The organism is Streptomyces sp. NPDC043854, assembly GCF_056436005.1.
The window spans coordinates 1-57227 of the sequence record NZ_JBWKDK010000013.1; the positions used below are offsets into that span (position 1 = coordinate 1).

At 72.1% G+C, this 57227-nt stretch carries 52 protein-coding genes (1 of these 52 running past the window's edge); 34 read left to right on the forward strand and 18 right to left on the reverse strand.

Going from position 1 to position 57227, the window contains the following annotated elements; translation table 11 throughout:
- Positions 1 to 256 precede the first annotated feature (256 nt).
- The 3 genes from AC068A_RS14365 (at position 257) to AC068A_RS14375 (ending at position 3980) form a co-directional block, all read left to right on the forward strand.
- Positions 257 to 1267, forward strand: a complete 1011-nt coding sequence (locus AC068A_RS14365; protein ID WP_478584741.1) for a helix-turn-helix domain-containing protein — start codon at positions 257 to 259, stop codon at positions 1265 to 1267.
- Between the two features lie 296 nt (positions 1268 to 1563).
- The gene (locus tag AC068A_RS14370) at positions 1564 to 3198 is read left to right on the forward strand and encodes an alpha/beta hydrolase (protein ID WP_478584742.1); all 1635 of its coding nucleotides are present in this window, start codon (positions 1564 to 1566) and stop codon (positions 3196 to 3198) included.
- 62 nt (positions 3199 to 3260) lie between these two features.
- Positions 3261 to 3980 (forward strand): alpha/beta fold hydrolase, encoded by a 720-nt coding sequence (locus AC068A_RS14375; protein ID WP_478584744.1) that lies wholly within the window; start codon positions 3261 to 3263, stop codon positions 3978 to 3980.
- A gap of 84 nt (positions 3981 to 4064) precedes the next feature.
- On the opposite strand, the gene AC068A_RS14380 is transcribed toward AC068A_RS14375, so the two are convergent.
- Positions 4065 to 4460 (reverse strand): hypothetical protein, encoded by a 396-nt coding sequence (locus AC068A_RS14380; RefSeq protein WP_478584746.1) that lies wholly within the window; start codon positions 4458 to 4460, stop codon positions 4065 to 4067.
- A gap of 301 nt (positions 4461 to 4761) precedes the next feature.
- On the opposite strand from AC068A_RS14380, the gene AC068A_RS14385 reads away from it, so the two are divergent.
- The gene (locus tag AC068A_RS14385; RefSeq protein WP_478584748.1) at positions 4762 to 6507 is read left to right on the forward strand and encodes a lytic transglycosylase domain-containing protein; all 1746 of its coding nucleotides are present in this window, start codon (positions 4762 to 4764) and stop codon (positions 6505 to 6507) included.
- Between the two features lie 256 nt (positions 6508 to 6763).
- Here AC068A_RS14385 and AC068A_RS14390 read toward each other — a convergent pair whose 3' ends face one another.
- On the reverse strand, positions 6764 to 6967 hold the full coding sequence (locus AC068A_RS14390; protein ID WP_030012116.1) for a cold-shock protein: 204 nt from the start codon (positions 6965 to 6967) through the stop codon (positions 6764 to 6766).
- 237 nt (positions 6968 to 7204) lie between these two features.
- Here AC068A_RS14390 and AC068A_RS14395 point away from each other — a divergent pair, with 237 nt between their 5' ends.
- The 4 genes from AC068A_RS14395 (at position 7205) to AC068A_RS14410 (ending at position 12115) form a co-directional block, all read left to right on the forward strand.
- The gene (locus AC068A_RS14395) at positions 7205 to 8056 is read left to right on the forward strand and encodes a menaquinone biosynthetic enzyme MqnA/MqnD family protein (protein WP_478584750.1); all 852 of its coding nucleotides are present in this window, start codon (positions 7205 to 7207) and stop codon (positions 8054 to 8056) included.
- A gap of 354 nt (positions 8057 to 8410) precedes the next feature.
- A complete protein-coding gene (locus AC068A_RS14400; protein ID WP_478584752.1) occupies positions 8411 to 10168 on the forward strand; it encodes a serine/threonine-protein kinase in 1758 nt (585 codons plus the stop codon).
- Positions 10169 to 10242: 74 nt separating this feature from the next.
- A complete protein-coding gene (mqnC, locus tag AC068A_RS14405; RefSeq protein WP_478584754.1) occupies positions 10243 to 11442 on the forward strand; it encodes a cyclic dehypoxanthinyl futalosine synthase in 1200 nt (399 codons plus the stop codon).
- 7 nt (positions 11443 to 11449) lie between these two features.
- A complete protein-coding gene (locus AC068A_RS14410) occupies positions 11450 to 12115 on the forward strand; it encodes an imidazolonepropionase-like domain-containing protein (protein WP_478584756.1) in 666 nt (221 codons plus the stop codon).
- Here AC068A_RS14410 and AC068A_RS14415 read toward each other — a convergent pair.
- Positions 12081 to 12437 (reverse strand): response regulator transcription factor, encoded by a 357-nt coding sequence (locus AC068A_RS14415; protein WP_478584758.1) that lies wholly within the window; start codon positions 12435 to 12437, stop codon positions 12081 to 12083. The genes AC068A_RS14410 and AC068A_RS14415 overlap by 35 nt on opposite strands.
- Positions 12438 to 12499: 62 nt before the next feature.
- Positions 12500 to 13435, reverse strand: coding sequence for a DUF3152 domain-containing protein (locus AC068A_RS14420; protein ID WP_478584760.1), 936 nt, complete (start codon positions 13433 to 13435; stop codon positions 12500 to 12502).
- 307 nt (positions 13436 to 13742) lie between these two features.
- Here AC068A_RS14420 and AC068A_RS14425 point away from each other — a divergent pair, with 307 nt between their 5' ends.
- Both AC068A_RS14425 and AC068A_RS14430 read left to right on the forward strand, forming a co-directional pair.
- Positions 13743 to 14435 carry a demethylmenaquinone methyltransferase gene (locus AC068A_RS14425; protein ID WP_478584762.1) on the forward strand — a complete coding sequence of 231 codons (693 nt, stop codon included), beginning with the start codon at positions 13743 to 13745 and terminating at the stop codon, positions 14433 to 14435.
- Between the two features lie 36 nt (positions 14436 to 14471).
- Positions 14472 to 15383 (forward strand): glutaminase, encoded by a 912-nt coding sequence (locus AC068A_RS14430; protein WP_478584977.1) that lies wholly within the window; start codon positions 14472 to 14474, stop codon positions 15381 to 15383.
- A gap of 6 nt (positions 15384 to 15389) precedes the next feature.
- On the opposite strand, the gene AC068A_RS14435 is transcribed toward AC068A_RS14430, so the two are convergent.
- Complete coding sequence (locus tag AC068A_RS14435; RefSeq protein ID WP_478584764.1) at positions 15390 to 15938, reverse strand: GNAT family N-acetyltransferase; 549 nt, start codon at positions 15936 to 15938, stop codon at positions 15390 to 15392.
- Between the two features lie 97 nt (positions 15939 to 16035).
- Here AC068A_RS14435 and AC068A_RS14440 point away from each other — a divergent pair, with 97 nt between their 5' ends.
- Positions 16036 to 17319: a geranylgeranyl reductase family protein gene (locus AC068A_RS14440; protein ID WP_478584766.1), complete on the forward strand. Its 1284-nt coding sequence runs from the start codon at positions 16036 to 16038 to the stop codon at positions 17317 to 17319.
- A gap of 92 nt (positions 17320 to 17411) precedes the next feature.
- On the opposite strand, the gene AC068A_RS14445 is transcribed toward AC068A_RS14440, so the two are convergent.
- Together AC068A_RS14445 and AC068A_RS14450 are read right to left on the reverse strand one after the other, a co-directional pair.
- Entirely contained in the window at positions 17412 to 17747 is a 336-nt protein-coding gene (locus AC068A_RS14445) for a hypothetical protein (protein WP_478584767.1), read from the reverse strand.
- A gap of 74 nt (positions 17748 to 17821) precedes the next feature.
- The gene (locus tag AC068A_RS14450; protein ID WP_478584768.1) at positions 17822 to 18640 is read right to left on the reverse strand and encodes a C40 family peptidase; all 819 of its coding nucleotides are present in this window, start codon (positions 18638 to 18640) and stop codon (positions 17822 to 17824) included.
- A gap of 931 nt (positions 18641 to 19571) precedes the next feature.
- Between AC068A_RS14450 and AC068A_RS14455 the strand changes: the two genes are divergently transcribed.
- Genes AC068A_RS14455 through nuoN form a run of 14 tightly spaced genes read left to right on the forward strand, consistent with a single transcriptional unit; the run spans position 19572 to position 35464 of the window.
- The gene (locus tag AC068A_RS14455; RefSeq protein WP_114053663.1) at positions 19572 to 19931 is read left to right on the forward strand and encodes an NADH-quinone oxidoreductase subunit A; all 360 of its coding nucleotides are present in this window, start codon (positions 19572 to 19574) and stop codon (positions 19929 to 19931) included.
- 14 nt (positions 19932 to 19945) lie between these two features.
- Positions 19946 to 20500 (forward strand): NuoB/complex I 20 kDa subunit family protein, encoded by a 555-nt coding sequence (locus AC068A_RS14460; protein WP_478584771.1) that lies wholly within the window; start codon positions 19946 to 19948, stop codon positions 20498 to 20500.
- On the forward strand, positions 20497 to 21231 hold the full coding sequence (locus AC068A_RS14465; RefSeq protein WP_478584773.1) for an NADH-quinone oxidoreductase subunit C: 735 nt from the start codon (positions 20497 to 20499) through the stop codon (positions 21229 to 21231). The genes AC068A_RS14460 and AC068A_RS14465 overlap by 4 nt, the downstream gene beginning before the upstream one ends.
- Entirely contained in the window at positions 21231 to 22559 is a 1329-nt protein-coding gene (locus AC068A_RS14470) for an NADH-quinone oxidoreductase subunit D (protein WP_478584774.1), read from the forward strand. The genes AC068A_RS14465 and AC068A_RS14470 overlap by 1 nt, the downstream gene beginning before the upstream one ends.
- The gene (gene nuoE, locus AC068A_RS14475) at positions 22556 to 23314 is read left to right on the forward strand and encodes an NADH-quinone oxidoreductase subunit NuoE (protein ID WP_478584776.1); all 759 of its coding nucleotides are present in this window, start codon (positions 22556 to 22558) and stop codon (positions 23312 to 23314) included. Before AC068A_RS14470 ends, nuoE begins: the two co-directional genes overlap by 4 nt.
- Positions 23314 to 24663, forward strand: coding sequence for an NADH-quinone oxidoreductase subunit NuoF (nuoF, locus tag AC068A_RS14480; RefSeq protein WP_478584778.1), 1350 nt, complete (start codon positions 23314 to 23316; stop codon positions 24661 to 24663). The genes nuoE and nuoF overlap by 1 nt, the downstream gene beginning before the upstream one ends.
- On the forward strand, positions 24660 to 27167 hold the full coding sequence (locus tag AC068A_RS14485) for an NADH-quinone oxidoreductase subunit G (protein ID WP_478584780.1): 2508 nt from the start codon (positions 24660 to 24662) through the stop codon (positions 27165 to 27167). Before nuoF ends, AC068A_RS14485 begins: the two co-directional genes overlap by 4 nt.
- On the forward strand, positions 27164 to 28522 hold the full coding sequence (gene nuoH, locus AC068A_RS14490; protein ID WP_478584781.1) for an NADH-quinone oxidoreductase subunit NuoH: 1359 nt from the start codon (positions 27164 to 27166) through the stop codon (positions 28520 to 28522). The genes AC068A_RS14485 and nuoH overlap by 4 nt, the downstream gene beginning before the upstream one ends.
- Before the next feature lie 3 nt (positions 28523 to 28525).
- The gene (nuoI, locus tag AC068A_RS14495) at positions 28526 to 29140 is read left to right on the forward strand and encodes an NADH-quinone oxidoreductase subunit NuoI (protein WP_478584782.1); all 615 of its coding nucleotides are present in this window, start codon (positions 28526 to 28528) and stop codon (positions 29138 to 29140) included.
- Entirely contained in the window at positions 29137 to 29952 is an 816-nt protein-coding gene (locus AC068A_RS14500; protein ID WP_478584784.1) for an NADH-quinone oxidoreductase subunit J, read from the forward strand. The genes nuoI and AC068A_RS14500 overlap by 4 nt, the downstream gene beginning before the upstream one ends.
- Positions 29949 to 30248 carry an NADH-quinone oxidoreductase subunit NuoK gene (nuoK, locus tag AC068A_RS14505; protein ID WP_385428151.1) on the forward strand — a complete coding sequence of 100 codons (300 nt, stop codon included), beginning with the start codon at positions 29949 to 29951 and terminating at the stop codon, positions 30246 to 30248. Before AC068A_RS14500 ends, nuoK begins: the two co-directional genes overlap by 4 nt.
- Before the next feature lie 12 nt (positions 30249 to 30260).
- Positions 30261 to 32201, forward strand: a complete 1941-nt coding sequence (gene nuoL, locus AC068A_RS14510) for an NADH-quinone oxidoreductase subunit L (protein ID WP_478584787.1) — start codon at positions 30261 to 30263, stop codon at positions 32199 to 32201.
- Between the two features lie 12 nt (positions 32202 to 32213).
- Positions 32214 to 33812, forward strand: coding sequence for an NADH-quinone oxidoreductase subunit M (locus AC068A_RS14515; RefSeq protein WP_478584789.1), 1599 nt, complete (start codon positions 32214 to 32216; stop codon positions 33810 to 33812).
- The gene (gene nuoN, locus AC068A_RS14520) at positions 33809 to 35464 is read left to right on the forward strand and encodes an NADH-quinone oxidoreductase subunit NuoN (protein ID WP_478584791.1); all 1656 of its coding nucleotides are present in this window, start codon (positions 33809 to 33811) and stop codon (positions 35462 to 35464) included. Before AC068A_RS14515 ends, nuoN begins: the two co-directional genes overlap by 4 nt.
- Positions 35465 to 35534: 70 nt before the next feature.
- Here the strand turns inward: nuoN and AC068A_RS14525 are convergent, their stop codons facing one another.
- Both AC068A_RS14525 and fahA read right to left on the reverse strand, forming a co-directional pair.
- Positions 35535 to 36143: a Uma2 family endonuclease gene (locus AC068A_RS14525; RefSeq protein ID WP_478584979.1), complete on the reverse strand. Its 609-nt coding sequence runs from the start codon at positions 36141 to 36143 to the stop codon at positions 35535 to 35537.
- Between the two features lie 221 nt (positions 36144 to 36364).
- Entirely contained in the window at positions 36365 to 37588 is a 1224-nt protein-coding gene (gene fahA / locus AC068A_RS14530; protein ID WP_478584793.1) for a fumarylacetoacetase, read from the reverse strand.
- A gap of 139 nt (positions 37589 to 37727) precedes the next feature.
- Here fahA and AC068A_RS14535 point away from each other — a divergent pair, with 139 nt between their 5' ends.
- Positions 37728 to 38546, forward strand: a complete 819-nt coding sequence (locus tag AC068A_RS14535; protein ID WP_478584795.1) for an HAD family hydrolase — start codon at positions 37728 to 37730, stop codon at positions 38544 to 38546.
- Between the two features lie 100 nt (positions 38547 to 38646).
- Here the strand turns inward: AC068A_RS14535 and AC068A_RS14540 are convergent, their stop codons facing one another.
- A complete protein-coding gene (locus AC068A_RS14540) occupies positions 38647 to 40653 on the reverse strand; it encodes a CocE/NonD family hydrolase (protein WP_478584981.1) in 2007 nt (668 codons plus the stop codon).
- A 345-nt stretch (positions 40654 to 40998) separates the two neighbouring features.
- On the opposite strand from AC068A_RS14540, the gene AC068A_RS14545 reads away from it, so the two are divergent.
- The 4 genes from AC068A_RS14545 (at position 40999) to AC068A_RS14560 (ending at position 44244) form a co-directional block, all read left to right on the forward strand.
- Entirely contained in the window at positions 40999 to 42009 is a 1011-nt protein-coding gene (locus AC068A_RS14545) for a polyprenyl synthetase family protein (protein ID WP_478584797.1), read from the forward strand.
- 259 nt (positions 42010 to 42268) lie between these two features.
- Positions 42269 to 43498 carry a LolA family protein gene (locus AC068A_RS14550; RefSeq protein WP_478584799.1) on the forward strand — a complete coding sequence of 410 codons (1230 nt, stop codon included), beginning with the start codon at positions 42269 to 42271 and terminating at the stop codon, positions 43496 to 43498.
- Between the two features lie 129 nt (positions 43499 to 43627).
- Positions 43628 to 43831, forward strand: coding sequence for a plasmid partition protein ParG (locus tag AC068A_RS14555; RefSeq protein ID WP_256987143.1), 204 nt, complete (start codon positions 43628 to 43630; stop codon positions 43829 to 43831).
- Positions 43828 to 44244, forward strand: a complete 417-nt coding sequence (locus AC068A_RS14560; protein WP_478584802.1) for a hypothetical protein — start codon at positions 43828 to 43830, stop codon at positions 44242 to 44244. The genes AC068A_RS14555 and AC068A_RS14560 overlap by 4 nt, the downstream gene beginning before the upstream one ends.
- 2 nt (positions 44245 to 44246) lie before the next feature.
- Here AC068A_RS14560 and AC068A_RS14565 read toward each other — a convergent pair whose 3' ends face one another.
- The 3 genes from AC068A_RS14565 to AC068A_RS14575 form a co-directional block, all read right to left on the reverse strand.
- Positions 44247 to 45566 (reverse strand): M28 family metallopeptidase, encoded by a 1320-nt coding sequence (locus AC068A_RS14565; RefSeq protein ID WP_478584804.1) that lies wholly within the window; start codon positions 45564 to 45566, stop codon positions 44247 to 44249.
- A 268-nt stretch (positions 45567 to 45834) separates the two neighbouring features.
- A complete protein-coding gene (gene rarD / locus AC068A_RS14570; protein WP_478584806.1) occupies positions 45835 to 46803 on the reverse strand; it encodes an EamA family transporter RarD in 969 nt (322 codons plus the stop codon).
- A 129-nt stretch (positions 46804 to 46932) separates the two neighbouring features.
- Positions 46933 to 47790, reverse strand: coding sequence for an SDR family oxidoreductase (locus AC068A_RS14575; protein WP_478584808.1), 858 nt, complete (start codon positions 47788 to 47790; stop codon positions 46933 to 46935).
- A gap of 108 nt (positions 47791 to 47898) precedes the next feature.
- Here AC068A_RS14575 and AC068A_RS14580 point away from each other — a divergent pair, with 108 nt between their 5' ends.
- Positions 47899 to 48294, forward strand: a complete 396-nt coding sequence (locus AC068A_RS14580; RefSeq protein ID WP_478584810.1) for a winged helix-turn-helix transcriptional regulator — start codon at positions 47899 to 47901, stop codon at positions 48292 to 48294.
- A 79-nt stretch (positions 48295 to 48373) separates the two neighbouring features.
- Here AC068A_RS14580 and AC068A_RS14585 read toward each other — a convergent pair whose 3' ends face one another.
- From AC068A_RS14585 to AC068A_RS14605, 5 genes are all read right to left on the reverse strand, one after another.
- Positions 48374 to 49441: a 2-oxoacid:ferredoxin oxidoreductase subunit beta gene (locus AC068A_RS14585; RefSeq protein WP_478584812.1), complete on the reverse strand. Its 1068-nt coding sequence runs from the start codon at positions 49439 to 49441 to the stop codon at positions 48374 to 48376.
- A complete protein-coding gene (locus tag AC068A_RS14590; protein WP_478584814.1) occupies positions 49434 to 51392 on the reverse strand; it encodes a 2-oxoacid:acceptor oxidoreductase subunit alpha in 1959 nt (652 codons plus the stop codon). The genes AC068A_RS14585 and AC068A_RS14590 overlap by 8 nt, the downstream gene beginning before the upstream one ends.
- A 348-nt stretch (positions 51393 to 51740) precedes the next feature.
- Positions 51741 to 52400, reverse strand: a complete 660-nt coding sequence (locus AC068A_RS14595) for a response regulator transcription factor (RefSeq protein ID WP_478584983.1) — start codon at positions 52398 to 52400, stop codon at positions 51741 to 51743.
- 182 nt (positions 52401 to 52582) lie between these two features.
- Positions 52583 to 54004, reverse strand: a complete 1422-nt coding sequence (locus AC068A_RS14600) for a sensor histidine kinase (RefSeq protein ID WP_478584816.1) — start codon at positions 54002 to 54004, stop codon at positions 52583 to 52585.
- A gap of 95 nt (positions 54005 to 54099) precedes the next feature.
- Positions 54100 to 55272 carry a sensor histidine kinase gene (locus AC068A_RS14605; RefSeq protein ID WP_478584818.1) on the reverse strand — a complete coding sequence of 391 codons (1173 nt, stop codon included), beginning with the start codon at positions 55270 to 55272 and terminating at the stop codon, positions 54100 to 54102.
- 147 nt (positions 55273 to 55419) lie between these two features.
- On the opposite strand from AC068A_RS14605, the gene AC068A_RS14610 reads away from it, so the two are divergent.
- The 3 genes in view from AC068A_RS14610 to AC068A_RS14620 are tightly spaced (each overlapping or abutting the next) and all read left to right on the forward strand, a layout consistent with a single transcriptional unit that may run on beyond the window.
- On the forward strand, positions 55420 to 55827 hold the full coding sequence (locus tag AC068A_RS14610) for an NADH-quinone oxidoreductase subunit A (RefSeq protein ID WP_478584820.1): 408 nt from the start codon (positions 55420 to 55422) through the stop codon (positions 55825 to 55827).
- Positions 55818 to 56405 carry an NADH-quinone oxidoreductase subunit B gene (locus AC068A_RS14615; protein WP_478584822.1) on the forward strand — a complete coding sequence of 196 codons (588 nt, stop codon included), beginning with the start codon at positions 55818 to 55820 and terminating at the stop codon, positions 56403 to 56405. Before AC068A_RS14610 ends, AC068A_RS14615 begins: the two co-directional genes overlap by 10 nt.
- A protein-coding gene (locus AC068A_RS14620; protein ID WP_478584824.1) for an NADH-quinone oxidoreductase subunit C crosses the window boundary here: on the forward strand, positions 56402 to 57227 show its 5' portion. 281 nt of this gene lie beyond the right edge of the window; the window shows 826 of its 1107 coding nt (coding positions 1-826); it begins with the start codon at positions 56402 to 56404; the stop codon falls past the right edge of the window. The genes AC068A_RS14615 and AC068A_RS14620 overlap by 4 nt, the downstream gene beginning before the upstream one ends.

Consider the following 57227-nt stretch of genomic DNA (forward strand, 5'->3'; position numbering starts at 1 on the left):
GGGGAAAAAAAAAAAAAGAAGAAAAAAAAAAACCCCCCCCCCCCCCCCCCCCCCCCCCCCCCCCCCCCCCCCCCCCCCCCCCCCCCCCCCCCCCCCCCCCCCTCGCCCGGATGGGTGAACTGTGCCAACTGGGCTGGATTTGCCGCCCGTTGCCGGGCATATGCTCGGGCCGACAACAGCAGACATGAGACGGCCCCCGGCGGGACGGCAATCCCGGTCGAGGGCCTGACCAAGCAGGAAGTCAACGACACTTCCCATGGCTCTTTCGAAGCTTAGCGCTGCCTCGCGCGCCTCGTCCCGCAATCACGCCGGGACCCCCCGATCCGGTGTCATCCACGTCAACGTCCGGCACACGAAGCACTTCACGGTGGTCGGCAACCGCCTCGCCCAGCAGCACGAACTCTCGTACACCGCACGCGGTATCGCCGTGTACATCCAGTCGCTGCCGCCCGGCTCCCCGGTCGGCGTCAAGGAGCTCGCCAAGCCGTCGCAGGAGGGCGAGGCCAGGATCGCCGCGGCCCTGCGGGAGCTGGAGCAGTACGGGTACCTGGAGCGGCGGATCGAGCGGCTGCCGGGCGGGCAAGTCGTCACCCGCACCTACTCGTACAACACGCCGGAGGCCGCGCACCGGCGGCAGCGGCCGCCGTCCCCGCCGCCGTATCCGGCCCCGTCTGCGACCACGCCTCCGTCGCTGCCTTCGCCGGACTGCGAACCCGTACGGGGACCGGAGCCGGTGCCGATGCCCGAACCCGAGCCGGTGCGGGAGCTCGGGAAGGAACCCGAACCCGAACCCGAGCCCGAGCCCGAGTGGGAGCCGGGACCCGAGCCCGGGTGGCAGCCGGAGCCGGAGCCCGGGCCCGGGCCCGGAGGGGAGCGCGGGCGCCCCTCGCCGTTTCGTGCCCGGGTCGATCCCGCCGCGTTCGAGCTGCTCGCCGGCCTGTGCCGGCGCGATCCCCGGCTGCTGCTGTCCGAACGGGACGTGCACCGGCTCGCGGACGGCGTCTCGGTCTGGCTGGATCGGGGGGCTGCGCCCGAAGCCGTCGCACTGATGCTGTCCAGGAACCTCCCCGACGGCCTCCGCAATCCCGCGGGCGTGCTGGCCTACCGGCTGGCCGCGCTCGTGCCGCCGCACCTGCCCGCGGCTCCGGAGCCGCGACCGGTCCCGCGACCGGACCCGTTCCAGACGTGCGACGGCTGCGAACGCGCCTTCCGCGCACCCGCACCGGGCCGCTGCCGCGACTGCCCGCCCCCGGGCGCCGCCGGGTAAGGCGATCCGTGCGGCTGCGGCGCTCCCGCCGGAATGGCGCCGGTCTCACCGCCGCACTCGCCGCCCTGCGCGGGCGCCGACCCCGGACCCGAGGGGCCGCTCGCGCGGCGCTGCGCGCGTTTCCCGGCCACCGCCGCCAACGTTGTCCGGCACCTGACACCGAGGTGCCCGATTGGACTGTCCGTGCAGGTCAGGGTGGGGAGTGGGGCGGGATCCGGGGCCCTCGGGCTGCGGAGGCGGGCCCGGGCGCTTATCGTGGCTGACGGATCGGGGGGGGCCGCCCCGAGGAGGGTGCAGTGCACCGTTCCCGTACCGGCGCCGCGGTCGGCGCAGCCTGCCTGCTCGTGTCCACCGCCGCCGCAGCCGTCCAGGGCGCCGGCCCCGCGGCGGCGTCCGCGTCTGCCACCGCTTCCGGTTCCGGTTCCGCCTCTGCTTCCGCGTCTGCCGCCACGCCCGCGTCTGCCGCCGCCGAGTCCGCCCGGGCGCCCACGTCCGCCACCGCGTCCCCCGACGGGCCCCGCATACGGTGGGGTGCCTGCCCCGTGCAGCCCGTGCCCGCCGGCATGCGGTGCGGCACCCTCACCGTGCCGCTGGACCACTCCGCCCCCGCCAAGGGCACCGTCCGCATAGCCCTCGCCGAGATACCCGCCAACGGCCCCCGTGCCGGGCGCCGCGGCTCGCTGCTGCTGAACTTCGGCGGGCCCGGCGGCCCCGGCATCGAGAGCCTCGCCGCCCACGCCAAGGCCTTCGCCGAGCTCGGCGAGCGCTACGACCTCGTCGCCTTCGACCCCCGCGGGGTCGGCCACAGCGAGCCCGTCAGCTGCGGCGGCTCCCTGGAGCCCGACCCCGTCGACTCCGGCGACCCCGCGGACGCGCTCGCCGCCCTCCGGGCCGTCGTCGCGCGCTGCGAACGGGCCTCCGGGCCGGTCCTGCCGTACATCGGCACCGTGCACGTCTCCCGCGACATGGACCTCATCCGCCAGGCCCTCGGCGAGGACAGGCTCAACTACCTCGGCTTCTCCTACGGCACCCGCCTCGGCGCCGTCTACGCCGCCCAATTCCCCCACCTCGTCGGCCGGATGGTCCTCGACGGTGTCGACACCCTCGCCGAACCCCTTGTCGAACAGGCCCTCGCCTCCGCGCAGGGCCAGCAGCAGGCCCTGGACAACTTCCTGTCCTGGTGCGCCCACCAGCCCGGCTGCGTGTACGGGACGAACACCCGCACCGCCAAGGAGGACGCTGCCGCGCTCGTCGCCCGGCTCGACGCCGTCCCCCTCGTCGACGAGGACGGCGCCCTCTTCACCGGACAGGACGCCGCCACCGCCATCGGCTTCGCCCTCTACTCCCGGGAGCTGTGGCCCGACCTCGCCGAAGCCCTCACCATGGCCGAGCGGAACGGCAACCCGCGCGGGCTGCTCCGCCTCGGCGCCCCCGCAGAAACAGACCCGGCGGCCGGCTCCGCGCAGCATCCCGACCCCGTCCCGGCCGACAACGCCGCCGCCGCGATGGCCGCCGTGAACTGCGCCGACGACCCCGACCGCAGCCACGACAAGGCGAGCCCGGCTGCCGTGGCGGCGCGGATCGAAGGCCTGCGGGAGCAGTTCCGGCAGGCCTCGGAGATTTTCGGGCCGCGGCAGCTGCTGACCGTCCTGGCCTGCTACGGACGCCCCGCGGGCACCGACTTCGTCCGCAGGATCGACCGGCCCGGCGCCCCGCGCATGCTCCTCGTCGGCACCCGCGGCGACCCGGCGACCCCGTACCGGTGGACCGAGGAGACCGCCGCACGCCTCGGCTCCGCTGTCGTCCTCGACCACAAGGGCGACGGACACACCGGCTACACCACCTCGACCTGCGTCCGCGGCTACGTCGACGACTTCCTCATCGACGGCCGGCTGCCGGGCGGGACGCGGTCCTGTCCGGCGGACGAGTGACCGCAGGTGGGGGCGGTTGCCCGATCACGTGATCGAACATTTATTCGTATACGGTGGCGTCCATGGGGAACTTCGTACTCGTACCCGGCGCGTGGCTCGGGGCATGGGCCTGGGACGCGGTGGCGGCGGAGCTGCGCGCCGTCGGCCACGACGCCCACGCGCTGACGCTGTCCGGTCTCGCCGAGCGGCGCCACGCCGGCTCATGGGCGGGCCAGCAGACGCACGTGCACGACATCGTCGACGCGGTCGAGCGCCTGGACCTGCACGACGTCGTCCTGGTCGGCCACAGCTATGCCGGCATCCCGGTGGGCCAGGCGGCCGAGCTGATCGGCGACCGGCTCGCCCGGGTCGTCTTTGTCGACGCCGACGTTCCGGTGGACGGGCAGTCGTTCGTCTCCGGCTGGCCGGGCGGGGCCGAGGTGACGGCGTCCGTCGAGGCGAGCGGCGGCTTCTGGCCGCCGCCGGCAGCGGCCGACTTTGCGGGCCAGGGCCTGGACGAGGAGCAGATCGCCCGCATCGTGGCCGGCTCCACCCCCCACCCGGGCGCCACCCTGACGGAACCGGCAGCGCTCGCCCGCTCGCTGGGCGAGCTCCCGGCGGTATACGTGAAATGCCTGCTGGACGGACCGGAACCACCGCCGGCGGCAGCCGAACTCCTCAAGAACGACAGCTGGACCCTGCAGACCCTGGACACGGGCCACTGGCCGATGTTCTCCCGGCCCGCGGAACTGGCGGCGCTGCTGGCGGGGTTGGGGGAGGGGCAGGGGGTGGGGGAAGGGTAGGGCGGGGGCTGTGGGGAGCGGGAGTGCGCGCAGGCGGTGCAGAACGGCCGCTCGGACCCCCGCCCGTCCCGCCTCTCCCCGTCGTCAGTCCTTCCGCTCCGCCCGGAGGCGTTCCAGCTCGTCCTCGTGCCGGCGCAGGTCCAAGGCGACGGTGCCCCTGGCGTACTGGAAGGTGCCGGCGGCGGCCAGCGGGAGGGAGAGCGTGAGGAGGGCGAGCAGGTCGGCCGGGTCCCGTTCCGTGGCGCAGCGTTCGCCCTCGGTGGCGGCGTACGAGCGCCTCTTGCCGTCGCCCTCGTCGTAGAAGACGGGGGAGGCACAGTCGATGCTCCGGCTGGAGCCGTAGTTGACGGTGAAGGGGGCCAGCAGCTGGTAGGCGAGCCAGAGCCAGATGGCGCCTGCCGCGATGAGCAGGAACACCCCGAGGGTGCGCTTGCGGTCCGCGCGTTCGCGGAAGTTCGTCTCGTGCGCCGCTGCTGTCATGTGCGCCGAATCTAGTCGAACGGCCGCGGCGGCTGCCGCTCGTTTCCTCCTCGCTGCCCCTCTTCCTCTCCATCCGTCAGAGAGTATCAAGAAGGTCAAACAGGCGCCTATGGGTGTATACCGCGCAACAAATCGGCGCCGCCTGGGCGTTCTGCCGCCGTGCTGGTTGAAGCCGAGACGAATGGTGTGTCACATCTCCCGGGGCGCCGGTGAGTCGCCTCCGAATACCTGATAGACAGTGAATATTCACGGCTCGACCCGCTGTACAACTCGCCGGCCGCCTTGGGGGGATCGCCGCACTGTGAAGCCGCTTCACCGCCACCTTGTCAACACCTCGCGCAAGGTCCTGTGTACGGCCGCGCTCGCGGCCAGCCTGACGACCGCCGCCGTGGTGACCAACCCGCCCACCGCCGACGCGGGCGAGTCCGAGCCCACCCCGGACAGCCCCCAGGCCACCGACCGCGGTGACGCCCGCCTGGACCTGCCCGACGACCTCGCCGACCCGGCCGTGCCGCCGGCCGCCGGTACGGGCGAGGGGGCCAGCGGCATCCCCGCGACCGCCCTCGACGCCTACAAGCGCGCGGAGACCGCGGTGGCCGCCGCGCTCCCGAAGTGCAAGCTGCCCTGGCAGCTCCTCGCGGGCATCGGCCGGGTCGAGTCCGTCCACGCCTCCGGCTACGGGCTCAAGGCCGACGGGTACACCGAGAAGGCGATCCGCGGCCCGCAGCTGAACGGCCAGGGCTTCGCCGAGATCAAGGACACCGACAAGGGCGAGTTCGACGGGGACGCCGCCTACGACCGGGCCGTCGGCCCGATGCAGTTCATCCCGTCCACCTGGGCCACCTGGGGCGCCGACGGCAACGGCGACTCCAAGCGCGACCCGAACAACATCTACGACGCGGCCCTCGGTGCGGGCCTGTACCTGTGCGCGGGCGACCGCAACCTCTCGGACCAGGCGCAGCTCGACAAGGCGATCCTCAGCTACAACAACTCCCGCGAGTACGTGAACACCGTGCTCGGGTACATGAAGCAGTACCAGAACGGTGCGGGCGAGGTGCCCAACCCGCCGACCGGGACCTACCCGACGCCCACCAACCCGGTGCTGCCGACCCCGCACCCCACGACGCAGACGAAGCCGTCGACGGGCACGGGGACGACCACGAAGCCGTCGACGAACCCCACCAACCCCGCCAACCCGACGAACCCCACCAACCCGTCCAAGCCGGCCGAGCCGGAGAAGCCCGCGCCGCACCTGGCCAAGGTGGAGGTGCTCGGCAGCGCCGAGCTCAAGGCGGAGGCCGGGGCAGCGTTCGCCGCGGTGCCGCGGGTCAAGGCGGTGCTGAGCGACGGCAAGCCGGCCAAGGGGCAGGCCGTCCTGTTCGCGGTCGAGGACGACACGACGGGCACGTACTTCGGCACGCAGGGCCGGTCCCACCTGGTGGTGCAGACCGACGCCGAGGGCATCGCCGCCGCGCCGGGCCTCGTGGCCGGCGACAAGCCGGGCACCTTCACGCTGAGGGCCTCGAGCTACGGCACCGCCACCCAGTTCACGGTGAACTTCAGCGGTGTCGTCGCGGCGAAGCCCGCCCCGGCCGTCGCCGACCTGCTGACGCGCACCGACGCGGGCGCGGGCAAGCCGCTGGAGGCCGTCGCCGGGACCGCCGTCAAGGGCATCCAGGTCAAGGCGACCGCCGACGGCAAGGCGGTGGCCGGTACTCGGGTGACCGCCGGGCTGGTGGAGCAGAACAAGGCCGGCGACTGGGTTCCGGTGGACCCGGCGACGGCGAAGGGCCCGTACTTCAAGGGGGCCAAGGACGGCGAGAAGCTGTTCAGCCTGGAGCTCGACGCGGCCGATGCCGACGGCCTGATCGCCCTGCCGGAGCTGCTGACCACGGACGTCGCCCCGGGCACGTACCACCTGCGGCTGATCACCAAGGAGAAGGTGGTCCTGATCCTGGAGCTGAAGGTCACCGCCAAGGCGGAGATCCCGGCCCCGCAGACCCCGTCGCCGTCCCCCTCGCCCACTCCGTCCGCCGTCAAGCCGTAACGCGGCTCGCTCCGCCGGCTCCGAGACGACGGCCGGCCGCCACCGCGACCCGGTGGCGGCCGGCCGTTTCACACATCCGGCCCCGCCAGGGCCCGCCCGGCCCCGCCCGACCGCACACCGCTTGCCACGGCCCGTCGCCCGCGGCACAAAGGCAGGAGCCCCGCGGCCTCCGTTCGCGTGTGAACGGGGGCCGCGGGGCTCCTTGGGTACTGCTCTCAGGTACTGCGATCCAACCGCGTGAGGTTGGCCCGGGCGATTAGGCCGGGGTGACGTTCTCCGCCTGCGGGCCCTTCGGGCCCTGCGTGACGTCGAAGTTCACGGTCTGGTTCTCCTCGAGGGAGCGGAAGCCAGAGGCGTTGATCGCGGAGTAGTGGACGAAGACATCCGGGCCGCCGCCGTCCTGGGCGATGAAGCCGAAGCCCTTTTCAGCGTTGAACCACTTGACGGTTCCGGTAGCCATGAGCCCTCCTATGGGCCAAAGGGTCGCCCTGCTCCAGAACCTGCTAAGAAGTCTGAAAACTACTAAAGCCTGCGGGTCACATTCTCCGCAGGCTTCGTACTGCAAGGGAAACCAAACTGCAACTTGCGTCGAGCCTAGCACGCACCCCGCGGCCGAGACCAGAGGGAAAGATCACGTCACCCGGACGTTTGAGACCCGCGCGAAGGCTGACGCGGGGCCGCCAGCTAGTCTCGCGATGTGGACGTCTATCGCAGCCGGCCCCGGGTCGGCCACATTCAGTTCCTGAACTGCCTTCCCCTCTACTGGGGCCTGGCCAGGACCGGCACCCTGCTGGACCTGGAGCTGACCAAGGACACCCCCGAGAAGCTCAGTGAGCACCTCGTCCAGGGCCGTCTCGACATCGCCCCGATCACCCTTGTCGAGTTCCTGCGCAATGCCGATCAGCTCGTCGCGTTCCCCGATCTCGCGGTCGGCTGCGACGGCCCGGTGATGTCCTGCGTGATCGTCTCCCAGGTGCCGCTGGACCGGCTGGACGGCGCCCGCGTCGCCCTCGGCTCGACGTCCCGCACCTCCGTACGGCTGGCCCAGCTGCTCCTCGCCGAGCAGTACGGGGTCCGCCCCGACTACTTCACCTGCCCGCCCGACCTGGGGCTGATGATGCAGGAGGCCGACGCGGCCGTGCTGATCGGCGACGCCGCGCTGCGCGCCTCGCTGCACGACGCGCCCCGGCTCGGCCTCGACGTCCACGACCTGGGACTGATGTGGAAGGAATGGACCGGGCTGCCGTTCGTGTTCGCCGTGTGGGCCACCCGCAAGGACTACCTCGACCGCGAGCAGGCCGTCGTCCGGCAGGTGCACGAGGCCTTCCTCGAGTCCCGGGACATCTCCCTGGAGGAGGTCGCCAAGGTGGCCGAGCAGGCGGCCCGCTGGGAGGCCTTCGACGCCGAACTGCTGCAGCGGTACTTCACCACCCTCGACTTCCGGTTCGGGCCGGAACAGCTCGCCGGGGTAAGGGAATTCGCGCGTCGCACGGGTCACTCGACGGGCTATCCGGCAGATGTCGCGGTGGAGCTGCTGAAGGTGTCCTGAAGGTTCCCCCGGAGCGTTCGGGCCCGTGCCCGTGTTCCGTTTCACGATCGGTTTCGTGCGGTTCCGTGATCGGATTACCGGGCGGTGGCCCGGGTTCCGGTCATCGCTTCCCGGGGAATTCCCGATCTTTTCTGATTGTCATCACGACGCCGTGCCGCCGTCGCCGCCAATTCACCCGCCGGGCGGTCCGGCCGGGCCGGTGCCGGGAATTACCCGCCCCGCCCGCCCCGCCCGTGCCTGGAACAGGTGCTCGCCGGGTTCGAGCGCGCGGGAACGGCCCCGGCGCCCCCGCGGCACCCCTAAGGTGGATCACGAGGTGGATCACGCCGTCGGGGCCACGGGGGAGGGGACGGGATGCAGCCGCTGGAAGCCGGGGAGCCGCGGACCATCGGTGCGTACCGGCTGCTGGGCCGGCTCGGCGCGGGTGGCATGGGCCGGGTCTACCTCGGCCGGAGCGCGGGCGGCCGGACGGTCGCCGTCAAGATCGTGCACCCGCACTTCGCCGCCGACACCGAGTTCCGCGCCCGGTTCCGCCGCGAGGTGGAGGCCGCCCGGCGGGTCGGCGGCGAGTGGACCGCACCCGTCCTGGACGCCGACCCCGAGGCGCCGGTGCCGTGGGTGGCCACCGGGTACGTGGCGGGCCCCTCGCTGGGCGGCGCCGTGGCCGCGCACGGGCCGCTGCCGCAGGCCGCCGTACGGGCCGTCGGCGAGGGGCTGGCCCGCGCCCTGGTGGCGGTGCACGGGCTGGGTCTCGTCCACCGCGACGTGAAGCCGTCGAACGTGATGCTGACCCTCGACGGGCCCCGCCTGATCGACTTCGGGATCGCCCGCGCCACGGACGGCACCGCCTCCCTCACCTCCACCGGGGTCTCCGTCGGCTCGCCCGGCTACATGTCGCCCGAACAGATCCTCGGCAAGGGCGTCACCGGCGCCGCCGACGTGTTCTCCCTCGGCGCGGTACTGGCCTTCGCCGCGACCGGGCGGCCCCCGTTCACCGGCGACAACTCGGCGACCCTGCTCTACAAGGTGGTCCACGAGCCGCCGGAGCTGGACGCCCTCCCGCCCGGCGAGCTGCGCGACCTGGTCGCCGCCTGCCTCGCCAAGGCACCCGGGGCCCGGCCGGCCCCGCAGGCCGTCGCGGAGGCCTTCGACGGGGCGCTGCGCGTCCCCGGCTGGCTTCCCGCGCCCGTGATGGAGGCGGCGAGCCGCGCCGCGGTGGCGCTGCTCGACCTGGAGGCCGTGGCGGCGGAGCCGGAGAGCGCCTCGGGGCCGGTCCCGTTCACCACGCCCTCGTACGGGGAGCCGGCCACGGCCGGCGGCGCGGGCGTCGGCGTCGGCGTCTTCGGCGCGCCGGACCCCTCCTACGGGGGCTCGTACGGGGGCCCGGCCGGGACCGGGGCCTCCGCCCCGGCGGGACCGTACGGCGCCCCGACGGAGACCGCCGGCAGCGGCTCCGGCGGCCCCGGCGGCCCCGGCAGCGGCGGCGTTCCGCAGCCGCGCACCGCCGGGGGCGGCGAGGGCGGCGAGGCCACCACGCCCGGCCGCAAGGTCACCGTCACCGCGGCCGGGCGCAGGTTCAGCTGCACGGTGGTGGTCGCGGCCGCCGCGGTGGCGGCCGCGCTGTCCGGCGGGCTGTACGGGCTGGGCCTGGTACCCGGGACGGGGGGCTGGCAGAACCACGCCGAACCGCCGTCCCATGCGTCCCCGCCCTCCGCCGCGGCCTCGACGGCCCCGAGCCCGGCGAAGAGCCGCCCCGACGTCCCCCCGGAGCTGGTCGGCACCTGGAAGGGGACCGTCACCACGGCCCGCATGGGGGTCCCGAGCGAGTTCGAGATCACGATCAAGGCCGGCAGGGTCGGCGAGGTCGTCGGCCGCGACAAGTCGGTCCTGCCGGTCTTCGGCACCGACTGCTCCGGTGACTGGAAGCTCGTCTCGGCCACCGACCGGTCCCTGGTCCTGGACACCTCCGGCGGCCCCAACCCGGCCCCCGGGATCTGCTCCAACGGCTCCTCCGACGAGCGCTTCACCCTCAATGCGAACGGCACGCTCCACTACCGGTCGGGGGACGCCGCGGCCGGAAACCCCGAGGGAGACCTGACCCGCAGGCGGTGAATTCCGGCGGCGGGCCCTGGCGTAGGCTGGATCGGTCCGGATCTCTTGACACACCGCCGAAGGGTGACGCACCGGTGACCGACCAGGCCGCTCTCCAGTCTGTCCTCGAACGTGCCGCCGCGGGGGGCCGGATCACCAAGGAGGAGGCGCTCGACCTCTACCGGCACGCCCCGCTCCACGCCCTCGGCCAGGCCGCCGACGCGGTGCGCCGCCGCCGCTACGCCGGCACCGAGCACATCGCGACGTACATCATCGAGCGCAACATCAACTACACCAACGTGTGCGTCACGGCGTGCAAGTTCTGCGCGTTCTACGCGGCCCCCAAGGACACGAGGAAGGGCTGGTCCCGGGACCTCGACGACATCCTGCGCCGCTGCGCGGAGACCGTCGAGCTGGGCGGCACGCAGATCATGTTCCAGGGCGGCCACCACCCGGACTACGGCGTGGAGTACTACGAGGAGCACTTCTCCGCCATCAAGAAGGCGTTCCCGCAGCTGGTCATCCACTCCCTCGGCGCGTCCGAGGTCGAGCACATGGCCCGGATCTCCGGGGTCTCCGCCGAGGAGGCGATCAGGCGGATCCACGCGGCCGGCCTGGACTCGTTCGCGGGCGCGGGCGCCGAACTGCTGCCGGAGCGGCCGCGCAAGGCGATCGCCCCGCTGAAGGAGTCCGGCGAGCGCTGGCTGGAGATCATGGAGATCGCCCACGAGCTGGGCGTGGAGTCCACCTCCACCATGCTCATGGGCACCGGCGAGACCAACGCCGAGCGCATCGAGCACCTCGCGATGATCCGCGACACGCAGGACCGCACGGGCGGCTTCCGCGCCTTCATCCCCTACACGTACCAGCCCGAGAACAACCGCCTCAAGGGCCGCACCCAGGCGACGGTCTTCGAGTACCTGCGCATGATCGCGGTCGCGCGCCTCTTCCTCGACAACGTCGCCCACATCCAGGGCTCCTGGCTGACCGTCGGCAAGGAGGCGGGCCAGCTCTCCCTGCACTACGGCGCGGACGACCTCGGCTCGGTCATGCTGGAGGAGAACGTCGTCTCCTCGGCCGGCGCCAAGCACCGCTCCAACCGCCAGGAGATCATCGACCTCATCCGCAAGGCGGGCCGTACCCCGGCGCAGCGTGCGACGACGTACGAGCACCTCGTCGTGCACGACGACCCGGCGAACGACCCGGTCGACGACCGCGTGGTCTCGCACATCTCCTCCACCGCCCTCGAGGGCGGCACGGCCCACCCCGAGCTGAAGCTCATCCCGGCCGAGTGATCCGGCCTTGCTGACGCTGCACACCGCAGGGCTCCTCGTCGCCGGGCGCGGGGCCGAGCCCCTGCCCGGCGGGGCCGTCCTCGTCGAGGGCGACCGGATCGCGGGCACCGGCCCGTACGAGGAGCTCGCCGCGGCCCGGCCGCACGCGCGGACCCGCCGCTGGCCCGGCGTGCTGACCCCGGGGCTGGTGGTGGACGGGGCGCAGGAACTGCTGGAGGGTACGTACTACCCGGACGACCCGTACGAGACCGCCGAGCTCGGCACCGGGCCGGTGACCGGGGCGGAGGCGCTGGCCGCGCTGCAGCTGACCGATGCCCGGCGGGGCAACAGCGCCCGGCGGGCGACGCAGCGGCTGCTGGCCCGCGGTGTGGTGGCGGTGGCGGGACGGCTGACGGTCCCGGCGGTGCGTTCGGCCGTGGCCCGGTCGGGGCTGGAGCTGCTGCCGCCGGCCGCCGGGGGTGCGGCGGGCCCGGAGGAGCGGGGGGCGGCCCCGCTGGACCCGTTCGCGGGGCGGGAGCGCGTCGAGGAGGCCTTCCACGGGGTGCTCCGGGCGGGTGCTCCGGCCCGCTTCGCGGTGTTCGCGGCGGGCGACCTGCGGGAGCTGGCGGCGGTGGGCGCGACGAGCTGTGTGGCCACCGTCATCGGCGGGCGGCTGCTGCACCGCCGGCGCTGAGCCCGCCCGCGCCGAGTCCGCCCGCGCCGCGGCCGGCGGCGCCGAGGCGGCCGTCCTCGCGGGCCAGGGCGGCCAGCAGGCAGGCCTGGAGGCGGCTGATGCCGCCCAGTTTGGTCCGTATGTTGTGGACGTGGAACTTGACCGTGCTGACGGACAGTTGGAGTTCACCGGCGAGTTCCGCGTTGGAGGCGCCGGTGGCCAGGCACAGGAACACGGCGGATTCCTGTTCGGTGAGCCGCACCGCGCGCCGCAGCGCCTCCTTCTTCTGCGCCGGCCTGTAGGCCGGGAACCAGGCAGGGACGCTGAAGCTGACGACGCGCACGTTTCCACTCCTCGCCCCCGGCCGTCACCGCCCGGTCGGTCGACTCACCAACTCTCCCCGCTCTAAGGGACGGGCGGACCGGACAGATAGGTTCCCTTCCCGTCGTAGGGCCAGGCGTTGGCCACGCAGCCGAGCAGCCCCTTGATCTGCTGCATCATCGCGGGGGCGGGTTTGCCGGGGCCGGGGCAGGTCTCGTGCCCGCGGCCTATCTCGTGGCCGACCTCGTGGTTGACGATCAGTGCCCGGTACTCCTCCACGGGGCCTTTGAACTGGGGCGATCCCTCCTGCCAGCGCTTGAGGTTGACGACGACGTCGTGCCCCGCGCGGCAGTTGGTCTCGCCGACGAGCTCGGGGGTCACCACCTCGCACAGCTTGTCGGTGGTGGTGGGGGTGGCGATCTTCACGGTGAAGTCCACGGGGCTGCCGGCGCCGACGAGCTGGAAGCCGTACGCCGGGTCGGCTATCCAGCCGCGCGGGTCGCCGAGGATCGCCTCGACGGCCTGGGCGGCGGTGTTCGGGTCGACGCCGCTGCCCTCCTCGACCTCGACCCGCCAGCGGCGGGCCGTCCCCTTGCCCTGCGGCTGCCCGGAGCGGCTGGAGGCCGTGAAGGCGCCCGTTCCGGCGCCCGGGACCAGGGCCTTGGAACTCGCGGACGGCTTCGGGGAGGCCGGTGCGGCTGGCGCGGACGAGGACTTGCCGGGGACGGGGGAGCCGTGGGCGCCGCCGGCGGACCGCGAGGCCCGTCCGGGCTCCTCGGCGGGGCGCGGGTCGGCGGTCCGCCCGTCCGCGACGGTGGCCGTGTCCGGTTCGGGCCAGGCCGTCCACAGTGCGGCGACGGCGGCGACCGCGGTGGCCGAGGCGAGGAGGGTGCGGCGCAGCCGCCGGCGCCGTTCGGCCCGGCGGCGGGCGCGCGGCCCGCGGGGCGCCCCCGTACGGCCTGCGGCGGTGCGGCCCGCGGACTGGCCCGTGGTGCGACCGGTGGAACGACCTGCCGGCATGGTGAAGCCCTTTGCTCGGGGCGGCCTCCTCAGGATCCGGCCACCGGGCGGTCCGGAACCGGCGGGTGGTGACCGTCACCGGGCCGCGCCCGCCCAGTTAACCCCTTCCGTCGCTCAGGGCATAACTGTCCTCGGGGCCAGTTCGGTTGGGGCGGCCCCGGCATCGAATCGGAATAGGTCATTCCGGCGGGTCGTGGCCCCGTGGCGGACGGGCGGAGCCGCCGCCCGGCCGCGGCCCCGGGCCTGAGAGGATGGCCCCCGTACGCACACGGACCGGAACCAACGACGCACCTGAGGGGCCCACCCAGTGACCCGCGCTTCCCTGGACAAGCAGCCGCACGAAGTCGCCTCCATGTTCGACGGTGTGGCGGCGAACTACGACCTCACCAACGACGTGATCTCCCTCGGCCAGGCCCGCCTGTGGCGCAAGGAGGTCGCCAAGGCCGTCGCCGCCCGCCCCGGGCAGAAGGTGCTCGACCTGGCCGCCGGGACCGCGACCTCCTCGCTGCCGTTCGCCGCGACCGGCGCGTACGTGGTGCCCTGCGACTTCTCCCTCGGCATGCTCCGCGAGGGCAAGAAGCGCCACTCCTGGCTGCCGCTGACCGCCGGCGACGCGACGAAGCTGCCGTTCAAGGACGACGTCTTCGACACCGTGACGATCTCCTTCGGGCTGCGCAACGTGCACGACACCGAGGCCGCGCTGCGCGAGCTGCACCGGGTGGCCAAGCCCGGCGGGCAGGTCGTCATCTGCGAGTTCTCCCGGCCCGTCTGGGGGCCGTTCCGCACGGTCTACCTGGAGTACCTGATGCGCGCCCTGCCCCCGGTGGCCCGCGCCGTGTCCTCCAACCCCGACGCCTACGTGTACCTCGCCGAGTCGATCCGGGAGTGGCCGGATCAGTCGGAGCTGGCGGCGCTGCTGCAGAAGGCCGGCTGGTCCGAGGTCGCCTGGCGCAACCTCAGCGGCGGCATCGTCGCACTGCACCGCGGCTTCAAGGCCTAGCCGGCGGTGGCGGCGGCGGTGGTGGACACCGGAGCGCTGGACTACGCGGAACTGCTGGAGCGGATCGCGGCCGACGTGAGACACCTGATCGGCAGCGGCACACCCGCCGAGTACATCCCAGCGCTGGCGGAGGTGGACCCGGAGCGGTTCGGCATGGCCGTGGCGGACCTCGACGGGAACGTCGTCGGGGTGGGGGACTGGCAGACCCCCTTCTCCGCCCAGTCCATCACCAAGGTGTTCGCGCTCGCCCTGGCGCTGGCCGAGGGCGGCGACAGCCTGTGGGAGCGGGTGGGCCGGGAGCCCTCCGGCAACCCGTTCAACTCCCTGGTGCAGCTGGAGTACGAGAACGGCATCCCGCGCAACCCGTTCATCAACGCGGGCGCCCTCGTCGTCACCGACCGGCTGCAGACCCTGACCGGCGACGCGAGCAGCGAGCTGCTGGAGTTCCTGCGCCGGGAGAGCGGCAACCCGGACCTCGGCTTCGACGCCGAGGTCGCCGCCTCCGAGCACGAGCACGGCGACCGCAACGCCGCCCTCGCCCACTTCATGGCCTCGTACGGGAACATCGCCAACCCCGTGCCCGCCCTGCTCGACCACTACTTCTGGCAGTGCTCCATCGAGATGAGCTGCGCCGACCTGGCCCGCGCCGCGCGGTTCCTGGCGCGGCACGGGCTGCGGGCGGACGGCACCCGGCTGCTGACCCGCAGCGAGGCCAAGCAGATCAACGCGGTGATGATGACCTGCGGGACGTACGACGCGGCGGGCGACTTCGCCTACCGCGTCGGGCTGCCCGGCAAGAGCGGGGTGGGCGGCGGCATCGTCGCCGTCGTCCCCGGCCGCTGCACGCTCGCGGTGTGGAGCCCCGGCCTGGACAGCCGGGGCAACTCGGTGGCGGGTGTGGCCGCCCTCGACCGGTTCACGACCCTGACCGGACTGTCCGTCTTCTGACCCCGGTCACAGGGCGAGGGCGTAGCGGCGGCCGGTACGGGTGCCGCCGGGCAGGGGGAAGACCTCCTCCAGGGTCATGCCGAGGCGCTCGGCGACCGCCACCGAGCGCGCGTTCGCGTCGTCGATCATCGCCACGACGCGGGGCACCCCGGCGGCGCGGACCCGCTCCAGGGCGGTCAGCGCGGCGGCGTACGCGTACCCCTTGCCCCAGGCCGAGCGGGCCAGGCGCCAGCCGATCTCGATCTCGCCGACCGGCCCCCAGGCCTTCTCCGCGGGCCAGGGCTGGGCGCCGGTGAACCCCAGGACCCGGCCGTCCTCGTCCAGGAGCGTCCACAGGCAGTAGCCGAGCCGTGCGTCGTGCATCCGCTGCCGGGCGGTGAACTCCTCGTACGCGGACAGCTCGGCCGGGCCGCCGAGGAACTCCATCACGTCCGGGTCGGCGAAGACGCCGTGCCAGGCGTGCGCGTCCTCGTCGGTGGGCACGCGCAGCCGGACGGCGGGGAGCGGCCGGGAAGGCGAGGCCGGCGAGGTCGGCGAGGTCGGCGAGCTTGTCATCAGGTAACCCTTCGGATTCGCGATCTCTCTCGCTGCATAGACTGCACACGTCCCGTGCCCATGGGCACCCCTTATCGAGCCTTCGGGAGACCCCGCAGTGACCGAGCCCCTCTCCGAACACTCCGCGGATGTGATCGTCGTCGGGGCCGGGCCCGCCGGCTCGACCACCGCCTACTACCTCGCCAAGGCCGGACTGGACGTCCTGCTGCTGGAGAAGACGGCGTTCCCGCGCGAGAAGGTCTGCGGCGACGGCCTGACCCCGCGCGCCACGAAGCAGCTGGTCGCGATGGGCATCGACATCTCCGAAGAGGCCGGCTGGCTGCGCAACAAGGGCCTGCGGATCATCGGCGGCGGCCAGCGGCTCCAGCTGGACTGGCCGGAACTCGCCTCCTACCCGGACTACGGACTCGTCCGCAAGCGCGACGACTTCGACGAGATCCTGGCCCGGCAGGCCCAGAAGGCCGGCGCCCGCCTGCACGAGCGCTGCAACGTGGGCGAGCCGATCCGCGACCCGCGCACCGGGCACATCACCGGCGTGCACGCCAAGCTGGGCGAGGAGAAGACCCCGGTCACCTTCCACGCGCCGCTCGTCGTCGCCGCCGACGGCAACTCCTCCCGGCTGTCCCTGGCGATGGGCCTGCACCGGCGCGAGGACCGCCCGATGGGCGTGGCCGTCCGGACGTACTTCACCTCGCCCCGGCACGACGACGACTACCTGGAGTCCTGGCTGGAGCTGTGGGACCGGCGCGGCCCGCAGGACCGGCTGCTGCCCGGCTACGGCTGGATCTTCGGCATGGGCGACGGCACGTCCAACGTCGGCCTCGGCATCCTCAACTCCTCCTCCGCCTTCCGGGAGCTGGACTGGCGCGAGATCCTCAAGGCGTGGTGCGCGTCCATGCCGGAGGACTGGGGCTACACCCCCGAAAACATGACGCAGCCGATCCGCGGCGCGGCCCTGCCGATGGCGTTCAACCGGCAGCCGCACTACACCAAGGGCCTGCTGCTGGTCGGCGACGCGGGCGGGCTGGTCAACCCGTTCAACGGCGAGGGCATCGCGTACGCCATGGAGTCGGGCCGGATCGCGGCCGACGTCATCGTGCAGGCGAACGCCCGGGCCACGACGGCGCAGCGCGAGCTGGCCCTGCACAACTACCCGAAGGTGCTCAAGGAGACCTACGGCGGCTACTACTCGCTCGGCCGCGCCTTCGTGAAGCTGATCGGCAACCCGACGGTCATGAAGATCGCCACGCAGCGCGGTCTGACCCACCCGGTGCTCATGCGGTTCACGCTGAAGATGCTGGCCAATCTCACCGACCCGGCGGGCGGCGACGCGATGGACCGCATCATCAACGGCCTCTCGAAGGTGGCCCCCCGGGCCTGAACGAGCGGACCGCGTCGGCGGTCGGGCAGGCCGGGCGGACGCCCGGCTGTGCCGGGCGGGCCGGGCAGGGCGTGCGGGGCGTGTGAGGCGGGTCAGGCGGGCCGTGCCGGGTTTTGCCCGGCGCGGCCCGCTGCGTCGTCGTACGGGGCGCCGGAGGGCGTCTGAGCGGGGTTCGGGGGCTCAGGGTGCGGTGCACCGGCTCCGTGGACGGCGCGCACGCAGCGGGCCGTCAGCACGGCTCCCCACGCGAGCATCGCCAGGGCGGCGGCCCACACGAGGGTGAGTTGCGCCGGGTGCCCGGGTTTGTCCCAGGGGCGGGCGGTGTTCAGCAGCCAGCCGCCGACGGCGAGGAGGAAGAGCCCGGCGGCGGCCGGGAGGGCGGTGGCGTCCGCTCCGCCGTCGCCGCCGGGGCGGCTGTGTGCGGGCACGGCGGAGGGCCGGTACTCCGCCCCGAGCGGGGGAGTACCGGCCCTCCGGCCGTGTACGAGGTGCCCTGAGGGGCTCAGAGGACGCGGACGGCGCCCGTCGGCCGGTCGTAGCTCAGGTTGCGCTCGACGATGCCGGTGCTGGGGTTCTGCGCGCCGACGAACTTGCCGCCGCCGACGTAGATGGCGACGTGGTAGGCGCTGCCCTTGGCGCCCCAGTACAGGATGTCGCCCGGCTGCAGGGCGTTGAGCGAGACGGAGGTGCCGTACGAGGACTGCGGCTGCGAGGTGCGCGGCAGCGTGATACCGGCCTGCCGGTAGGCGGCCTGGACCAGGCCGGAGCAGTCGTACGCGGAGGGGCCGGTCGAGCCCAGAATGTAGGCCTTGCCGACCTGCGCGCGGGCGAAGTTCACGATGGCGGCGGCGGAGCCCTTCGCCGGAGTGACCGTCCCGACACCCTGCTCCTCGGAAGAGGCGGCGGCGGAGGCCGTCTTCAGCGCGGTGCGCTCGGCGTTGCGGGTGGCGCGCTCGGCTTCGGCCTTGCGGTCCGCCTCCTGCTTCGCCTTCTTCTCGGCGGCTTCCTTGGCCTGCTTCGCCTCGGAGGCGGCGCCGCTGCGGGCGCTCTCCTCCTCGGCCTGCAGCTCGCCCTCGACGGCAGCCGCGCGGGTGTTCTCCGCGGCGGTGGTGACGGCAGTGGACACATCGGCGGCCAAGTCCATGTTGAGGACCGGCATTTCGAGGGTCTCGGTCACAGGCTCGGCGGCGGGGGACGCGCTCGCCGTGCCGGCCATCGCCAGGGTGCCGAGGACGCCACCGGCGACTCCGGCGCGTACCGCGAGCTTCGAGGCGCTGCGGCGGGGCTTCCGGTGGCTGGGTATGTGAGCGGTGTGGGACATGAGTACAACCGCTATCAGGGGGGTGCGGCTCGCTTCAAGAAACGTGGTCTGCGCCACAGTTGCGCGGGAAGTGCGGCAACCGGGCGTGGCGCGCCCCTTATTGACGCCGTAACGGACGAATCGGACACCCCCTCGCAAGGCTGTGATCATGGGGTTTCCGCAATAAGTCCTATTTGGTCCCGCGCCTACCATCCCCGCGGACAGTTGGCCAAGCCCCGCTTCGGAGGGCCCGGTTCGGAGTGGCGCAGGTCACAGGATCGTCTCGCCGCGGGGCCCTCGTTGCCGGTCTGTGATCGCGCCGTGAGCGAGTCGCGTCCGAAGCGGCCCGCGGGGTGGGCGGAGGGGTGGGCGGAGGGGCGGGCGGGGAGGTGGCCGGAACGCCGTCGGAGGGGTGGCCGGAAGATCGCCGGCGGGCGGCCGGAAGGCCGTCGGAGGGACGGTCGGAAGATCGCCGGCGGCCCGCCGGGAATCCCCGGGAACTCCTTCCGGGGCCGGGTCGAGATCGTGAACGGACGCACGTGTCCACTTCCGTCCCCGCGGGCTCCCCCGACCGGGCGACGCCGATCCCATTACCATGGACATCTGAATTCGGCCAAATTTGCCTGCCCTCCTCATCGTTTGATAGGGCGAGACCCCTTCTACCTGGGGTAACAGGCGTGGATGTCACGTTTGGTGATCAAGTGGATGCCTTGTGTATGAAGATCACCACTCATCGGACTTCATGATCGTTCGCCGGGTGGTGGAGATCACAAACTCGGTGTTGTCACCCGTGTCGCAGATCACAGATCGGCGGGCATAGGATGCGCAGCAGCCCGGCTTGTGAACTGCCTCACATGCAAGTGCTCGATCAAAAGCGCGATCTTCGCGGGGCAGGGCAGTGGCGCCGGCGCAGCGGTCCAACGGTCAAGGACGACTGGAAGGAGCGAGGAGCGTGAATGCCTACGCGCCCATCCTCGTGCTCGGCGCCCTAGGCGCAGGGTTTGCGATCTTCTCCGTGGTCATGGCCACGCTGATCGGCCCGAAGCGGTACAACCGGGCGAAGCTCGAAGCGTACGAGTGCGGCATCGAGCCGACCCCCACGCCGGCCGGCGGCGGCCGCTTCCCCATCAAGTACTACCTGACGGCGATGCTCTTCATCGTCTTCGACATCGAGGTTGTCTTCCTCTACCCCTGGGCCGTCACCTTCGACGCCCTGGGGATCTTCGGGCTCGTCGAGATGCTGCTCTTCGTGCTCACCGTCTTCGTCGCCTACGCCTACGTCTGGCGCCGCGGCGGCCTGGAATGGGACTGAGGGACTGAATTCCCATGGGACTGGAAGAAAAGCTGCCGAGCGGCTTCCTGCTGACCACCGTCGAACAGGCCGCGGGCTGGGTGCGCAAAGCCTCCGTCTTCCCCGCCACCTTCGGCCTGGCCTGCTGCGCCATCGAGATGATGACCACCGGTGCGGGCCGGTACGACATGGCCCGCTTCGGCATGGAGGTCTTCCGCGGCTCCCCGCGCCAGGCCGACCTGATGATCGTGGCCGGCCGCGTCAGCCAGAAGATGGCGCCGGTGCTGCGGCAGGTGTACGACCAGATGCCCGCTCCCAAATGGGTCATCTCCATGGGGGTTTGTGCATCTTCGGGCGGAATGTTCAACAACTACGCGATCGTCCAGGGCGTCGACCACATCGTCCCGGTGGACATCTACCTGCCCGGCTGCCCGCCCCGCCCCGAAATGCTGCTGGACGCGATCCTCAAGCTCCACCAGAAGATCCAGACCTCCAAGCTCGGGGTGAACCGGGAAGAGGCGGCCCGCGAGGCCGAGGCCGCGGCCCTCAAGGCCCTCCCCACCATCGAGATGAAGGGGCTGCTCCGGTGAGCGAGACCACCCCAGACCACGGCAACGGGAACGGCAACAACGTTCCCGCTCCCCGGGAGTCCGCCGGCGGGCCCGAGGTGATCGGCGTCCGCAAGGGCATGTTCGGCGCCCGGGGCGGCGGGGACACCAGCGGCTACGGCGGCCTGGTCCGCACCGTCGCCCTGCCCGGCCCGAGCCACCGCCCGTACGGCTCCTACTTCGACGAGGTGGCCGACGAGCTCGAAGGCGCCCTGGAGGAACAGGACCTGCTCCCCGCCGACGCCATCGAGAAGACGGTCGTCGACCGCGGCGAGCTCACGTTCCACATCGCCCGCGAGCACCTCGTCCGGGTCGCCTCCACCCTCCGCGACGACCCCGCCCTGCGCTTCGAACTGTGCACCGGCGTCAGCGGCGTCCACTACCCCGAGGACCGGGGCCGCGAGCTGCACGCCGTCTACCACCTGCGCTCGATCACCCACGGCCGGACCGTGCGCCTGGAGGTGTCCGCCCCGGACAGCGACCCGCACGTCCCCTCGCTCGTCTCCGTCTACCCGACCAACGACTGGCACGAGCGCGAGACGTACGACTTCTTCGGCCTGGTCTTCGACGGGCACCCGGCCCTCACCCGGATCATGATGCCGGACGACTGGCAGGGCTTCCCGCAGCGCAAGGACTACCCGCTCGGCGGCATCCCCGTCGAGTACAAGGGCGCCCAGATCCCGGCTCCCGACCAGCGGAGGTCGTACAGCTGATGTCCAACACCTCGAACCACGCGGCCTCCCGCGAAACCACCGAGGGCACCGTCTACACGGTCACCGGCGGCGACTGGGACGAGATCGTCCAGTCCGCGGCCAAGGCGGACGACGAGCGGATCGTCGTCAACATGGGGCCCCAGCACCCGTCCACCCACGGAGTGCTCCGCCTCATCCTGGAGATCGACGGCGAGACGGTCACCGAGGCCCGCTGCGGCATCGGCTACCTCCACACCGGCATCGAGAAGAACCTCGAATTCCGGAACTGGACGCAGGGCACCACCTTCGTCACGCGCATGGACTACCTCACGCCGTTCTTCAACGAGACGGCGTACTGCCTCGGCGTCGAGAAGCTGCTCGGCATCACCGACCAGATCCCCGACCGCGCCACGGTCCTGCGCGTGCTGCTGATGGAGCTCAACCGGATCTCCTCCCACCTGGTGTGCATCGCCACCGGCGGCATGGAGCTCGGCGCCACCACGATCATGATCTACGGCTTCCGGGACCGCGAGCTGATCCTCGACATCTACGAGCTGATCACCGGCCTGCGCATGAACCACGCGTTCGTCCGCCCCGGCGGCCTCGCCCAGGACCTGCCCCCCGGCGCCGTGGACCAGCTGCGCGAGTTCCTCAAGACCATGAAGAGGAACCTGCCGGAGTACGACAAGCTCGCCACCGGCAACCCCATCTTCAAGGCCCGCATGCAGGACGTCGGCTACCTCGACCTCACCGGCTGCATGGCCCTGGGCGCCACCGGCCCCATCCTGCGCTCGGCCGGCCTGCCGCACGACCTGCGCAAGGCGGACCCGTACTGCGGCTACGAGACCTACGAGTTCGACGTGCCGACCACCGAGACCTGCGACTCCTACGGCCGGTTCCTGATCCGCCTGGAGGAGATGCGCCAGTCCCTGCGGATCATCGAGCAGTGCCTGGACCGGCTGGAGCCCGGCCCCGTCATGGTCGCCGACAAGAAGATCGCCTGGCCGGCGCAGCTCGCGATGGGCCCGGACGGGCTCGGCAACTCGCTCGACCACATCAAGAACATCATGGGCACCTCCATGGAGGCCCTCATCCACCACTTCAAGCTGGTGACCGAGGGATTCCGGGTGCCGGCCGGGCAGGCCTACGCGGCCGTCGAGTCCCCCAAGGGCGAGCTCGGCGTCCACGTCGTCTCCGACGGCGGCACCCGCCCCTACCGGGTCCACTTCCGCGACCCGTCCTTCACCAACCTGCAGGCCATGGCCGCGATGTGCGAGGGCGGCATGTTCGCCGACGTCATCGTCGCCGTCGCCTCCATCGACCCCGTGATGGGAGGCGTCGACCGATGACAGCCAATCCCGCCCGTCGAGAGGTGAGCCTGGGCATGCCCCGGCTGCCCGCCCCCGACTACCCGGCGGAGGTCCGCGCACGGCTGGCGGCGGACGCCGCGGACGTGATCGCCCGCTACCCCGACAGCCGCTCCGCCCTCCTGCCGCTGCTGCACCTCACCCAGTCCGAGGAGGGCCACGTCTCGCCCACCGGCATCCGGTTCTGCGCCGAGACGCTCGGCCTGACCACCGCCGAGGTCACCGCCGTCGCCACCTTCTACACCATGTACCGGCGCCGGCCCTCGGGCGACTACCAGGTCGGCGTCTGCACCAACACGCTGTGCGCCGTCATGGGCGGCGACGCCATCTTCGAGGAACTCAAGGAGCACCTCGGGATCGGCAACAACGAGACCACCCCCGACGGCAAGGTCACCCTCGAACACATCGAGTGCAACGCGGCCTGCGACTACGCCCCCGTGGTGATGGTCAACTGGGAGTTCTTCGACAACCAGACCCCCGAGTCCGCCAAGTCCCTCGTCGACGACCTGCGCGCAGGCCGCCCCGTCGAACCGACCCGGGGCGCGCCCCTGTGCACGTACAAGGAGACCGCCCGGATCCTGGCCGGCTTCCCCGACGAGCGGCCCGGCGCCGTCGAGGCGAGCGGCAGCGCCGGACCCGCCTCCCTGATCGGACTGCGCATCGCGCGCGGCGAGACCCCGCACCACGGCAAGGTCGTGCACCCGCGCGGCGAGGCGGCCGGCGAGGAGGGGGAGTGATGACGGTGACCACTGCCATGCACGAGAACGGCACCAGCCCGGAGAAGCTGCTGGCCCCCGTGCTGTCGGCGTTCTGGGACGAACCGCGGTCGTGGACGCTGGAGACCTACCGGCGCCACGAGGGCTACGAGGGCCTGCGCAAGGCCCTCGCCATGACCCCGGACGAGGTCATCGCGTACGTGAAGGACTCCGGCCTGCGCGGACGCGGCGGCGCGGGCTTCCCCACCGGGATGAAGTGGCAGTTCATCCCGCAGGGCGACGGCAAGCCGCACTACCTCGTCGTGAACGCGGACGAGTCGGAGCCGGGAACCTGCAAGGACATCCCCCTTCTCTTCGCCAACCCGCACTCCCTCATCGAGGGAATGGTCATCGCCTGCTACGCGATCCGTTCGGAGCACGCCTTCATCTACCTGCGCGGCGAGGTCGTGCCGGTCCTGCGGCGCCTGCACGAGGCGGTGCGCGAGGCGTACGAGGCCGGCTACCTCGGGGACAACATCCTCGGGAGCGGGATGAAGCTCGACGTCACCGTGCACGCGGGAGCGGGCGCGTACATCTGCGGCGAGGAGACGGCACTCCTCGACTCCCTCGAAGGCCGGCGCGGCCAGCCCCGGCTGCGTCCCCCCTTCCCCGCCGTCGAGGGGCTCTACGCGTGCCCCACTGTCGTCAACAACGTCGAGTCCATCGCGTCGGTTCCCGCGATCCTGGGCAAGGGCAAGGACTGGTTCAAGGCGATGGGGACCGAGAAGTCCCCCGGCTTCACCCTGTACTCGCTCTCCGGGCACGTCGCCGCCCCCGGCCAGTACGAGGCCCCGCTCGGCATCACCCTGCGCCAGCTCCTCGACATGAGCGGCGGGATGCGCCCCGGCCACCGGCTGAAGTTCTGGACCCCCGGCGGCTCCTCCACCCCCATGTTCACCGCCGAGCACCTGGACGTCCCGCTCGACTACGAGGGCGTCGGCGCGGCCGGTTCCATGCTCGGCACCAAGGCGCTGCAGTGCTTCGACGAGACCACCTGCGTGGTGCGGGCCGTGACCCGGTGGACCGAGTTCTACGCCCACGAGTCCTGCGGCAAGTGCACCCCCTGCCGCGAGGGCACGTACTGGCTGGTCCAGCTGCTCCGCGACATCGAGGACGGCAAGGGCGTCCTGTCCGACCTCGACAAGCTGAACGACATCGCCGACAACATCAACGGCAAGTCGTTCTGCGCGCTCGGTGACGGCGCCGCCAGCCCGATCTTCTCCTCGCTGAAGTACTTCCGCGAGGAGTACGAGCAGCACATCACGGGCAAGGGCTGCCCCTTCGACCCCAGGAAGTCGACCCTCTGGGCCGACAGGGAGGTGAACGCATGACCGTCGCCACGAACGCCCCCGCCGGTGGCGGAGCGGCCGCGGTGCCGCCGGAGGACACGGTCTCCCTCACCATCGACGGCATCGAACTGTCGGTGCCCAAGGGAACCCTGGTCATCCGGGCCGCCGAGCAGATCGGCATCGAGATCCCCCGGTTCTGCGACCACCCCCTCCTCGACCCGGTCGGCGCCTGCCGGCAGTGCATCGTCGAGGTCGAGGGCCAGCGCAAGCCGATGGCCTCCTGCACCATCACCTGCACCGACGGCATGGTCGTCCGGACGCAGCTCACCTCCCCGGTCGCCGAGAAGGCCCAGCGCGGGGTGATGGAGCTGCTGCTCATCAACCACCCGCTGGACTGCCCGGTCTGCGACAAGGGCGGCGAGTGCCCCCTGCAGAACCAGGCGATGTCGCACGGCAACGCCGACTCCCGCTTCGAGGGCAGGAAGCGCACCTACGAGAAGCCGGTCCCGATCTCCACGCAGGTGCTGCTGGACCGCGAGCGGTGCGTGCTGTGCGCCCGCTGCACCCGCTTCTCCACCCAGGTCGCCGGCGACCCGATGATCGAGCTGCTGGAACGCGGCGCGCTGCAGCAGGTCGGCACCGGCGAGGGCGACCCCTTCGAGTCGTACTTCTCCGGCAACACCATTCAGATCTGCCCGGTCGGCGCCCTCACCTCCGCCGCGTACCGGTTCCGCTCCCGCCCCTTCGACCTCGTCTCCTCCCCGAGCGTGTGCGAGCACTGCGCGGGCGGCTGCGCGACCCGTACCGACCACCGGCGGGGCAAGGTGCTGCGCCGGATGGCCGCCGAGGATCCCGAGGTCAACGAGGAGTGGATCTGCGACAAGGGCCGGTTCGCGTTCCGCTACGCGCAGCGCCCGGACCGGCTGACCACCCCGCTGGTCCGCAGCGCCGCGGGCGTCCTGGAGCCGGCGAGCTGGCCCGAGGCGCTTCGGGCCGCGGCCGCCGGGCTCGCCGCCGCGCGCGGCCGGGCCGGCGTGCTGACCGGCGGGCGGCTCACCGTCGAGGACGCCTACGCGTACGCCAAGTTCGCGCGGGTGGTCCTGGACACCAACGACATCGACTTCCGGGCCCGCGTGCACAGCGCGGAGGAGGCCGATTTCCTGGCCTCCGAGGTCGCCGGGTACGGGGTCGACCTGCGCGGGCCGTGGCTGTCGTACGCGGAGCTGGAGGCCGCGCCCGCCGTGCTCCTCGCCGGCATCGAGGCCGAGGAGGAGGCCCCGGGCGTCTTCCTGCGGCTGCGCAAGGCGTACCGCAAGCGCAAGCAGCGGACCTTCGCCCTCGCCCCGTTCGCCACCCGGGGCCTGGCCAAGGCGGGCGGCACGCTGCTGGCCGCGGCCCCCGGCACCGAGCCCGAGTGGCTCGACGCGCTGGCCTCCGGCACCGGCCTGGAGGCGGGCGGCGCCGAGGCCGCCGAGGCGCTGCGCCGGCCCGGCGCCGTCATCGTCGTCGGCGAGCGCCTCGCCGGGGTGCCGGGTGCGCTGACCGCGGCCGTACGGGCGGCGGGTGCGACCGGGGCCACCCTGGTGTGGATCCCGCGCCGGGCCGGCGAGCGGGCCGCGATCGAGGCGGGTGCGCTGCCGTCCCTGCTGCCCGGCGGCCGCCCGGCCACCGACCCGCGGGCCCGCGACGAGGTCGCGGCCGCCTGGGGCATGGAGGAGCTGCCGCACCGCTACGGCCGTGACACCGGGCAGATCGTCGAGGCCGCCGCCACCGGCGAACTGTCCGCCCTGCTGGTGGCGGGCGTCGAGGTCGCCGACCTGCCGGACCCGCAGCGGGCCCGGACCGCCCTGAAGGAGGCCTTCGTGGTCTCCCTGGAGCTGCGGCCCGGCGAGGTCACGGGCCACGCCGACGTGGTCTTCCCGGTCGCCGCCGTCGCCGAGAAGACCGGCACGTTCATCAACTGGGAAGGCCGGGTCCGGCCGTTCGAGGCCGCGCTCAAGCCCGACCAGATGACCCGCCCGCCCGCCCCCGCCGACGCCCGGGTGCTGCACATGCTGGCCGACGCCGCCGACCGGTCCCTCGCCCTGCCCGACGTGCACGCCGTACGCCGCGAACTGGAGCGGCTCGGCCCGTGGGAGGGCGCACTCGCCTCCGACGTCTCCGCCGGCACCGAGCCGCTGCCCCGCCCCGGAGTCGGCGAGGCCGTCCTCGCCGGCCACCGGCTGCTCCTCGACCGGGGCCTGCTCCAGGAGGGCGACGAGGCCCTGGCGGGCACCCGGCACGAGGCCGCGGCCCGGCTGTCGGCCGCCACGGCCGCCGAGACCGGCGTCAAGGACGGCGACGTCCTCGCGGTGACCGGCCCGTCCGGCACCACGGAACTCCCCTTGCGGATCACGGAGATGCCCGACCGGGTGGTCTGGCTCCCGCTGAACTCCACCGGCTCGGGCGTGCGCGCCGACACCGGCGCCCTGCCGGGCACCCTCGTCCGGATCGGCCCGGCGGCGCCGGCCGGCGCCGCCGGCACCACTGCGGAGGTGGGCGCGTGAACGCGGTACAGCTCGCTGTCGAGGACCTGTCCCTGTTCGGCCGGGACCCCTGGTGGCTCGTCGTCATCAAGGCGGTGTTCTGCTTCGCCTTCCTGATGGTGACCGTGCTCTTCTCCATCGTGTGGGAGCGCAAGGTCGTCGCCTGGATGCAGCTGCGCATCGGCCCCAACCGGCACGGCCCCTGGGGCATGCTCCAGTCGCTCGCCGACGGCGTGAAGCTGATGCTCAAGGAAGACGTCATCGTCAAGCGGGCCGACAAGGTCGTCTACGTCCTGGCGCCGATCGTCGCGGCGATCCCCGCGTTCATGGCGATCGCGGTGATCCCCTTCGGGCCCCCCGGCAACGAGGTGTCGATCTTCGGGCAGCGCACCACGATGCAGCTGACCGACCTGCCCATCGCGATGCTGTACATCCTCGCGGTGGCCTCGGTCGGCATCTACGGCATCGTGCTGGCCGGCTGGTCCTCGGGGTCCACGTACCCGCTGCTCGGGGGCTTGCGCTCCTGCGCGCAGATGATCAGCTACGAGATCGCGATGGGCGCGGCCTTCGCCTCCGTCTTCCTCTACTCCGGGTCGATGTCGACGTCGGCGATCGTGGAGGCGCAGGCGGACCGCTGGTTCATCGTGCTGCTGCCGGTGTCGTTCATCATCTACGTCGTCACGATGGTCGGCGAGACGAACCGCGCCCCGTTCGACATGCCGGAGTCCGAGGGCGACCTCGTCGGCGGCTTCAACACCGAGTACTCGTCCATCAAGTTCGCGATGTTCATGCTGGCCGAGTACGTCAACATGGTCACCGTCTCGGCGGTCTCGGTCACCCTGTTCCTCGGCGGCTGGCGGGCCCCGTACCCGATCAGCAGCTTCTGGGAGGGCGCCAACCACGGCTGGTGGCCGCTGCTCTGGTTCGTCATCAAGGTGCAGCTGCTGCTGTTCTTCTTCATCTGGCTGCGCGGCACCCTGCCCCGCGTCCGCTACGACCAGCTGATGAAGCTCGGCTGGAAGGTCCTGATCCCGGTCTCCGTGCTGTGGCTGATGCTGGTGGCGACCGTCCGGGCGCTGCGCAACGAGGCCTACAACTTCTCGCAGATCGTCCTGTACGTCGGCGGCGCGGTCGTCGCGATCCTGCTGCTGTCCTTCGTCGCCGACGTGCTGCGCGACCGCAAGGAGAAGGCCGCGGCCGAGCGGTCCGGCGCGGCCGCCGCGGACGAGCCCTTCGACCCGCTCGCGGGCGGATTCCCCGTACCCCCCAAGCCCGGCCAGCAGCCGGCACCCGTACCCCGCAGGCGGCCCCGTCACGAGCGGGAGCTGATTGTCAGTGGCGGGACGAATACTGAGAGTGACCGAAAGGAGGGTTGAGACGTGTCTGACGAAACGTGGCAGAACCCGGTGGCCGGCTTCGGCGTGACCTTCAAGGCCATGTTCAAGAAGCGCCTCACCGAGCAGTACCCGGAGCAGCAGAAGACCACCGCCCCGCGCTTCCACGGACGGCACCAGCTCAACCGGCACCCGGACGGTCTGGAGAAGTGCATCGGGTGCGAGCTGTGCGCCTGGGCCTGCCCCGCGGACGCCATCTACGTGGAGGGTGCGGACAACACCGAGGAGGAGCGCTACTCCCCGGGCGAGCGGTACGGCCGCGTCTACCAGATCAACTACGCCCGCTGCATCCTGTGCGGGCTGTGCATCGAGGCCTGCCCGACGCGGGCGCTGACGATGACGAACGAGTTCGAACTGGCCGACGCCAGCCGGGAGTCGCTCATCTACACCAAGGAGCAGCTGCTGGCGGGGCTGACCGAGGGCATGGTCGAGGCGCCGCACGCGATGTACCCGGGGACGGACGAGCAGGACTACTACCGCGGCCTGGTGACGGGGGCGGCGCCCGGTACGGAGCGGCAGGTCGCGGTGTCCAAGGGCGAGGTCCCGCAGGAGAAGGCCGCGCACGCGGGCGGCGGCCCGGCCGAGGGGGTGGGGGCGTGAGCGCGCTCGCCGCGGCCGCGGCCTCGGTCACCTCGACCGGTGAGGCCGTGCAGTTCTGGATCCTCGGCACGGTGGCCGTGATCGGCGCGCTGGCGACGATCCTGATGAAGAAGGCCGTGCACAGTGCCCTGAGCCTGGCCGGGACGATGATCGTCCTGGCGGTGTTCTACCTCGCCAACGGGGCGTACTTCCTGGGCGTCGTCCAGGTCATCGTCTACACCGGCGCGATCATGATGCTGTTCCTCTTCGTGGTCATGCTGGTCGGCGTCACCGCCGCCGACTCGCTGAAGGAGACCATCAAGGGGCAGCGCTGGCTCGCCGCGCTGTGCGGGCTCGGCTTCGGCATCCTGCTGATCGCCGGCCTCGCCAACGCCTCCCTCAACCACTGGAACGGGCTCGGCCGGGTCAACTCCGCCGGGCACGTCGAGGGCCTGGCCACGCTGATCTTCACCCGGTACGTGTTCGCCTTCGAGGTCACCGGCGCGCTGCTGATCACCGCCGCCGTCGGCGCGATGGTGCTCACCCACCGCGAGCGCACCGAGCGGGCCGCCACCCAGCGCGAGCTGTCCGAGCGGCGCGTCCGCGAGGGCGTCCAGCTCCCGCCGCTGCCGGCGCCCGGCGTCTACGCCCGGCACAACGCGGTGGACGTGGCCGGCCTGCTGCCGGATGGGACCCCGTCCGACCTGACGGTCAGCAAGACGCTGCGGGCCCGCGGCCAGATCCGGGACGTCTCCGGGGAGGCCCTGTCGGACCTGAAGGCGCTGGAGCAGCGGGCGGCGGAGCGGCTCGGCCGTGAGGAGGCCTCGCAGTGAACCCGGTCAACTACCTGTACCTCGCGGCCCTGCTGTTCACCATCGGTGCCGCGGGGGTGCTGATCCGCAGGAACGCGGTCGTGCTGTTCATGTGCGTCGAGCTGATGCTCAACGCCTGCAACCTCGCCTTCGTCGCCTTCTCGCGGATGCACGGCAACCTCGACGGCCAGATCATCGCGTTCTTCACGATGGTCGTCGCCGCCGCGGAGGTCGTGGTGGGCCTCGCGATCATCGTGTCGCTCTTCCGCACCCGCCACTCGGCCTCGGTCGACGACGCCAGCCTGATGAAGCTGTAAGGGGCGTACACAGTGGACAATCTGATCGCGCTGCTCGTGGCGGCACCCCTGCTCGGAGCGGCGGTGCTGCTGTGCGGCGGGCGGCGCCTCGACAAGGCCGGGCACTGGCTCGGCACCCTGCTCGCGGCCGTCTCCTTCGGCATCGGCGCGGCCCTGTTCGCCGACATGCTGGGGCGGCCGGCCGACGAGCGGACCCTGCGGCAGCTCCTGTACAGCTGGATCCCGGTGGAGGGCTTCCAGGCGGACGCCGCCTTCCGGCTGGACCAGCTGTCGATGACGTTCGTCCTGCTCATCACCGGCGTGGGCACGCTCATCCACGTGTACTCGATCGGGTACATGGCGCACGACGAGCGCCGCCGCCGCTTCTTCGGCTACCTCAACCTGTTCCTCGCGGCGATGCTGCTGCTGGTCCTCGCCGACAACTACCTGCTGCTGTACGTCGGCTGGGAGGGCGTGGGCCTCGCCTCGTACCTGCTCATCGGCTTCTGGCAGCACAAGCCCAGCGCGGCGACCGCCGCGAAGAAGGCCTTCCTGGTCAACCGGGTCGGCGACATCGGCCTGTCGATCGCGATCATGCTGATGTTCACCACGTTCGGCACGTTCGCGTTCGGGCCGGTGTTCGCGACCGCGGACAAGGCCTCCGAGGGCATGCTGACGGCGATCGGCCTGATGCTGCTGCTCGCCGCCTGCGGCAAGTCGGCGCAGGTGCCGCTGCAGTCCTGGCTCGGTGACGCCATGGAGGGTCCGACCCCGGTCTCGGCGCTCATCCACGCGGCGACGATGGTCACCGCCGGCGTCTACCTGATCGTCCGCTCCGCGGCGATCTTCAACGGGGCGCCGGACGCACAGCTCGTCGTCACCATCGTCGGCGCGGTCACGCTGCTCTTCGGTGCGGTCGTCGGTTGCGCGAAGGACGACATCAAGAAGGCCCTCGCCGGGTCGACGATGTCGCAGATCGGCTACATGATCCTCGCCGCCGGCCTCGGCCCCGTCGGCTACGTGTTCGCGATCATGCACCTGGTCACGCACGGCTTCTTCAAGGCGGGCCTCTTCCTCGGCGCCGGCTCCGTGATGCACGGGATGAACGACGAGGTCGACATGCGCAAGTACGGCGGCCTGCGCCGGTACATGCCCATCACGTTCGTGACCTTCGGGCTCGGCTACCTCGCCATCATCGGCTTCCCCGGCCTGTCCGGCTTCTTCTCCAAGGACAAGATCATCGAGGCGGCCTTCGCGAAGGGCGGCACCGAGGGCTGGATCCTCGGCTCGGCGGCCCTGCTCGGGGCGGCCATCACCGCGTTCTACATGACCCGGGTCATGCTGATGACCTTCTTCGGGGAGAAGCGCTGGCAGCCGGCGCCCGACGCCGACTCCGTGCCGAGCGTCGAGCCCGGGGCCGAGCACCACGCCGGGGAGCTCCCGCACCCGCACGAGTCCCCGAAGTCCATGACCGTCCCGATGATCCTGCTGGCCTTCGGATCGGTCTTCGCGGGCGCGTTCTTCGCGATCGGCGACCGGTTCCTGAACTGGCTGGAGCCCGTCACCGGGTACGCGCACGGGCACCCGCCGGTCAGCGCACTGACGGTGACCCTCGCGACGATGGCCTGCCTCGTCATCGGCGTCGCGATCGCCTGGGGCATGTACGGGCGCCGGCCGGTGCCGGTGACCGCCCCGCGCGGCAGCCTGCTCACCAGGGCCGCCCGCCGGGACCTGCTCCAGGACGACTTCAACCACGTCGTGCTGGTGCGCGGCGGCGAGCACCTGACCCGCTCGCTCGTCTACGTCGACCACAGCCTGGTCGACGGCGTGGTCAACGGGACGGCCGCCTCGGTCGGCGGCCTGTCGGGCCGCCTGCGCAAGCTGCAGAACGGCTACGCCCGCAGCTACGCGGTCTCGATGTTCGGGGGCACGGCGATCCTCATCGCCGCGACCCTGCTGATGAGGGCGGTGTGAGCCATGTCTGAAGTGAGCACAGTCTTTCCCCTGCTGACGGTGACGGCCGCGGTCCCCGCGGCCGGAGCGGTCCTCACGGCGGCCGTCCCGGCCGCCCGCCGGACCGCCGCCAAATGGCTCGCCCTGCTCTTCTCGCTGGCCACCCTGGCCCTGGCCGTGCTCGTCGCCGTCCGCTTCGATCCGGGCGGCGACCGCTACCAGCTCACCGAGTCCCACGCCTGGATCGCCGACTTCGGCGTCCGCTACCAACTCGGCGTCGACGGCATCGGGGTGGCGCTGATCGGGCTGACGGCCCTGCTGGTCCCGTTCGTCATCGCGGCCGGCTGGCACGACGCCGACCCCCTGGAGACCCGCTCCTCGCGCTGGCGGCCGACACAGGGCTTCTTCGCCCTGATCCTGATGGTCGAGGCGATGGTGATCATCTCGTTCGAGGCCACCGACGTCTTCCTCTTCTACATCTTCTTCGAGGCCATGCTCATCCCGATGTACTTCCTCATCGGCGGCTTCGGGGACCGGGCGCACGCCGGCTCGGACGAGAACGCGGCCGCGCAGCGGTCCTACGCGGCGGTCAAGTTCCTCCTCTACAACCTGGCCGGCGGCCTGATCATGCTGGCCGCCGTCATCGGGCTGTACGTGGTCGCCGGGAACTTCTCCCTCCAGGAGATCAGCGCCGCCCGCGCCGCGGGCACCCTGGACATGTCGGCCAACACCGAGCGGCTCCTCTTCCTCGGCTTCTTCTTCGCCTTCGCCGTCAAGGCCCCGCTGTGGCCGCTGCACACCTGGCTGCCGAACGCGATGGGCGAGTCCACCGCCCCGGTCGCCGTGCTGATCACCGCGGTCGTCGACAAGGTCGGCACCTTCGCGATGCTCCGCTACTGCCTCGGCCTGTTCCCCGACGCCAGCAAGTGGGCCACCCCGGTGATCCTCGTCCTGGCCGTGATCAGCATCGTGTACGGCGCGCTCGTCGCCGTCGGGCAGCGCGACATCAAGCGGCTGGTGGCGTACGCGTCCATCTCGCACTTCGGCTTCATCATCCTGGGCATCTTCGCGATGACCTCCCAGAGCCAGTCGGGCGCGACGCTGTACATGGTCAACCACGGCCTCTCCACCGCGGCCCTGATGCTCGTCGCCGGGTTCCTGATCTCCCGGCGCGGCTCGCGGCTCATCGCCGACTACGGCGGGGTGCAGAAGGTCGCCCCGGTCCTGGCCGGCACCTTCCTGATCGGCGGCCTCGCCACCCTGTCGCTGCCCGGGCTCGCCCCGTTCGTCAGCGAATTCCTGGTCATGGTCGGCACCTTCGCCCGGTACCCGGCCATCGGCGTCATCGCCACCCTCGGCATCGTGCTGGCCGCCCTGTACACGCTGGTCCTCTACCAGCGGACCATGACCGGCCCGGTCAGGGACGAGGTCCGCGGCATGCCGGACCTGCGCGTACGCGAACTGCTCGTCGTCGCCCCGCTGATCGCGCTGCTGATCGGGCTGGGCGTCTATCCGAAGCCGCTCACCGAGATCGTCAACCCGGCGGTGGAGTACACCATGGCGGACGTGAAGCAGACCGATCCGAAGCCCGAGGTGGCTGTCGAGGCGAAGAACGGGGAGGCGGCGAAGTGAGCACCGTGACTTCGGCCCACGGCCTGTGGGCGGTCGCCGCGCAGGCCCCGATCGACAAGATCCCGGCCCCGCACATCGAGTACGCCCAGCTCGCGCCCACGCTGATCGTGGTGGGCGCGGCCGTCGTCGGCGTCCTCGTCGAGGCCCTCGTACCGCGCACCGCCCGCTACTACGTCCAGGTGTTCCTCGCCGTCGCCGCCCTGGCCTCCGCGTTCGCCGCGGTCGTCGGCCTCGCGGCCGCCGGGTACGCCGGCGACAAGGCGCACATCGCGGCCATGGGCGCCATCGCCGTGGACGGGCCCGCCCTGTTCCTCCAGGGCACCATCCTGCTGGCCTCGCTCATCGCCCTGTTCACCTTCGCCGAGCGGCACCTGGACCCGGCGGCGCACGGCAAGCGGGTGGACTCCTTCGCCGCCCAGGCGGCATCCGTACCGGGCAGCGACAGCGAGAAGGCCGCCGTCAAGGCCGGCTTCACCACCACCGAGGTCTTCCCGCTCGCCCTGTTCGCGATCTCCGGAATGCTGATCTTCCCGGCAGCCGACGACCTGCTGACCCTGTTCGTCGCCCTGGAGGTCTTCTCCCTCCCGCTGTACCTGATGTGCGCCCTCGCCCGCCGCCACCGGCTGGTGTCGCAGGAGGCGGCGGTCAAGTACTTCCTGCTCGGCGCCTTCTCCTCGGCGTTCCTCCTCTTCGGCATCGCGCTGCTCTACGGCTACGCGGGCTCCGTCTCGTACGCGGCCATCGCGGACGTGGTGGACGGCACCGTCACGAGGATCGACCCGGCGCTCGCCGACACCATGGGCAACGACGTGCTGCTGCTGATCGGCGGGGCGCTCGTGCTGATGGGCCTGCTGTTCAAGGTCGGCGCGGTCCCCTTCCACATGTGGACCCCGGACGTCTACCAGGGCGCCCCGACGCCGGTCACCGGCTTCATGGCGGCGGCGACGAAGGTGGCCGCGTTCGGTGCGCTGCTGCGCCTGCTGTACGTGGTCCTGCCGGGCCTGCGGTGGGACTGGCGGCCGGTGATGTGGGGCGTGGCGATCGTGACGATGCTGGCCGGCGCGGTGATCGCGGTGACCCAGACCGACGTCAAGCGCCTGCTGGCCTACTCCTCGATCGCGCACGCGGGCTTCATCCTGGCCGGTGTGATCGCCACGTCGGCGCAGGGCGTCCAGTCCGTGCTGTTCTACCTGCTCGCGTACTCCTTCGTGACGATCGGCGCGTTCGCCGTGGTCACGCTGGTGCGCGACGCGGGCGGCGAGGCCACCCACCTGTCGAAGTGGGCGGGTCTCGGGCGCCGTTCGCCGCTGACCGCAGCCGTCTTCGCGGTGTTCCTGCTGGCCTTCGCGGGCATTCCGCTCACCTCCGGCTTCTCCGGGAAGTTCGCCGTGTTCAAGGCGGCGGCGGAGGGCGGCGCGGGTGCGCTGGTCGTCGTCGGTGTGATCTCGTCGGCGATCGCCGCGTTCTTCTACATCCGGGTGATCGTCCTGATGTTCTTCAGCGAGCCCAAGCCGGAGGGCCCGACGGTGGCCGTGCCGTCGCCGCTGACGATGACGACCATCGCGGTCGGCGTCGCGGTGACGCTGGTGCTGGGCGTGGCGCCGCAGTACTTCCTGGACCTGGCGGGCCAGGCGAGTACGTTCGTCCGCTGACCGCTTGTCGGGTGGATGTGCCGGGGCCCGGCTCCCCTGGGGGGAGCCGGGCCCCGGTGTGCGTCAGGTGCTATTCAGTGCCGCGGCGCTTCGAGGTGATCTCGGTGAGGTCGAGGTCGATGGGGAACGGGACGGCCACTTTCAGACGGTCGTGGAAGATGCCCGCAGTTCCGTAACTTCCCGTCGACGGGTCCAATTCGTAGACGTAAACCACGGCACGTCCGTCCTTGTTCTCCACCCGCCAGAAGTGGGGAATGCCGGCGCCTGCGTACTTGACCGGCTTGACGCCACGGTCCCGGCCGAAGGACTCGGGGGAGACGACCTCGATGGCCAGGCAGACGGACTCTGCAGGGAGCCGAGTCTGGTTGAGGTCGCCGATGGCGCTCTCGTCTACGACGATGACATCGGGTTCGGGACGGTTGTGACGGTCGATGTCGATCGTGAACTCTCGGAAGACTTCCAAGCCTGGTGGCTGCTGATCCTGCAGCTGCCAGGTGAAGAAGTTGACCGCGCGCATATGGAATCGAGTCTGCGGACTCACGAAGACGAGGCTCCCGTCGATCAGCTCCGTGTGCGGAGGCAGGTCGGGAAGCCGGTCGAGGTCGTCGGCCGTCCAGCCGCCTGCGGGCGGGACGGGCCAGCGGTACGTCGGCTCGAAGTCCTCGGGGTCGACGCTCATAGGTAGTGCTCCCATGCGACGGAGTCTCGCCAGTCCGTCCAGCGTATCGCCGGGGAACGGCACGGGACCGCCCGCACGTGTGAGCGGGCGGCCGCGTGTTGACCATGTGCCGTTGTCATGGGTGGAAGGCATATGCCCGGCACCTCGCCGACTGGCGGGATCCGTCACCTGCGGCCTTGGCGGGGCGGGCCGCCGCCCCGCCGCAGCTGCGTGGGGGCGGGTTAGCGGGAGGCCACGACGCGGCCCGTGACCTCGCCCAGGCCCACGCGGGTGCCCTCGGGGCCCGGGGCCCAGGCGGTGAGGGTGACGGTGTCGCCGTCCTCCAGGAAGGTGCGCTTGCCCTCGGCCAGCTCGATGGCGTCGCGGCCGTTCCACGTCAGCTCCAGCAGGGAGCCGCGCTGGGCGACCTCGGGGCCGCTGACGGTGCCCGAGCCGTACACGTCGCCGGTGCGCAGGGAGGCGCCGTTGACCGTCATGTGGGCGAGCTGCTGGGCCGCGGTCCAGTACATGGTCGCGAACGGCGGCTGCGCGACCTCCTGCCCGTTGATGGAGACGGTGATGTGCAGGTCGAAGCCGCCGGGCCGGTCGGCGTCGGCGTCGTCCAGGTAGGGCAGCAGCGGGAAGTCGCGGGCCGGCGGGGCGACGCGGGCGGCGTCGAGGGCCTCCAGCGGGGTCACCCAGGCGGAGACGGAGGTGGCGAAGGACTTGCCGAGGAAGGGGCCCAGCGGCACGTACTCCCAGGCCTGGATGTCGCGCGCGGACCAGTCGTTGAGGAGGAACAGGCCGAAGACGTGGTCCTCGAAGTCGCCCAGTGCCACCGGGCTGCCCAGCTCGGAGGGGGTGCCGACGACGAAGCCGACCTCGGCCTCGATGTCGAGCTTGACCGAGGGGCCGAAGACCGGTGCCGGGTCGGCGGGGGCCTTGCGCTGGCCGGAGGGGCGGACGACGTCGGTGCCGGAGACGACGATGGTGCCCGAGCGGCCGTGGTAACCGATCGGCAGGTGCTTCCAGTTGGGGGTGAGCGGGTCGCCGTCGGGGCGGAACATCCGTCCCACGTTGGTCGCGTGGTGCTCGCTGGCGTAGAAGTCGACGTAGTCGGCGACCTCGTACGGCAGGTGCATCGTGACCGCGTCGAGGGGCAGCAGGTGGGCCTCGACCGCCTCGCGGTGGCCGGGGTCGGTGACCCAGGCGGTCAGCGCGCGGCGCACGTCGCGCCAGGCGGTGCGGCCCGCGGCCAGCAGCGGGTTGAGCGAGGGCTGCCCGAGCAGGCCGGCGTACGGGGAGCCGAGCGCGTCCGCGGCCGCCCCCGCGTCGAGCACGTGCCCGCCGATGCGCACGCCGATCCGGCGGCGGGAGTCGCCGTCCGTGGAGAAGACGCCGTACGGGAGGTTGTGCGGCCCGAACGGGTCGCCCTCGGGGACATCGAGGGGGCTCTGCTGGGGCATGGGGTACTGCCTCGCTTTCGATGCGGTCCGGGGGTGTCCCGGGGGCTGGTGGATACGTTACGTGGCTGCTGGGGCCTGCGGGAGGCCGTATTCGGGCGCTATTTGTAGGACTTGTCCACTGGGGTCCTATCCTTGCGCCGTGACTTCCGCCCCGCCTTCGGCCCTCCCTTTCTCTCTGATCGCCACTGACCTGGACGGGACCCTGCTGCGCGCCGGAGACACCGTCTCCGCCCGCTCGTACGCCGCGCTCGCGACGGCGCGCACAGCGGGCGCCCAGCACATCATCGTCACCGGGCGCCCCGTTCCCCAGGTACGCCATGTCCTTGACAGCCTTGGGTACACGGGGCTCGCGGTGTGCGGACAGGGCGCGCAGGTGTACGACTCGGCGCGCGGACAACTGCTGCACGCCGTCGAAATGGACCGGGAGCTGGCGGAGGAGGCGCTCGGCAAGATCGAGGCCGAGATCGGGGAGGTCTGGGCGGCGGTCGACCAGGCGGGGGTGGACGCCGCGATGCTGATAGGGCCCGGCTACCGGATGCCGCACCCCCACCTGCCGACGGTGCGGGTGGGGCGGCGTGCCGACCTGTGGGCCGCGCCGATCACCAAGGTGCTGCTCCAGCACCCGGAGCTCGACGACGACGAGCTCACGGAGGTGGCGCGCGGGGTCGTCGGGCACCTGGTTAACGTGACCATGGCGGGGGAGCACACGGTGGAACTCCAGCCGCTCGGGGTGGACAAGGGGAGCGGGCTGGCGCTGGCGGCCGAGGTGCTGGGGGTGGGGGGTCCGCGCACCATCGCCTTCGGGGACATGCCGAACGACATTCCGATGTTCGCGTGGGCGGCGCACGGGGTCGCCATGGCGAACTCCCACCGCGAACTGATCGCCGTCGCGGACGAGGTGACGCTGTCGAACGAGGACGACGGCGTCGCGGTGGCCCTGGAGCGGCTCTTCGGCTGACCGTTGCCGAGCCGAGCCGAGCCGAGCCGGGCCGAGCCGAGCCGGGCCGAGCCGAGCCGGGCCCGTGCCGGCCGGGCCGGTGCGGGCCGGCGTGGCCCGGTCACCCCGCGGTGCGCGGCAGGCGGCGCTCCCACGTGCGGTGGAAGACGACCTCCTCCCCCTCCCGGCACACCAGCTCGTCGGAGGTGAGGAACGCGGCCCCGTCGCAGCCGATCTCCGAGCGGGTCTCGATCCGCACGTCCCAGCCCTGCTCGGGCCGGTGCAGCCGGATCCGCCACGTGGAGCGGGTCCGGGCCGACAGGGCGTTCCCGTCCCGGATCTCGTACACCTCGCTCACCTCCTCGCCGGACTCCAGCCCGTCCGGGTAGACCCGGGTCCCGCCGTACCGCGGGTCCACCTCCAGCCGCCACGCCCCGCGCGCGACGTCCCGTACGACCACCCGCTCCGGCCGCGGCTCGTCCAGCGTGGCCGGGACGGACACCCCGAGCGGCGGGGCCTGCTCCGGCGCCCCGAAGGCGACGGCGCCGTCCGTGGCGGGGGAGGGGAAGCGCACCGGGAGGACCAGGGCGCTGCCCGCCGGGTCCAGCGTCCACCCGGCCTCCGAGCCGGCCCGCGGCCAGATCCACGGCCAGTACGCCGAGGACAGGGCGAGGCGGATGCGGTGGCCCGGGGCGAAGGCGTGCCCGATGCCGTTCAGCTCGAACACCACGTCCTCGTACGCGCCCACCGGCCAGGGCACGGCCTGGTCCCGGCCCAGCCGCGCCGACAGGTTCAGCGCGCCCCGCGTGACCAGCGTGGACGAGCCGTCCGGTGCGACGTCGCACAGCCGGGCGGCCACCTGCCCGTACGGAACGTCCATCCGCAGCCGCAGGGTGACCTGCGGGCGGCCCAGGATCTCCAGGGGCGTGGCGCCCGCCACCGGGAACTCGAAGCAGGCGGACTTGGCGTCCTCCTCCCGCTGGTCCGGCGGCAAGTCCGCGTCGTTGCCGTACGGGCGGAACCGCCCCGCGTCCAGGCCCGTGTGCTGCGGCGAGGCCACGGCCACCGGCGCGCCCTGGAGCCCGTACGTGACGGGGGTGACGGCCGGGGAAGGCCAGGCCGGGTCGCCGGTCCAGCGGCCGGGCAGCACCTCGTACGTGGTCGCCGGCGGGTGGGAGGCGGAGATCCAGGACCGCAGCAGGGGCTCGTCCATCACCCCGTTGGCGGAGCCCCTCAGCCAGTGGTCCCACCAGCGCAGCGTCTCCTGGAGGAAGCCGATCGCCGGGCCCGGCGGCAGCCCCCGGTCGGGGTACTGGTGCGACCAGGGGCCGATCAGGCCGCGCACCCGGTCGGCGGGCAGGCGGGAGACCAGCCGCAGCACCGTGTCCCGGTACGGGTCGTGCCAGCCGCCCACCGCGAGGACCGCCGCGCGCACGGCCCCGTAGTCCTCGCAGACGCTGCCGCGCATCCAGTGGGCGTCGCGCGTCTGGTGCTCCAGCCAGGTGTGGACCGGCGGTCCGACCGACTCCAGCCGGGCCAGCCACTGCTCCCGCCAGCCGTCGCCGGCGTACTGCGGGTCCGGCGGCCGGGCGGCGAAGGCCAGCAGCGTCGCGGACGCCGCGTGCAGGTCCGCGGCCAGCACCGAGCCGCCCGCGTAGTGCGCGTCGTTGTCGAAGCGGTCGTCCGTCGAGCAGACGGTGACGACGGCCTTGAGGGCCTCCGGCGCGAGCGCCGCGATCTGGAGGGAGTTGGTCCCGCCCCACCCGATCCCGAACATCCCCACCGACCCCGTGCACCACGGCTGCGCCGCCAGCCACTCCACCACCGCGACCCCGTCGGCCAGTTCCCGGTCGTCGTAGGCCTGCCCCGGGCTGCCGCCGCTGCAGCCGTGGCCGCGTACGTCCACCCGCACGGAGGCGTAGCCGTGGCCCGCATACCAGGGATGGCGCTGCCCGTCGCGCGGGGCCGTCCAGTCCGTCAGCCGGTACGGCAGGTACTCGAGCAGGGCCGGGACCGGCTCCTCGGTGAGCGGGCGCCAGATCCGGGCGTACAGCTCCACGCCGTCGCGCATGGGGATGCGGACGTCCTCGTGCGCGGTCTCGTGGGGGAAGCCGGTGCGGATGGTCACGTCCACGGGGCCGTCCGCCTCCCCGGTGGACCGGCGGCGGCCGGGACGGGCCGCGCGGGCGTCAGCCATCCGACGGCCGCCATACGGGTGGCCGCGGCGCCGACCGCGGCGGCCGGCTCCGCCGGATCCTCCCTCTCAGTCTCAGTCTTGGACAAGACGCGCTCTCCGGTTGTCTCGACTCATCACGAACATACCGGGGTATTCGGTACAGCGCGTGGGCGGCGGCATGACGGGTGCTCTCGGTGATCGAAATCGGACCGGATAGGCTGGCTTGAGAGAAGGCAGCGGCACATCGACAATCCAGGTGATCGTCAGCGTGATCGTCAGCAGACAGGAGTACCCCTCGTGACCGTCGTCGGGCCGTTCGGACTGAGCGTGCGGGACCAGGCTCTTGAGACCGATGTCCAGGCCGGACTGGCCGCCGTCGAGGCGGGTCTGCTGGAGGCCACCAAGAGCGAGGTCCCCTTCATCACCGAAGCCGCGCAGCACCTGGTCAAAGCCGGCGGCAAGCGGTTCCGGCCGCTGCTGGTCATGCTCGCCTCCCGGTTCGGCGACCCGTACACGCCCGGGATCGTGCCCTCCGCGGTGGTCGTGGAGCTCACCCACCTGGCGACGCTCTACCACGACGACGTCATGGACGAGGCGGACGTGCGCCGTGGCGTGGCCAGTGCCAACGCCCGCTGGGGCAACTCGGTGGCCGTCCTGACGGGTGACTTCCTGTTCGCCCGCGCCTCGCACATCCTGGCCGACCTCGGCCCCGAGGCCGTACGTATCCAGGCGGAGGCCTTCGAGCGGCTGGTGACGGGCCAGATCCTGGAGACCGCCGGCCCGCGCGACGGCCGCGACCCGGTCGCCCACTACCTCGACGTCATCGCCGGCAAGACCGGTTCGCTGATCGCGGTCTCCGGCCGGTTCGGCGCCCTGATGTCCGGCGCCGACGAGTCCGTCGTCGACATCCTGACCCAGTACGGCGAGCGCCTCGGCACCGCCTTCCAGCTCGCCGACGACGTCCTCGACATCGCCTCCGACTCGCACGAGTCCGGCAAGACCCCGGGGACCGACCTGCGCGAGGGCATCCCGACGCTGCCCGTACTGCGGCTGCGCGAGATGGCGGCCGCCGGCGGCGACCCCGCCGACCTGGACCTCGTACGCCTCCTGGACGGCGACCTGACCGACGACGCCCGGCACGCCGAGGTGCTCGCCCGGCTGCGGGTCCACCCCGCGCTGGAGCAGGCCCGCCGGGACACCGTCCGCTACGCGCAGGACGCCCGCGCCATGCTCGCACCGCTGCCGGACTGCGCCGCCAAGGCCGCGCTGGAGGAGCTGTGCGACGCGGTGGTGCACCGCGCCGGCTAGCCGCCGGTCCGGGTGGCACCGGGTACGACCAAGGTCACACACAGGGCCCCGCATCCCCTACGGGCCGGGGACGCGGGGCCCCTGCCATGTCATCCCCTGGGCGTACACGGAGTTGAGCCCGCGGAGTGACGCCCCGACCCCCTCCTCTTTGGTCAGATGGAGATACATCCCCACCAGAACGGGTGAGAGTGGCGGCGCGGGGTGGACAGGTACAGGCATGAAGGAAGGCCGCCGCCGTACACAAAGAGGTAGGGCAGACATGGCAACGAACGCAAAGTCCCGCAAGGCCGTCCGGTACGCCGTACCGGTCGCGGTGGCGGGCGTGGCCGCCGCGACGGTGGCGATGGTCCCGGCCTTCGCCAACGCAGGCAGCCCGGACCTGCCGAAGGTGACGGCCCAGCAGCTGATCGAGAGGGTCGCCGCGTCGGAAGTGGAGCAGCTGTCCGGCAGCGCCAAGATCAGCACCGACCTGGGGCTGCCGTCCTTCGCGGGCGGCCTCCTGGGCGGGGCGGGCGGCGGCGGCAGCGTCGCCGGCGGGTCGGCCGACCCGCAGGAGAAGCTCGCCCAGCTGGCGAGCGGCAGCCACACGCTGCGCGTCGCGGCGGACGGGCCGGACCGCCAGAAGATCACGTTCGTGGACGGCAAGGACGAGTACAGCCTGATCCACAACGGCGCTGACGTCTGGGGCTACGACAGCAAGGCCAACGAGGTCTGGCACGAGAAGGACCCCGAGGCGGGCAAGGCGGCGGGCAAGGACCACAAGAAGACCGCCGACCGGCTCGGCGCCTCCCCGCAGCAGCTGGCCCAGGAGGTCCTCAAGGCCGCCGGCCCGACCACGGACGTCAGCGTCGGCGACAACGCCCAGGTGGCCGGCCGGGACGCGTACCAGCTGGTGCTCAAGCCCAAGCAGAGCGGCTCCACGGTCGGCTCCGTCAAGATCGCCGTGGACGCGAAGAACGGGGTGCCGCTGCGCGTGCAGCTGCTCGCGGCCGAGGGCGGCAAGCCGATCGTCGACGCGGGCTTCACGAAGGTGGACTTCGCCAAGCCCGCCGCCGACACCTTCGCCTTCACCCCGCCCAAGGGCGCCAAGGTGACCGAGGGCAAGGCGGGCGGCCCCGAGGGCGGCCCCGGCCACGGCAAGGACTTCAAGGGCCTGGACGCCTTCCCCGGCCTGGACGCCATCACCGGCGGCGCCGGCGGCAAGGACGGCAAGGGGGACATGAAGGTCCTCGGCGAGGGCTGGGCGGCCATCGCCCGGATCGACACGGGCGCGGGCCGCAGCCTGAAGGAGCTCGAGAACGACAAGAACACCCCTAAGGAGGCCAAGCAGTTCCTGGACTCCCTCGGGGGCAAGGTCTCCGGAGGGTTCGGCGAGGGCCGGCTCTTCAAGACCCGCCTGGTCAACGCGCTGATCACGGACGACGGCAAGGTGTACGTCGGCGCGGTCACCAAGGACGCGCTGGTGCAGGCGGCCACGGCCAACAAGTAGCCGCCGCACCCCGGAAGGCCTCCGGGCCGTGTGGAGCCGCACACCGAAGGGTGGGCGGGGACTGTGTCCCTGCCCACCCTTCGCTCGTTCCGGCCGTGCGTACAGCGGCCCAGCGGTACCGTGTGGAGCATGTCGAGACACGTCACCATCCGCCTGGACGAAGAGTTCCACGAACGCCTCAAGGCGCGCGCGGCGGCACAGGGGACGACGGTCACCGCGCTGATCACAGAGGTGACGGAACGCGAGCTCGACGAGGACCGGAAGAACTTCCTTTCCGGGATAGAGGAGTTCGCCGTTCACTGGGGCTACTTCCAGGAACGGTTCGGCAATTGAAGATCACCATGGAGTGGGCCTGGACCGCTCTGGCCCACCATCTCCCGTCCGATCCCGCCGTCTGGGATCCCTCCGGGGTGGCCGCCGCGGTCGCCCGGCACCAGAACGACCTCGTCATGGTGCCCGAACAGCCCGCCCCGGACACCGCGTGGCGGGCCGCCGCGTTCCTGCACACCCTCGCCGTGTGCCCGGCGCTGGAATCGCCGATGAACGAGTTCTACGCGGCCGCCGCCACCCGCTCCTACCTGCGGGTGGCCGGGGCCAAGCAGCTTCCCTCGCCCGAGGAGCTCGGCGACCTGGTGGAGGCGGCGAAGCGGGGCCGCGCCGACGTCGGCACCGTGGCCGAGGAACTGCGCGCCCTCATCAGGGAGCCGCTGGACGCCTCGCTCCAGGCCCCCGCCGAGGGCGCGTAGCGTCAGAAGGTGATCTTCCAGCTGTTGATGTAGCCGACGTCCTGCGCCGCCACGTCCTTGACCTGGAGCTTCCAGACGCCGTTGGCCGCCTCGCCGGACGCGTTGACCGTGTACGAGGCGAGGACGTTGTCGGCGGAGTCCGAACCGGAGGAGTTCTTCAGCCGGTACGCCGTGCCGTCCGGGGCGATCAGGTCGATCACCAGGTCACCGCGGTAGGTGTGGACGATGTTCACGTCGACCTTGGTGGTGGCCGGGGCGTTGCCCGCCACGCCGGAGACCGTGATCGGCGAGGTCACCGCGGCGCTGGGGTAGTCCGGGATGTTCACGTCCGCCGTGTTCTCGAAGGACGGGCCGGGCGGGACCGGCGTGGCCGCACCCAGGTTCCAGACGGCGTAGGCGACGGCGTCCGCGTTGCGGTCCAGCGCGGTGTCGCTGATGTTCGACGTGGTGTCGCAGGAGGAGTGGTAGCAGCGGTCGAAGGACTGGCCGGCCGTGCCGCCCCACTTCTGCGCCTGGGCCGAGGTCTTGGTGTTGCTCGCGCCGGTGAACAGGCCGCCGACCGGGATGCCCGCGTTCTTGAAGGAGGCGTGGTCGGAACGCCCGTCGCCCTCGGTCTCTATCTCGGTCGGGACCCCGATGCCCGAGAAGTAGGTCTTGAAGGTCTGCTCGATCGTCGGGTCGTCGTCGTAGACGAAGTAGCCCGGGTTCGGCGAGCCGATCATGTCGAAGTTCAGGTAGCCGGAGATTTTCGCCTTCTCCGCGCTCGGCAGGCTGTTCACGTAGTACCTCGACCCGATCAGGCCGAGCTCCTCCGCGCCCCACCAGCCGAACCGCAGGTGCTTGGTGGGCTGGAGCTGCGCGCGCGAGACGGCCAGCGCGGTCTCCAGGACGGCGGCCGAGCCCGACCCGTTGTCGTTGATGCCCGGACCGGAGGTCACCGAGTCCAGGTGCGACCCGGCCATCAGCACTGAGTTCGGGTCGCCGCCCGGCCAGTCGGCGATCAGGTTGTAGCCGGTGGCGCCGCTGGAGGTGAACGTCTGGAGGGTGGTGGTGAACCCGGCCGCGTCCAGCTTGGCCTTCACGTAGTCGATCGAGGCCTTGTAACCGGCCCTGCCGTGGGCGCGGTTGCCGCCGTTGTTGGCGGCGATGGTCTGGAACTGCGTCAAGTGGGCCTTGACGTTGGCGAGCGGGATGTCGGGCGGGGTCGGGGCCGCGGCCGCCGCAGCGGGCGAGGCCGGTGCGGCGGGGGCGGTGGAGGCGAAGAGGCCGGCGACCGCGAGCGCGGTCACGGCAGCGAGGCGCCGAGGGACGAACAGGCTCATGTGGGGGCTCCGGGGATTCCGTTGGGGATTGAACGGAACGTGCGGGGATAGAGCAGGTGAGCGAACGTGCGTCAGTGCGCCTGATGTTGAGTGAGGTATGACGGACAGTCAAGACCGTGTTTCGGTCAGGATCGTTCGGAAAACGGACGATCCCCGTCACGGTGGGCGCCTCCCAGCGGTGGCCGGGGGAGTTCCGTGACGGGGATCGCGGGGATGTCGGGGCGCCGTGGCCCGCGGCCGGCCGTGGCGTGCCGCGCGCGACGCGGGCCTACGCGCGCTCGGGTTCCGGAGCGGCGGCCGCCTGCGGGGCGCTCGCCGCGGTCGCGGGGTCGGCCGTCTCCAGCCGGGCCCGGGAGCGGCGTACCGTGCGCAGGGCGTCCCAGGTCAGCAGGGCGAGCGCGGCCCAGACCAGGGAGAAGCCGACCCAGCGCTCGAAGGGCATGGCCTCGTGGAAGTACGCGACGCCGAGCAGGAACTGGAAGACCGGCGCCAGGTACTGGAGCAGCCCGAGGGTGGACAGCGGGACCCGGATCGCGGCCGCCCCGAAGAAGACGAGCGGGATCGCGGTGACGAGTCCGGTCGAGGCGAGCAGCGCCGAGTGTCCGAGGCCCTCGCTGCCGAAGGCGGACCGGCCCTGCGCGCCCAGCCACAGCAGGTAGCCGAGGGCGGGCAGGAAGAGCAGGGCCGTCTCGGCGGCCAGCGACTCCACGCCGCCCATGCCCAGCTTCTTCTTGATCAGCCCGTAGGTGGCGAAGGAGAAGGCCAGGACCAGCGAGATCCACGGCGGCCGCCCGTACCCGATCGCGAGGACCAGCACGGCGGCGAAGCCGATGCCGACCGCCACCCACTGGGCCCGGCGCAGCCGCTCGCCGAGGAGCAGGACGCCGATGGCGATGGTGACCAGGGGGTTGATGAAGTAGCCGAGGCTGGATTCGACGACTGCGCCGTTGTTGACGGCCCAGATGTACAGGCCCCAGTTCACGGAGATCAGCGTGGCGGCCAGGGCGGTCATGCCGAGCTTGCGGGGCTCGCGCAGCAGCTCCCGTATCCAGCCCCAGCGGCGCACGGCCAGCAGCAGTACGCCGACGACGGCCAGCGACCACACCATGCGGTGGGCGAGGATCTCGACGGCCCCGGCCGGCTTGAGGAGCGGCCAGAAGAGGGGGACCAGCCCCCACATCCCGTAGGCGCCGAATCCGTAGAGCAGTCCTGTGCGCTGCTCGTTCTCCGCCTTCACGCGGGCCTCCCGTCACATTCCGGCCAACCTCATCAGAGAACCTAGCGCTGCAGGCCCCCGGTGTCATGTGCATAAGCGGGAGATACTCATGACACTACCGAGGTCTTGTGGGGCCGGGGCCGGGCGGACTCACGCAGCCAGGGCGGCGGCGATGGCCTCGGCGACCGGCGTGGTCGGGCGGCCGATGAGCCGGGACAGATCGCCGCCGGTGTGGCCCAGGCGGCCGCGGGAGATGGCCGCGTCCACGTCGACGAGCAGGGCGGCGAAGCCCTCGGGGACCCCCGCGCCGGTCAGGGCGGACAGGTGGGCGTCGGCGGGGAGCTCGGTGTACGCGATGTCCTTGCCGGACTGCGCCGAGACCTCGGCCGCGTACTCGGCCATGCTCCAGGCGGTGTCGCCGGAGAGCTCGTAGACCCGGTTCAGGTGGCCCTCGCCGGTGAGGACGGCCGCGGCCGCGGCGGCGTAGTCGGCCCGGGCGGCGGAGGCGATCCGGCCCTCGCCGGCGCTGCCCACGACGGTGCCGTGCTCCAGGACGCCGGCCAGCTGGGCGGTGTAGTTCTCGTGGTACCAGCCGTTGCGCAGGAAGGTGTGGGGCAGGCCGGAGTCCAGTACGGCCTGCTCGGTGGCCTTGTGCTCGGCGGCCAGCTCGAAGTCGGCCTCGGGGCCGCCGAGGATCCCGGTGTAGGCGAGCTGGGCGACGCCGGCGGCCTTGGCGGCCCCGATCACCGCGGTGTGCTGCGGCACCCGGCGGCCGACCGCGTTGCCGGAGATCAGCAGGACCCGGTCGCCCGCCCGGAAGGCGTCCGCCAGGGTCTCGGGGGCGTCGTAGTCGGCGATGCGCACCTCGACGCCGCGCTCGGCCAGGTCCGCGGCCCTGGCCTTGTCGCGGACGACGACGGCGACGTCCCTGGCCGGGACCCGGTTCAGCAGCTCCGCGACGACGAGGCGGCCGAGGGCTCCGGTGGCTCCGGTGACGACGATGCTCATGATGCTCTCCCTGGGGCGGGTGGTGCGTGGGGTGTGTTCCGGCTGTGGCACCACCGTAGAGAAAGCGCTAACCATGCGTAAGTACCCACTTCAAAGTAAGGTACTGGTATGGCAGTAAGTGAGAACCGGCCCGCCGCCGCCCCGGCCAGGAGCGTGAAGGCTCCGATGTGCCCCTCCCGCGGGGTCCTGGAACACGTCACCAGTCGCTGGGGCGTGCTGGTGCTCGCGGCCCTCGTGGAGCGCTCGTACCGCTTCAGCGAGCTGCGCCGCGAGGTCGGCGGGGTCAGCGAGAAGATGCTCGCCCAGACCCTCCAGACGCTGGAGCGCGACGGGTTCCTGCTGCGCGACGCCAAGCCGGTCATCCCGCCGCGCGTGGACTACTCCCTCACCGAGCTGGGGCGCGAGGCCGCCGAGCAGGTGTGGGCCCTGGCGCGCTGGACCGAGCGGCGCACCCCCGACGTGCAGGAGGCGCGGGCCGCGTACGACGAGGCCCGGAACTCCTGAGGAGCTCCGGGCCTGCGGGGCGCGAGGACGCGCGGCGTGCGCTGCGCGGACGTGCGCTGCGCGGGCCTGCGGGTGTGCGCTAGCCGACGACCGTCCAGGTGTCGTTGCCGGCCAGCAGGGTGCCCAGGTCGCCCTTGCCCTTGCTCTCGACGGCCGTGTCCAGCTGCTCGGCCATGAGCGTGTCGTAGACCGGCCGCTCCACGCTGCGGAACACCCCGATGGGCGTCCGGTCCAGCGTGTCCGGGTCGGCCAGCCGGGACAGCGCGAACGCGGTGGTCGGGCTGGCGCTGTGCGCGTCGTGGACCAGGATCCGCGCCTCGTTCTCCGCGGTCACGTCGACGACCTCCAGGTCGCCGGTCGCCGGATCGCGTACGACGCCCTTGTGCCCGTCGGCGCCGAAGCGGATCGGCTGCCCGTGCTCCAGGCGGATCACCGCCTCCTGGGCGCGGTCCTTGTCCTTCAGGGCGTCGAAGGCGCCGTCGTTGAAGATGTTGCAGTTCTGGTAGATCTCCACCAGCGCCGTGCCCGGGTGGTCCGAGGCCGCCCGCAGCACCTCGGTCAGGTGCTTGCGGTCGGAGTCGACGGTGCGGGCCACGAAGGACGCCTCGGCGCCCAGCGCCAGGGACACCGGGTTGAAGGGCGCGTCCAGCGAGCCCATCGGCGTCGACTTGGTGATCTTGCCGAACTCGGAGGTGGGGGAGTACTGCCCCTTGGTCAGCCCGTAGATCCGGTTGTTGAACAGCAGGATCTTCAGGTTGACGTTCCGCCGCAGGGCGTGGATCAGGTGGTTCCCGCCGATGGACAGGGCGTCGCCGTCACCGGTGATCACCCACACCGACAGGTCGCGGCGCGAGGTGGCCAGCCCCGTCGCGATGGCCGGGGCCCGGCCGTGGATGGAGTGCATCCCGTACGTGTTCATGTAGTACGGGAACCGGGACGAGCAGCCGATCCCGGAGACGAAGACGATGTTCTCCCTGGCCAGTCCCAGTTCCGGCATGAAGCCCTGCACCGCGGCCAGCACCGCGTAGTCGCCGCAGCCCGGGCACCAGCGGACCTCCTGGTCCGACTTGAAGTCCTTCATGGACTGCCGGGCCGCAGCCTTCGGCACCAGCGAGAGCAGGGTCGGGGCGTCGGTCACCTCAGTCATTGACGGCCTCCTTCAGAACCTTCGCGAGCTGCTCCGCCTTGAACGGCATTCCGTTGACCTGGTTGTACGACTCCGCGTCGACCAGGTACTTCGCCCGGAGCAGGGTCGCGAGCTGCCCGAGGTTCATCTCCGGCACCACCACCTTGTCGTAGCTCCCCAGGACCTCGCCGAGGTTTCCCGGGAAGGGGTTCAGATGGCGCAGGTGGGCCTGCGCGATGGGCACGCCGGCCGCCCGCAGCCGCCGGACGGCGGCCGTGATCGGGCCGTACGTGGAGCCCCAGCCGATGACGAGGGTCCGGGCGCGGTCCGGGTCGTCGACCTCCACGTCGGGGACCTCGATGCCGTCGACCTTGGCCTGCCGGGTGCGGACCATCAGGTCGTGGTTGGCCGGGGCGTAGCTGATGTTGCCCGTGCCGTCCTCTTTCTCGATGCCGCCGATCCGGTGCTCCAGGCCCGGTGTGCCCGGGACCGCCCACGGGCGGGCCAGGGTCTGCGGGTCGCGCTTGTACGGCCAGAAGACCTCGGTGCCGTCCGCCAGCTCGTGGTTGGGGGCGGTCGCGAACCGCACCCGCAGGTCCGGCAGCTCCGACACGTCCGGGATCCGCCACGGCTCGGAGCCGTTGGCGAGGTACCCGTCGGAGAGCAGGAACACCGGCGTCCGGTACGTCAGCGCGATCCGGGCCGCGTCCAGCGCGGCGTCGAAGCAGTCCGCCGGGGTGCGCGGGGCGACGACCGGCACCGGGGCCTCGCCGTTGCGCCCGTACATGGCCTGGAGCAGGTCCGCCTGCTCCGTCTTGGTGGGCAGGCCCGTGGACGGCCCGCCGCGCTGGATGTCCACGATCAGCAGCGGCAGCTCCAGGGAGACCGCGAGGCCGATGGTCTCGGACTTCAGCGCCACGCCGGGCCCGGAGGTGGTGGTCACGCCGAGGCTGCCGCCGAAGGCCGCGCCCAGCGCCGCGCCGATGCCGGCGATCTCGTCCTCGGCCTGGAAGGTCCGTACGCCGAAGTTCTTGTGCCGGCTCAGCTCGTGCAGGATGTCCGAGGCCGGGGTGATCGGGTACGAGCCCAGGTAGAGCGGCAGGTCGGCCTGCCGGCTCGCCGCGATCAGGCCGTAGGCCAGGGCCAGGTTCCCGGAGATGTTGCGGTAGGTGCCGGTCGGGAAGGCGCGGGTGGCCGGGGCCACCTCGTAGGACACCGCGAAGTCCTCGGTCGTCTCGCCGAAGTTCCAGCCCGCCCGGAACGCGGCGACGTTCGCCTCGGCGATGACGGGCTTCTTCGCGAACTTCTGGCGCAGGAACGACTCGGTGCCCTCGGTCGGCCGGTGGTACATCCAGCTCAGCAGGCCCAGCGCGAACATGTTCTTGCTGCGTTCGGCCTCCTTGCGGGAGAGCCCGAAGTCCTTCAGCGCCTCGATCGTCAGGGTCGTCAGCGGCACGGGGTGGATGTTGTAGGCGCCCAGCGAGCCGTCCTCCAGCGGGGAGGTCTCGTATCCGACCTTCGCCATCGGGCGCTTCGTGAATTCATCGGTATTGATGATGATCTCCGCGCCGCGCGGCACGTCCCCGATGTTCGCCTTCAGCGCCGCCGGATTCATCGCGACCAGGACGTTCGGGGCGTCGCCCGGCGTCAGGATGTCGTGATCGGCGAAATGCAGCTGGAACGAGGACACGCCCGGCAGTGTTCCGGCCGGGGCGCGGATTTCGGCGGGGAAGTTCGGCAGGGTGGAGAGGTCGTTCCCGAAGGACGCCGTCTCCGAGGTGAACCGGTCGCCGGTGAGCTGCATACCGTCACCCGAGTCACCCGCGAACCGGATGATCACCCGATCGAGGCGGCGTACTTCCTTGCCGCCGCCGCCCGGGACCGGGGGCGTCCGCTGCTCCCCGAGGACGGCCGTCTCGGCCCCCTCGGCTCCGTCGGCCTGCTCGGCTGGGCTACTGACCTGGCTGGTCACTGAACTGGACCTCCTTCGAGGCTCGGCGTTCCCGCTCCCACGGCCAACCCTACGTCGGTACGCCTGCCCTTATGGGAAACGTTCATACTCCGGTCCGTCTTCCAGAGGGCGGTTGGACTGCGGAATTCTGCGGAATACGGCCGGATTCACCGCGAATCCTGTATTCCGATTACTGTGCCGTGCGGAAAGCGCAGGGTCCGATGGTGTGAGCCCGTGCGGCCGGAAGTGGTACCCCAATGGCTGACAGGGTGTCAGTTGATCAGGGCCCGGGACAAGGCCGGACCGGGCCCGGGGCGGGGGCGGCCGCCGACCGCCGCCGGCCGCCGCCCGTCAGGCCGCAGGCAGCCGTCAGGACCGCAGGTACGTCAGCACCGCGAGGACGCGGCGGTGGTCGCCCTCGCTCGGCGACAGCCCCAGCTTCATGAAGATGTTGCCGACGTGCTTTTCCACCGCGCCATCGCTCACCACCAGCCGCTTGGCCACCGCCGAATTGGTCCGGCCCTCGGCCATCAGGCCCAGCACCTCCCGCTCGCGCGGGGTCAGCCCGGCCAGCACGTCCTGCTTGCGGCTGCGGCCGAGGAGCTGGGCGACCACCTCGGGGTCCAGGGCCGTGCCGCCCTTGGCCACCCGGGCGACCGCGTCCACGAACTCGCGCACGTCGGCGACCCGGTCCTTGAGGAGGTACCCCACCCCGGTACTGGAGCCCGCCAGCAGTTCGGTGGCGTACTGCTCCTCGACGTACTGCGACAGCACCAGCACCCCGATGCCCGGGTAGGCGCGCCGCAGCTGCACGGCGGCCCGGACGCCCTCGTCGGTGTGCGTCGGCGGCATCCGCACGTCGGCGACCACCACATCAGGCAGAGCCCCCTCCGCCGCAAGCCCCGCCACCGTCTTGACCAGGGCCTCCGCATCCCCGACGCCCGCGACGACGTCATGCCCCCGGTCGGTCAGCAGCCGGGTCAGGCCCTCCCGCAGCAGCACCGAGTCCTCGGCGATGACCACCCGCACCCTGTCTTCCACGATTCAACAGCTCCCGCGTCCACACGTTCCGGCGATGTACTCCGTACTCCGAACGGCCCAAGCATTCCAGCCCCGGCGGGCGGACGCGGTGCGCGCGGAACGGCGGGTTGAAACGGAGGCGGGACCTCCGAAGGCGGCGGGGCCGGGCGGGGCTACGGGGCCGGGCGGGGCTAGCGGGTGCGCCAGGGCAGCTCGGCGGTGACGGTGGTGCCGACGCCGGCGGGGGAGTCCACGACCAGCACTCCGTCCACGGCGTCCAGCCGCTCCGCGAGCCCGGCCAGCCCGGTGCCCCCGGCCCCGGCGCTCGCCCCGCCGCGTCCGTCGTCGGACACCCGGATCAGCAGCCGGTTCCCGGATTTCCACACGTCGACGCCGGCGGTGTCGGCCCGGGAGTGCTTGCTGATGTTCTGGAGGAGTTCGGAGACGGTGAAGTAGGCGATGCCCTCGATGGCGGCGGCGGGGCGTTCGGGCAGGTCGACGGCGACCTTGACGGGGACGGTGCAGCGGGAGGCGACGGAGGACAGGGCGGCGTCCAGGCCGCGGTCGGTCAGCACCGCCGGGTGGATTCCCCGGGCCAGGTCCCGCAGCTCCTTCAGGGCCAGTTTCACCTCGCCGTGCGCCTCGTCCACCATCGCCGCGGCCGCGTCCGGGTCCTCGGCGAGCTTCTCCCTGGCCAGGCCCAGCCCCATCGCCAGGGCCACCAGCCGGGCCTGTGCCCCGTCGTGCAGGTCCCGCTCGATGCGCCGCAGGTCGGCGGCCGCGGTGTCCACGACCACCCCCCGGTCCGACTCCAGCTCGGTCACCCGGTGGGCCAGCCGCGACGGGCCGAGCAGCCCGGCCGCGAGCAGGCGGTCGACGGCGGTCAGCGCACGGAACACCCACGGCACGGCCAGCGTCAGCACCAGCCCGGCCAGGAAGGACACCGCGATCTCGGCGGGCGCGTCCAGGTGGAAGGTGTAGTCGCCGTTCTGGAACAGCTGGAGCCCCGGCTGGTCGGTGTACGCCGGGAAGACCCAGAACCAGAGCGGGTACAGCAGGAGCGACCAGGCGCACGACCACAGCACCAGCGCCAGGCAGAACGCGAACACCGCCCACGGGAACCAGACCACCGCGTACAGCGTGTGCCGCCAGGCGCTCCCGCTGCCCAGCAGCGCCCCCGTGGCCCCGACCACCCCGCCGCCCCGGACCCGGACCGGCTCCGGAGCAGCGACCGAGGCCCCCAGCAGCCCGCGGACGCGGGCCCGCTCGATCCGGCCGAAGCCGCGGCACATCAGCAGCACCCCGGCGAGCACCGGCACCCCGAGGAAGGTGACGAGCAGCCCGGCCCCCAGGGCCAGCCCCGTGATCGCGAGCGAGAAGTACGCCGTGCTCAGCGGCAGCGAGAGCATCAGGTAGCCGAACTCCCGCCAGGTCCGTCCCGAGACCGGGGCCCGCAGGGCCCGGCCGAGGCCCGTCCCCGGCGAGCGCGCACCCCCCGCGGTGCCCGTCGCCCCCGCGGTGCCCGCCGCCGCAGTGCCCGCCGCCCTCGTCGCCGCCCCGTCCGCCGCGTCGCCGCCGCCCATGTGCCGCCCGCCCTTCCCTCGTCCTGTCACCCCTCAACCCTGGCGCCCGCGGCCCCGCCGGACCATGCGGCGCATCGGCCTGTCCGCCGGGGGGATAACCCCACCCGGAACGTGTACGGGCGGGTTCAGCCGTGGGCCCGCCACGGCAGCTCCGCCGTGACCACCGTCCCCCGCCCCGGCGGCGAGTCCACGACGAACACCCCGTCCACGGCGCCCAGCCGCTCCGCGAGCCCGGCCAGCCCGGTGCCCCCGGCCCCGGCGCTCGCCCCGCCGCGTCCGTCGTCGGACACCCGGATCAGCAGCCGGTTCCCGGATTTCCACACGTCGACGCCGGCGGTGTCGGCCCGGGAGTGCTTGCTGATGTTCTGGAGGAGTTCGGAGACGGTGAAGTAGGCGATGCCCTCGATGGCGGCGGCGGGGCGTTCGGGCAGGTCGACGGCGACCTTGACGGGGACGGTGCAGCGGGAGGCGACGGAGGACAGGGCGGCGTCCAGGCCGCGGTCGGTCAGCACCGCCGGGTGGATTCCCCGGGCCAGGTCCCGCAGCTCCTTCAGGGCCAGTTTCACCTCGCCGTGCGCCTCGTCCACCATCGCCGCGGCCGCGTCCGGGTCCTCGGCGAGCTTCTCCCTGGCCAGGCCCAGCCCCATCGCCAGGGCCACCAGCCGGGCCTGTGCCCCGTCGTGCAGGTCCCGCTCGATGCGCCGCAGGTCGGCGGCCGCGGTGTCCACGACCACCCCCCGGTCCGACTCCAGCCGTGCGATCCGCCGCTCCAGCTCGTCCGAGGGCGACAGCAGGCCCCGTACCAGCAAGCGGTCCACGTTCGTCAGCGCCCGCACCACGTACGGCAGCACCGGCCACAGCACGAACAGGCAGACCAGCGTTACCGTGAAGGTGAGCACCCCCCACGGCAGCCGTACCAGCTCGTACAGTGCGCTCCGCCAGGCCACCGGGTCCTTGACGGCCGTGAACAGCCAGGGAAGGAACCCGCCGGCCCGCCGCGGACCCGGCAGCGGCGTCGGCTCCGCCACCCGCACGCCGAGCAGCAGGCGGGCCCGCACCCGCTCCATCCGTCCCACCTGCCGAGATCCGGACAGGCCGACGGCGAGCAGCGGAAGACCGATCACGGTCACGGACAAACCGCCCGCGATCGACAGCACGGCCACGGTGTAGACGAACCCGAACAGGGTGGCCGGGAGGTTGCCCAGCAGATGGGCAACCTCCTTCCAGGCCACGGTTCCCAGGGGCGCGCGCACGGGCGGGGGGCGGTCGTCGTCGGGGGCCTCGGTGCTCATGGTCATGCGGCACAGCCTGCACAACCCGTCGGGCCGGTGCCATGGGGAGGCCGGGCCGCAGTGAACGGGGGATAACCCCACCCCGTGTGAAGCAGGCCCTAGACTCCCGTCCGTACCAGATCGTCGACAGTGGCCAAGGAGCGAGGAACGGACGTGCCCGACCCAACGGAATCGACCGTAACCGTGCTCGCGGCGGACTATTTCGGGAGTTATTCGGTCGTCGGCCTGCTGGCCGTGCTCGGTGTGCTCTTCGTGGCCGTCGCCTTCGGCGCGGGCCGACTGCTGCGCCCGGTCGTCCCGACCCCGGAGAAGCTGCTGACGTACGAGTGCGGCGTCGACCCGGTGGGCGAGGGCTGGGCGCACACCCAGGTCCGCTACTACGTCTACGCGTTCCTCTACGTGATCTTCGCGGTCGACTCGATCTTCCTCTTCCCGTGGGCGACGGTCTTCGCCGCCGCCGGCTACGGCGCCACCACGCTCGTGGAGATGTTCGTCTTCCTGGGCTTCCTCGCCGTCGGCCTGCTCTACGCCTACAAGAAGGGCGTCCTGGAATGGACGTGACACCCGAGCCCCAGCTGCTGCCCGAGCCCCGCCGCCTCGGCGTCCTGTCCCGGCTCGCCCCCGAGCCGATGAAGGTCGTCCTGAACTGGGGCCGCCGCTACAGCCTGTGGGTCTTCAACTTCGGCCTCGCCTGCTGCGCGATCGAGTTCATCGCCGCCTCCATGGCCCGGCACGACTTCATCCGGCTCGGGGTCATCCCCTTCGCGCCCGGCCCCCGCCAGGCCGACCTGATGATCGTCTCCGGCACCGTCACCGACAAGATGGCACCGGCCGTGAAACGGCTGTACGAGCAGATGCCGGAGCCGAAGTACGTCATCTCCTTCGGCGCCTGCTCCAACTGCGGCGGGCCGTACTGGGACTCGTACTCCGTCACCAAGGGCGTGGACCAGATCATCCCGGTCGACGTCTACGTACCCGGCTGCCCGCCCCGGCCGGAGGCGCTGCTCCAGGGAATCCTCAAACTCCAGGAGAAGATCGCTCGAGAGTCGCTCGCCGAGCGCTACACGCACGGGCCGTCGGTCGCGCAGCTCACCAGCGGCCTGGTCACGCCCCCGCCCGGCCCGGGAGCCGGCGCATGAACCTCTACGACTCGCTCCCCGACGCCGCCGCGACCGTCTTCGGGCCGGAGGCGGTGGCCGAGGTCGCGTACGGCGTCCTCACGGTCGACGTGCCCGTCGGAAGCTGGATCTCCGCCCTGGAGACCGCCCGGGACAAGCTGGGCTGCACCTACTTCGACTGGCTGAGCGCCGTCGACGAGCCGGGCACCGGCTTCCGCGTGTGCGCGCACGTGGTGTCGCTGGAGAACCGCCGCGTACGGCGGCTGCTGCTGCGCACGACGGTCCCGCACACGGCGCCCTCCCTGCCGTCCGCGGTCGCCGTCTACGCCGGAGCGGCCTGGCACGAGCGCGAAACGTACGAGATGTTCGGGGTCGTGTTCACCGGCCACCCCCACCTCGTGCCGCTGCTGCTGCCCGACAACTTCGAGGGCCACCCGCTGCGCAAGGACTTCGTCCTGGCCGCGCGCGTCGCCAAGGCCTGGCCCGGCGCCAAGGAGCCCGGCGAGGGCGCAGAGGCCGAAGGCGGCCCCAAGCGGCGGCAGATGCTGCCGCCGGGCGTCCCCGACCCCAACGACTGGGGCCCGCTCAAGGGCCAGCTCCCGCCCGCCCCGGCCCGCCCGGCGCGCACGCCGCGCGCCGCGGGCGCAGGCGCGGCCGCCCGCACCCCGCGCGAGGGCGCCCCGGTCCGGCGGACCCGCTCGGTGGCACAGGGCTCGGCCGGCCAGACCGCCGGAACCGCCGCTCCGGACGCCGCCGAGGCCCCGGCTGCCCGGCCGGTACGCCGTACCCGGTCCGCTGCGGACGGCTCGGCGAGCCAGGCGGCGCCCGCGCCGGCGGACGCCG

What these genes read in the sequence shown, in the direction of transcription:
- AC068A_RS14400 (WP_478584752.1), top strand. Translation starts at nt 8,411, where the DNA reads ATGCAGCCGCTGGAAGCCGGGGAGCCGCGGACCATCGGTGCGTACCGG.
- AC068A_RS14585 (WP_478584812.1), bottom strand. Translation starts at nt 49,441, where the DNA reads ATGACTGAGGTGACCGACGCCCCGACCCTGCTCTCGCTGGTGCCGAAG.
- nuoE (WP_478584776.1), top strand. Translation starts at nt 22,556, where the DNA reads ATGACAGCCAATCCCGCCCGTCGAGAGGTGAGCCTGGGCATGCCCCGG.
- AC068A_RS14575 (WP_478584808.1), bottom strand. Translation starts at nt 47,790, where the DNA reads ATGAGCATCGTCGTCACCGGAGCCACCGGAGCCCTCGGCCGCCTCGTC.
- fahA (WP_478584793.1), bottom strand. Translation starts at nt 37,588, where the DNA reads ATGCCCCAGCAGAGCCCCCTCGATGTCCCCGAGGGCGACCCGTTCGGG.
- AC068A_RS14615 (WP_478584822.1), top strand. Translation starts at nt 55,818, where the DNA reads ATGGACGTGACACCCGAGCCCCAGCTGCTGCCCGAGCCCCGCCGCCTC.
- AC068A_RS14365 (WP_478584741.1), top strand. Translation starts at nt 257, where the DNA reads ATGGCTCTTTCGAAGCTTAGCGCTGCCTCGCGCGCCTCGTCCCGCAAT.
- AC068A_RS14380 (WP_478584746.1), bottom strand. Translation starts at nt 4,460, where the DNA reads ATGACAGCAGCGGCGCACGAGACGAACTTCCGCGAACGCGCGGACCGC.
- AC068A_RS14605 (WP_478584818.1), bottom strand. Translation starts at nt 55,272, where the DNA reads ATGACCATGAGCACCGAGGCCCCCGACGACGACCGCCCCCCGCCCGTG.
- nuoF (WP_478584778.1), top strand. Translation starts at nt 23,314, where the DNA reads ATGACGGTGACCACTGCCATGCACGAGAACGGCACCAGCCCGGAGAAG.
- AC068A_RS14450 (WP_478584768.1), bottom strand. Translation starts at nt 18,640, where the DNA reads ATGTCCCACACCGCTCACATACCCAGCCACCGGAAGCCCCGCCGCAGC.
- AC068A_RS14565 (WP_478584804.1), bottom strand. Translation starts at nt 45,566, where the DNA reads ATGAGCCTGTTCGTCCCTCGGCGCCTCGCTGCCGTGACCGCGCTCGCG.
- AC068A_RS14555 (WP_256987143.1), top strand. Translation starts at nt 43,628, where the DNA reads ATGTCGAGACACGTCACCATCCGCCTGGACGAAGAGTTCCACGAACGC.
- AC068A_RS14460 (WP_478584771.1), top strand. Translation starts at nt 19,946, where the DNA reads ATGGGACTGGAAGAAAAGCTGCCGAGCGGCTTCCTGCTGACCACCGTC.
- AC068A_RS14485 (WP_478584780.1), top strand. Translation starts at nt 24,660, where the DNA reads ATGACCGTCGCCACGAACGCCCCCGCCGGTGGCGGAGCGGCCGCGGTG.
- AC068A_RS14580 (WP_478584810.1), top strand. Translation starts at nt 47,899, where the DNA reads ATGGCAGTAAGTGAGAACCGGCCCGCCGCCGCCCCGGCCAGGAGCGTG.
- AC068A_RS14420 (WP_478584760.1), bottom strand. Translation starts at nt 13,435, where the DNA reads ATGCCGGCAGGTCGTTCCACCGGTCGCACCACGGGCCAGTCCGCGGGC.
- AC068A_RS14375 (WP_478584744.1), top strand. Translation starts at nt 3,261, where the DNA reads ATGGGGAACTTCGTACTCGTACCCGGCGCGTGGCTCGGGGCATGGGCC.
- AC068A_RS14390 (WP_030012116.1), bottom strand. Translation starts at nt 6,967, where the DNA reads ATGGCTACCGGAACCGTCAAGTGGTTCAACGCTGAAAAGGGCTTCGGC.
- AC068A_RS14550 (WP_478584799.1), top strand. Translation starts at nt 42,269, where the DNA reads ATGGCAACGAACGCAAAGTCCCGCAAGGCCGTCCGGTACGCCGTACCG.
- AC068A_RS14470 (WP_478584774.1), top strand. Translation starts at nt 21,231, where the DNA reads ATGTCCAACACCTCGAACCACGCGGCCTCCCGCGAAACCACCGAGGGC.
- AC068A_RS14435 (WP_478584764.1), bottom strand. Translation starts at nt 15,938, where the DNA reads ATGACAAGCTCGCCGACCTCGCCGACCTCGCCGGCCTCGCCTTCCCGG.
- AC068A_RS14525 (WP_478584979.1), bottom strand. Translation starts at nt 36,143, where the DNA reads ATGAGCGTCGACCCCGAGGACTTCGAGCCGACGTACCGCTGGCCCGTC.